The sequence below is a fragment of the Leyella stercorea genome (genome assembly GCF_021531655.1).
On the sequence record NZ_JADYUF010000032.1, the window covers coordinates 1 to 41436 of the forward strand.

Annotated in this window: 43 protein-coding genes and 1 pseudogene; 18 read left to right on the forward strand and 26 right to left on the reverse strand. The window is 44.2% G+C overall.

Annotation, left to right across the window (positions count from 1 at the left end; genetic code table 11):
• The first annotated feature begins 20 nt into the window (after positions 1-20).
• The 8 genes from ilvB (at position 21) to I6E49_RS09875 (ending at position 11388) form a co-directional block, all read left to right on the forward strand.
• Positions 21-1736 carry a biosynthetic-type acetolactate synthase large subunit gene (gene ilvB / locus I6E49_RS09840; protein ID WP_235402093.1) on the forward strand — a complete coding sequence of 572 codons (1716 nt, stop codon included), beginning with the start codon at positions 21-23 and terminating at the stop codon, positions 1734-1736.
• An 85-nt stretch (positions 1737-1821) separates the two neighbouring features.
• Positions 1822-2349 (forward strand): acetolactate synthase small subunit, encoded by a 528-nt coding sequence (ilvN, locus tag I6E49_RS09845; protein WP_235402047.1) that lies wholly within the window; start codon positions 1822-1824, stop codon positions 2347-2349.
• A gap of 43 nt (positions 2350-2392) precedes the next feature.
• On the forward strand, positions 2393-3163 hold the full coding sequence (locus I6E49_RS09850) for an acyl-[acyl-carrier-protein] thioesterase (protein ID WP_235402048.1): 771 nt from the start codon (positions 2393-2395) through the stop codon (positions 3161-3163).
• A 226-nt stretch (positions 3164-3389) separates the two neighbouring features.
• Positions 3390-4022 (forward strand): hypothetical protein, encoded by a 633-nt coding sequence (locus tag I6E49_RS09855; RefSeq protein ID WP_235402050.1) that lies wholly within the window; start codon positions 3390-3392, stop codon positions 4020-4022.
• Positions 4023-4396: 374 nt separating this feature from the next.
• On the forward strand, positions 4397-7258 hold the full coding sequence (locus tag I6E49_RS09860; protein WP_235402052.1) for a type I restriction endonuclease subunit R: 2862 nt from the start codon (positions 4397-4399) through the stop codon (positions 7256-7258).
• A gap of 16 nt (positions 7259-7274) precedes the next feature.
• Entirely contained in the window at positions 7275-8831 is a 1557-nt protein-coding gene (locus tag I6E49_RS09865) for a type I restriction-modification system subunit M (protein WP_235402054.1), read from the forward strand.
• 43 nt (positions 8832-8874) lie between these two features.
• Complete coding sequence (gene rhuM, locus I6E49_RS09870) at positions 8875-10290, forward strand: RhuM family protein (protein WP_235402055.1); 1416 nt, start codon at positions 8875-8877, stop codon at positions 10288-10290.
• A gap of 60 nt (positions 10291-10350) precedes the next feature.
• Positions 10351-11388 (forward strand): restriction endonuclease subunit S, encoded by a 1038-nt coding sequence (locus I6E49_RS09875; protein ID WP_235402056.1) that lies wholly within the window; start codon positions 10351-10353, stop codon positions 11386-11388.
• A 12-nt stretch (positions 11389-11400) separates the two neighbouring features.
• Here the strand turns inward: I6E49_RS09875 and I6E49_RS09880 are convergent, their stop codons facing one another.
• The 15 genes from I6E49_RS09880 to I6E49_RS09950 all read right to left on the reverse strand — a co-directional run bounded on the left by I6E49_RS09880 (position 11401) and on the right by I6E49_RS09950 (position 21976).
• Positions 11401-12291 carry a transposase gene (locus I6E49_RS09880; protein WP_262911542.1) on the reverse strand — a complete coding sequence of 297 codons (891 nt, stop codon included), beginning with the start codon at positions 12289-12291 and terminating at the stop codon, positions 11401-11403.
• Positions 12292-12297: 6 nt separating this feature from the next.
• The gene (locus I6E49_RS09885; RefSeq protein WP_235402057.1) at positions 12298-12489 is read right to left on the reverse strand and encodes a hypothetical protein; all 192 of its coding nucleotides are present in this window, start codon (positions 12487-12489) and stop codon (positions 12298-12300) included.
• A complete protein-coding gene (locus I6E49_RS09890; RefSeq protein WP_235402058.1) occupies positions 12479-12880 on the reverse strand; it encodes an ISAon1 family transposase N-terminal region protein in 402 nt (133 codons plus the stop codon). Before I6E49_RS09890 ends, I6E49_RS09885 begins: the two co-directional genes overlap by 11 nt.
• A 290-nt stretch (positions 12881-13170) precedes the next feature.
• On the reverse strand, positions 13171-13590 hold the full coding sequence (locus I6E49_RS09895) for a hypothetical protein (protein ID WP_044073754.1): 420 nt from the start codon (positions 13588-13590) through the stop codon (positions 13171-13173).
• A complete protein-coding gene (locus I6E49_RS09900) occupies positions 13587-14249 on the reverse strand; it encodes a hypothetical protein (protein WP_235402059.1) in 663 nt (220 codons plus the stop codon). Before I6E49_RS09900 ends, I6E49_RS09895 begins: the two co-directional genes overlap by 4 nt.
• A 1-nt stretch (position 14250) precedes the next feature.
• A complete protein-coding gene (locus I6E49_RS09905) occupies positions 14251-14634 on the reverse strand; it encodes a hypothetical protein (protein ID WP_235402060.1) in 384 nt (127 codons plus the stop codon).
• 418 nt (positions 14635-15052) lie between these two features.
• Positions 15053-15310, reverse strand: coding sequence for a hypothetical protein (locus tag I6E49_RS09910; RefSeq protein ID WP_235402061.1), 258 nt, complete (start codon positions 15308-15310; stop codon positions 15053-15055).
• Positions 15294-16292, reverse strand: a complete 999-nt coding sequence (locus tag I6E49_RS09915; protein ID WP_235402063.1) for a hypothetical protein — start codon at positions 16290-16292, stop codon at positions 15294-15296. Before I6E49_RS09915 ends, I6E49_RS09910 begins: the two co-directional genes overlap by 17 nt.
• Positions 16293-16304: 12 nt before the next feature.
• Entirely contained in the window at positions 16305-17060 is a 756-nt protein-coding gene (locus I6E49_RS09920; protein WP_235402065.1) for a hypothetical protein, read from the reverse strand.
• Between the two features lie 89 nt (positions 17061-17149).
• Entirely contained in the window at positions 17150-17572 is a 423-nt protein-coding gene (locus I6E49_RS09925; protein ID WP_235402067.1) for a nucleoside 2-deoxyribosyltransferase, read from the reverse strand.
• A 91-nt stretch (positions 17573-17663) separates the two neighbouring features.
• Positions 17664-18278 (reverse strand): hypothetical protein, encoded by a 615-nt coding sequence (locus tag I6E49_RS09930; RefSeq protein WP_074614485.1) that lies wholly within the window; start codon positions 18276-18278, stop codon positions 17664-17666.
• Between the two features lie 50 nt (positions 18279-18328).
• Positions 18329-19489, reverse strand: coding sequence for a hypothetical protein (locus I6E49_RS09935; RefSeq protein ID WP_235402068.1), 1161 nt, complete (start codon positions 19487-19489; stop codon positions 18329-18331).
• 19 nt (positions 19490-19508) lie between these two features.
• A complete protein-coding gene (locus I6E49_RS09940) occupies positions 19509-20786 on the reverse strand; it encodes a PD-(D/E)XK nuclease family protein (protein ID WP_235402069.1) in 1278 nt (425 codons plus the stop codon).
• A gap of 26 nt (positions 20787-20812) precedes the next feature.
• The gene (locus I6E49_RS09945) at positions 20813-21040 is read right to left on the reverse strand and encodes a hypothetical protein (protein WP_044073747.1); all 228 of its coding nucleotides are present in this window, start codon (positions 21038-21040) and stop codon (positions 20813-20815) included.
• Positions 21041-21064: 24 nt separating this feature from the next.
• A complete protein-coding gene (locus tag I6E49_RS09950; RefSeq protein WP_235402070.1) occupies positions 21065-21976 on the reverse strand; it encodes a helix-turn-helix transcriptional regulator in 912 nt (303 codons plus the stop codon).
• Between the two features lie 250 nt (positions 21977-22226).
• On the opposite strand from I6E49_RS09950, the gene I6E49_RS09955 reads away from it, so the two are divergent.
• The 3 genes from I6E49_RS09955 (at position 22227) to I6E49_RS09970 (ending at position 25072) form a co-directional block, all read left to right on the forward strand.
• A complete protein-coding gene (locus tag I6E49_RS09955) occupies positions 22227-22466 on the forward strand; it encodes a hypothetical protein (RefSeq protein WP_235402071.1) in 240 nt (79 codons plus the stop codon).
• Between the two features lie 105 nt (positions 22467-22571).
• Positions 22572-23750: an IS4 family transposase gene (locus tag I6E49_RS09960; protein ID WP_235402072.1), complete on the forward strand. Its 1179-nt coding sequence runs from the start codon at positions 22572-22574 to the stop codon at positions 23748-23750.
• Positions 23751-24145: 395 nt separating this feature from the next.
• Positions 24146-25072, forward strand: a complete 927-nt coding sequence (locus tag I6E49_RS09970) for a tyrosine-type recombinase/integrase (protein ID WP_235402073.1) — start codon at positions 24146-24148, stop codon at positions 25070-25072.
• Positions 25073-25234: 162 nt separating this feature from the next.
• On the opposite strand, the gene I6E49_RS09975 is transcribed toward I6E49_RS09970, so the two are convergent.
• Positions 25235-27427 carry a beta-N-acetylglucosaminidase gene (locus tag I6E49_RS09975; protein WP_235402074.1) on the reverse strand — a complete coding sequence of 731 codons (2193 nt, stop codon included), beginning with the start codon at positions 27425-27427 and terminating at the stop codon, positions 25235-25237.
• Between the two features lie 398 nt (positions 27428-27825).
• On the opposite strand from I6E49_RS09975, the gene ilvC reads away from it, so the two are divergent.
• The 3 genes from ilvC (at position 27826) to I6E49_RS09990 (ending at position 30308) form a co-directional block, all read left to right on the forward strand.
• On the forward strand, positions 27826-28875 hold the full coding sequence (ilvC, locus tag I6E49_RS09980) for a ketol-acid reductoisomerase (RefSeq protein ID WP_235402075.1): 1050 nt from the start codon (positions 27826-27828) through the stop codon (positions 28873-28875).
• A gap of 200 nt (positions 28876-29075) precedes the next feature.
• Positions 29076-29735 (forward strand): MgtC/SapB family protein, encoded by a 660-nt coding sequence (locus I6E49_RS09985; RefSeq protein ID WP_235402076.1) that lies wholly within the window; start codon positions 29076-29078, stop codon positions 29733-29735.
• Positions 29736-29813: 78 nt separating this feature from the next.
• Positions 29814-30308, forward strand: a complete 495-nt coding sequence (locus I6E49_RS09990) for a low molecular weight protein-tyrosine-phosphatase (RefSeq protein WP_235402077.1) — start codon at positions 29814-29816, stop codon at positions 30306-30308.
• 44 nt (positions 30309-30352) lie between these two features.
• On the opposite strand, the gene I6E49_RS09995 is transcribed toward I6E49_RS09990, so the two are convergent.
• The 6 genes from I6E49_RS09995 to rsmG form a co-directional block, all read right to left on the reverse strand.
• On the reverse strand, positions 30353-30790 hold the full coding sequence (locus I6E49_RS09995) for a Fur family transcriptional regulator (protein ID WP_235402078.1): 438 nt from the start codon (positions 30788-30790) through the stop codon (positions 30353-30355).
• Positions 30791-30792: 2 nt separating this feature from the next.
• Positions 30793-31263: a hypothetical protein gene (locus tag I6E49_RS10000; RefSeq protein WP_235402080.1), complete on the reverse strand. Its 471-nt coding sequence runs from the start codon at positions 31261-31263 to the stop codon at positions 30793-30795.
• Between the two features lie 16 nt (positions 31264-31279).
• A complete protein-coding gene (locus I6E49_RS10005) occupies positions 31280-32767 on the reverse strand; it encodes an ATP-binding cassette domain-containing protein (protein WP_235402082.1) in 1488 nt (495 codons plus the stop codon).
• Entirely contained in the window at positions 32755-33318 is a 564-nt protein-coding gene (gene ruvC, locus I6E49_RS10010) for a crossover junction endodeoxyribonuclease RuvC (RefSeq protein ID WP_262911540.1), read from the reverse strand. Before ruvC ends, I6E49_RS10005 begins: the two co-directional genes overlap by 13 nt.
• A gap of 15 nt (positions 33319-33333) precedes the next feature.
• Positions 33334-33975, reverse strand: coding sequence for an MBL fold metallo-hydrolase (locus I6E49_RS10015; protein WP_235402084.1), 642 nt, complete (start codon positions 33973-33975; stop codon positions 33334-33336).
• Positions 33976-34090: 115 nt separating this feature from the next.
• Complete coding sequence (gene rsmG / locus I6E49_RS10020; protein ID WP_235402086.1) at positions 34091-34714, reverse strand: 16S rRNA (guanine(527)-N(7))-methyltransferase RsmG; 624 nt, start codon at positions 34712-34714, stop codon at positions 34091-34093.
• Between the two features lie 318 nt (positions 34715-35032).
• On the opposite strand from rsmG, the gene I6E49_RS10025 reads away from it, so the two are divergent.
• Positions 35033-35671, forward strand: coding sequence for a hypothetical protein (locus I6E49_RS10025; RefSeq protein ID WP_235402087.1), 639 nt, complete (start codon positions 35033-35035; stop codon positions 35669-35671).
• A gap of 103 nt (positions 35672-35774) precedes the next feature.
• On the opposite strand, the gene I6E49_RS10030 is transcribed toward I6E49_RS10025, so the two are convergent.
• The 4 genes from I6E49_RS10030 to I6E49_RS10045 all read right to left on the reverse strand — a co-directional run bounded on the left by I6E49_RS10030 (position 35775) and on the right by I6E49_RS10045 (position 37911).
• Positions 35775-36083, reverse strand: coding sequence for a starch-binding protein (locus I6E49_RS10030; RefSeq protein ID WP_366558418.1), 309 nt, complete (start codon positions 36081-36083; stop codon positions 35775-35777).
• Positions 36040-36519: a hypothetical protein gene (locus I6E49_RS10035; RefSeq protein WP_235402089.1), complete on the reverse strand. Its 480-nt coding sequence runs from the start codon at positions 36517-36519 to the stop codon at positions 36040-36042. Before I6E49_RS10035 ends, I6E49_RS10030 begins: the two co-directional genes overlap by 44 nt.
• A 10-nt stretch (positions 36520-36529) precedes the next feature.
• Positions 36530-36733 (reverse strand): hypothetical protein, encoded by a 204-nt coding sequence (locus I6E49_RS10040; protein WP_235393968.1) that lies wholly within the window; start codon positions 36731-36733, stop codon positions 36530-36532.
• Between the two features lie 167 nt (positions 36734-36900).
• A complete protein-coding gene (locus tag I6E49_RS10045) occupies positions 36901-37911 on the reverse strand; it encodes a LacI family DNA-binding transcriptional regulator (RefSeq protein WP_235402090.1) in 1011 nt (336 codons plus the stop codon).
• A gap of 257 nt (positions 37912-38168) precedes the next feature.
• Here I6E49_RS10045 and I6E49_RS10050 point away from each other — a divergent pair, with 257 nt between their 5' ends.
• The 3 genes and pseudogenes from I6E49_RS10050 to I6E49_RS10060 form a co-directional block, all read left to right on the forward strand.
• On the forward strand, positions 38169-39536 hold the full coding sequence (locus tag I6E49_RS10050; protein WP_235402091.1) for an MFS transporter: 1368 nt from the start codon (positions 38169-38171) through the stop codon (positions 39534-39536).
• Between the two features lie 56 nt (positions 39537-39592).
• Positions 39593-40642, forward strand: coding sequence for a zinc-dependent alcohol dehydrogenase (locus I6E49_RS10055; protein WP_235402092.1), 1050 nt, complete (start codon positions 39593-39595; stop codon positions 40640-40642).
• 188 nt (positions 40643-40830) lie between these two features.
• Positions 40831-41361: pseudogene (locus I6E49_RS10060) on the forward strand (MFS transporter); the annotation flags it as partial.
• Positions 41362-41436: the final 75 nt, after the last annotated feature.

Sequence of the window (41436 nt, forward strand, 5' to 3'; positions counted from 1 at the left end):
GGGTAAGGGGGTGGGGCTTTATATATATGGAACAGATAACAGGAGCAGAAGCCTTGATGCGCTCTCTCAAGAACGAGGGCGTTAAAACCATCTTCGGCTATCCCGGCGGAGCGATAATGCCGGTGTTTGATGCTCTCTACGACTATACAAGAGGTGAGAAGAAAGCTTTCGACCATATACTCGTGCGTCATGAACAGGCGGCTGCGCATGCTGCTGAGGGCTTCTCGCGCGTTAGTGGTGAGGTAGGTGTGTGCTTGGTGACAAGCGGTCCTGGCGTTACCAACACTTTGACAGGTGTTGCCGATGCCATGATTGACTCTACGCCTATTGTCGTCATTGCCGGACAGGTGGGCGTGAGCGCACTTGGCACTGACGCTTTTCAGGAAGTCGACCTCGTAGGTCTGGCTCAGCCTATCAGCAAGTGGAGCTATCAGATACGTCGTCCCGAGGACATAGCATGGGCAATAAGCCGTGCTTTCTACATTGCACGCACCGGTCGTCCCGGTCCGGTCGTCATCGACTTCCCCAAGAGTGCGCAGGTGAGCACATGCGAATGGCAGCCGGCTAAGGTTACGTCGGTACGCAGCTACGACCCTTATCCAAAGATTCAGGACGACCATGTGGCAGCAGCAGCCCAGCTTATCAACAATGCCAAGCGTCCGTTGGCTCTCGTAGGTCATGGAGTGGAATTAGGTGGAGCGCAGAACGAACTCGTAGAGTTTCTTGAGAAAGCCGACATCCCTGCTGCACGCACCTTGTTAGGCTTGTCGGCTCTGCCGTCCGACCATCCGCTCAACGTCGGAATGCTTGGCATGCACGGCAGCTATGCTCCTAACGTAATGACCCAGCAGGCTGATGTTATTATAGCCATAGGTATGCGTTTCAGCGACCGTGTGACTGGTCGTCTCGACACATACGCCAAGCAAGCCAAGATAATACATCTCGACATTGACAATGTAGAGATTGACAAGAACGTGAAGACCGACGTGTCGGTGGTAGGCGACTGCAAGATGTCGTTGCCAGCCATAACCCGACTGCTCAACAAGAACGAGCACACCGAGTGGATAGCAGGCTTCAAGCCTTATCTCCAGCAGGAGACCGAAAAGGTCATCGAGCCAGCCATTCATCCCAAGGAAGGACCGCTGCTCATGGGCGAGGTAGTGAATGCCGTGGCTGAGGCTACCGATGGCGAGGCTGTTCTGGTTAATGATGTCGGTCAGAATCAGATGTTCTCGTGCCGTTATTTCAAGTACAAGCGCAAATTGAGTGTTGTCACAAGTGGCGGACTCGGCACAATGGGATTCGGACTTCCGGCTGCTGTAGGTGCTACATTCGGTGCTCCCGACCGCACTGTCTGCCTCTTCACAGGCGACGGCGGTTTCCAGATGAGCATTCAGGAGCTTGGCACCATCATGGAGCAGCAGGCACCGGTAAAGGTGATACTGATGAACAACAACTACCTGGGCAACGTGCGCCAGTGGCAGGACATGTTCTTCAATCATCGCCAGTCGTTCACCAAGATGCTCAATCCCGACTATCGTCAGATATGCAGCGGCTATCATCTCAACTACGATGTGGTGATTGACCGCAGCGACCTTCATGCTGCCATCGACAAGATGCTCGCCACTCCCGGTCCGTACATTCTCGAATGTGCCATTAAGGAGGAGGACAACGTGCTGCCGATGACACCTCCCGGAAAGAGCGTTGACGAAATGCTGCTTGAGATAAATATTTAGTGTTTAATGTTTAGTGTTTAGTGTTTAATGTATAGTGTTTAGCGCCTAATTTAACATTAATCATTAATAATTAATAATTAAGGAAATGGAACTATATACATTGCTGGTTTACTCGGAAAACATAGCTGGTATACTGAATCAGATTACCGCTGTGTTCACCCGTCAGCAGGTCAACATAGAGAGTCTGAACGTTTCGGCTTCGAGCATAGAGGGAATACATAAGTATACCATCACGGCATGGAGCGACGAGGAACAGATAATCAAGATAACCAAGCAGATAGAGCGCAAGATTGACGTTATCAAGGCCGACTACTATCTCGACAACGAGCTTTTCATCCATGAGATTGCCATCTACAAGATTTCAACACCGGTGATGATGGAGAACCCGGAAGTGTCGCGCGTGATACGTCGAAGCGGAGCGCGCATGATGGAGGTGAATCCCACATACGCCACAGTACAGATAGCAGGCCTGACCGAGGAAGTGCAGAATCTCTTCAATGCCCTCAACTCCTTCGGATGTCTGCTGCAATACTCACGCTCGGGCCGTATTGCCGTGACACGTAGCATGGACGAGCCTGTGTCGGATTATCTGCATAAGAATAAGAATATGTAATAAAAAGCCCCTCCCCAGTAAGGAGGGGCTTAAAATTAAAACTATGAATCTACTAAGCAAAATCGGAAGCTACGACTTCCTCGTGGAACCATTCCACTGTGATTTCTCCAACCACATCTTTATCGGACACTTGGGCAACCATCTGCTCAATGCCGCCGACTTCCACTCCAACGAGCGAGGCTACGGCATGGACTATCTCAACACCGTACACAAGACATGGGTGCTGTCGCGCTTCGTAATGGAAATGAACGAGATGCCCGAAGCCTACGACCGCATCACCATCGACACATGGGTGGAGAATGTCATGAAGTTCTTCACAAGTCGCAATTACGCCATCCGCAACAAGGAGGGCAAGGTGTATGGCTACGGACGCAGTATCTGGGCAATGATTGATACCGACTCGCGTCAGCCCGTAGACATTCTGCAGGAGCGCGACGGACTCATCACGAAGTATATCGAAACCGCGAAGGAGTGCCCCATCGAGCCGTTCAAGCGTGTCAAGGTGGCTAAGACTGCCGACTGCACACACCACGTGGAGACTCACTACAGCGACGTAGACGTGAACGGCCACATCAACTCCGTGAAGTATATAGAGCACATACTCGACATGTGGCCCGTCGAATGGTATAAGACCCATCGTCTGAAGCGTCTCGACATAGCCTATGTAGCTGAATCGTACTTCGGCGACACGCTCCACTTCTTAGTAGAGCGACGCTCCGACGAAGAGTGCGACATATTGGTGCAGAAAACTTCCGACGACAGCCCCGAAATGAAGGAAGTGTGCCGATGCAAACTTACATTTGCTAAGAAATAATAGGAATATCCTCAAATCGAGTAGCAGGAAAAGCAAAAATGTGCTTACCTACTACTCGATTTTTTTGTAGCTATAGTCATAATTGAAAAATAGTTTAACCTCCAATCGGTCATTAGAAAAAACTTTAACTAAAACTCCCAACGTCTATAATTATCTAAAAATTTTGCTTTTTGGATTTATTGTTGTAGATTTGCGGTGAGATATGTTTTAACTAATATATGTGATTATGTCAAAGATTAAGGAAAACGGCATACTCTCCGGTCACACTGGGAGGTTTGTATATAGAGAATTGAATGGTAAGCAGGTGGTGCAGTCAATGCCATCACATTATCGTGATGCAAATACTGATGCGCAAAAGAAGCAGAGAAGCGGCATGAGAAACATACTTGCTTACTACCGTTTGTTGAAGGATGTGATAGTGGAACAGTTTGAAGATTCTTCAAGTGTAAGGAAGTCCCCCTATCATAGTTTCGTTCATCACAACATATTGTTGTCTCCAGTTGAGTTGCCTCAGTCCGACTACAACAAAGGTCTTAGTGTTCTTGCTCCATATATAATTTCATTCGGTTCATTGCCACCACTTGAAGTGGTTGTCGAAGATAATAGTCTACGGTTCTGTATGAAGAGTGAAGAATGGGTGAAAGGGGACATCCTCCGACTTATCAAGGTAGAATGTCCCGTTTCAGGCCACAATACTCCATCGTCATTGGATGCAACCTATGTTGATGAAGTGATAAATGAGCCAGAGAACAAGCTGATAATGACCTCTCGACTATCTCATGGAGCCTATGCCTATGTTCATATTCGCAACGCCGTTAGTCGTAGCCTTGTGTCGTCACAGCGTTTGTTGTTGATATAGCATTCCCTTCTTCGTTGTTCCTTCGTTCGTTCTTCGTTCATCCTCCGTAGTGAACTCGATCTACCTCCGTAGTGAACTCGATCTACCTTCGTTAACGAAGCGAAGGCATAACGAAGGCATAACGAAGGCATAACGAAACCATAACGGAGATGTATTGAAGAGCGGACGAAGAAGGAACAAAGATGTTTATGTCTTGCTATTCATTAGTTAAATGGTATTCATTTTTGTTTTTAACCCAATAGGTTTATAATTCGGGATTTTTAATTATATTTGCAACTTAAATAGCCATAGTAGTTATATAAAACTAAATACGCCTAAAGAAATAAGTATATAGTAATGTTTTCTATAGTGTAAATAACAAAAAGTAATAAGATATGCCAGTACAAAGTGAAGCTGCCCTCGAAAACGGACTTATAGATACTCTTCAAAAGATGAACTACGAGTATGTTCATATTGAAGAGGATAAGAACCTGTCTGCCAATTTCAAAAGGCAGTTGGAGAAACACAACAAGAAGAAGTTGGAAGAATTGGGTCGTATCGAATTTACAGAGTCTGAGTTTGAAAAGATACTTATCTATCTTGAAGGTGGCACCCGCTTTGAAAAGGCAAAGAAACTGCGTGACCTCTTTCCGCTTGAACTGGAAAGCGGTGAACGCCTATGGGTGGAGTTCTTGAACCGCACTCACTGGTGTCAGAACGAGTTCCAAGTTTCCAATCAGATTACGGTTGAGGGTAGAAAGAAATGCCGTTACGATGTGACTATAATTATCAATGGTCTGCCTTTGGTTCAAATAGAACTAAAGCGCAGAGGTGTGGAATTGAAACAGGCATACAACCAGATACAGCGTTATCACAAGACTTCTTTCCATGGACTGTTTGATTACATCCAGTTGTTTGTCATATCTAATGGCGTGAACACTCGTTATTTTGCCAACAACCCGAATAGCGGATATAAGTTTACGTTCAACTGGACCGACGCAGCCAATGTGCCGTTCAACGACTTGGAGAAGTTTGCCACAGTGTTTTTTGACAAATGTACATTGGGTAAGATTATTGGCAAATACATCGTTCTGCATGAGGGTGACAAATGTCTGATGGTACTTCGCCCTTATCAGTTCTATGCGGTGGAGAAGATACTCGACCGTGTGGAAAACTCCAACGATAACGGTTATATTTGGTATACAACTGGTGCGGGAAAGACCTTGACATCATTCAAGGCAGCCCAACTCGTATCAGAGTTGGACGATGTTGACAAGGTGATGTTTGTGGTTGACCGCCACGACCTTGACACGCAGACCCAAGCCGAATACGAGGCTTTTGAGCCTGGTGCCGTTGACAGTACCGACAACACAGACGAGTTGGTGAAGCGTCTGCACAGCAATTCAAAGATTATCATAACAACCATACAGAAACTTAATGCCGCTGTCAGTAAGCAGTGGTATAGCAGTCGTATTGAGGAAATACGTCATTCTCGCATCGTGATGATATTCGATGAGTGTCATCGAAGCCATTTCGGAGATTGCCACAAGAACATTGTAAAGTTCTTTGACAACACGCAGATATTCGGTTTTACTGGTACTCCTATATTTGTAGAGAATGCTATAGACGGACATACTACAAAGGAGATTTTCGGCAACTGTCTTCATAAATACTTGATAAAGGATGCCATTGCCGATGAAAACGTGCTTGGTTTCCTTGTGGAGTATTACCACGGCAATGAGGATGTGGATAATGCCGACCAAGACCGCATGACGGAGATAGCCAAATTCATCCTTAATAATTTCAACAAGTCAACATTCGACGGTGAGTTTGACGCATTGTTTGCCGTGCAGTCAGTGCCGATGCTAATCCGTTACTACAAGATATTCAAGAGCCTCAATCCGAAGATTAGGATTGGAGCTGTCTTCACATACGCTGCCAATAATAGTCAGGATGATGACTTGACAGGTATGAATACAGGCAACTTTGTGAGTGACAGTATTGGCGAGGCAGACGAATTGCAATCCATCATGGATGACTATAACAATATGTATGGAACAAGTTTCACTACAGAAAATTTCCGTGCATATTACGATGACATCAACCTCCGCATGAAGAAAAAGAAGGCTGACATGAAGCCTCTTGACCTCTGCTTGGTTGTCGGTATGTTCCTTACTGGCTTTGACAGCAAGAAACTCAACACCCTCTATGTTGACAAAAATATGGAGTATCATGGATTATTGCAAGCGTTCAGCCGTACCAACCGTGTGTTGAACGAGAAGAAGCGTTTCGGTAAGGTGGTTTGCTTCCGTGACTTGAAAAGCAAGGTGGATGAGTCTATCAAACTTTTCAGCAATGGAAATCCTATAGAAGATATTGTCCGTCCGCCTTTTCATGATGTAAAGAATAAATATCAAGAACTGACAAAGAGCTTCTTGGAGCATTATCCCGAACCGCACTATGTGGACTATTTGCAAAGTGAGAACGACAAGATGCAGTTTATCCTCGCTTTCCGTGACATTATCAAGAAACACGCAGAGATACAAGTGTATGACGAGTATGAGGAGGATGCTCCCGACCTCGGAATGACCGAACAGCAGTTTATGGACTTCCGCAGCAAGTATCTTGACATATACGACACCTTTGCAGCGAAACCGACAGAACAGCCAAGCGGTTATAAAGTTCAAGATGACGAATCTGGTATGGTTGCCGAGCCTGACCCGAGTGAGAATGACACTACAGGGCTGGGAGACATCGATTTTTGCTTGGAACTCCTGCATAGCGACATCATCAATGTGGCTTACATTCTGGAGTTGATTGCAGACCTCAACCCTTATAGCGAGGACTACGAAGAGAGGCGTAAGCACATCATCGACACAATGATTAAGGATGTTGAACTTCGCAGTAAGGCAAAACTCATTGACGGATTTATCCAGAAGAATGTGGATGATGACCGTGATAACTTCATGGCTCGCAAACAAAAGGCTGATGGTACAAGCGACCTTGAAGAACGGTTGAACAACTACATCGTCACCGAACGCAACAATGCTGTCAATACGCTTGCCAAGGAAGAGGATTTGGATGCTTCCGTTCTCAATCATTACCTCTCGGAGTATGACTACTTGCAAAAGGAACAGCCGGAAATCATACAAGAGGCATTGAAGGAGAAACACTTGGGACTGATAAAGAAGCGCAAGGCGTTCACCCGCATCATGGACAAACTAAGAACAATAATAAAAGTATTTAATTGGGAATAAGAAAAAAACAAAAGATATGTCAGAAGAGCTTCAGCAAAATTTAAGAAACCAACTTTGGGAAGTCGCTAACAAACTGCGTGGCAATATGTCTGCCAGTGACTTCATGTATTTCACCCTTGGCTTTATCTTCTACAAGTATTTGTCGGAGAAGATAGAGAAACACGCCAATGACGCATTGGTGGATGATGAAGTCACATTTAAAGAACTGTGGGCAATGGAGAAAGACGAAGTTGTGGAAGAACTTCAGGAGGTTGTCAAGACCGAATGTCTGGAGAATATCGGCTACTTCATTGAACCAAACTTCCTGTTCTCGTCTGTTGTTGAGAGTATCAAGAAGAAGGAGAACATTCTGCCTATGCTCGAACGCTCATTGAAGCGTATTGAGGACAGCACTCTCGGACAGGATAGCGAGGAAGACTTTGGCGGTCTGTTCTCTGACATTGACCTTGCTTCACCCAAGTTGGGCAAGACTGCCGATGACAAGAATACTTTGGTCAGCAATGTTCTTCTTGCCCTTGATGATATTGACTTTGGTGTGGAAGCATCGCAAGAGATTGACATTCTTGGTGATGCCTACGAGTATATGATTAGCCAGTTTGCCGCTGGTGCTGGCAAGAAGGCCGGTGAATTCTACACTCCTCAGGAAGTGAGCCGTATCTTGGCAGAGATTGTGACCATTGGTCACGCTCGTCTGCGCAATGTCTATGACCCTACTTGCGGTAGTGGTTCGCTGTTGCTCCGTGCAGCAAGCATCGGTCATGCAAACGAGATTTTCGGACAGGAGAAGAACCCTACGACCTACAACTTGGCTCGTATGAATATGCTTCTTCATGGCATAAAGTTCAGCAACTTCCGCATAGAGAATGGCGATACCTTGGAGGCTGATGCTTTTGGCGATACTCAGTTTGACGCTGTGGTAGCAAATCCTCCCTTCTCTGCTGAATGGAGTGCTGCCGATAAGTTCAACAACGATGACCGTTTCAGCAAGGCTGGACGTTTGGCACCACGCAAGACAGCCGACTATGCCTTTATTCTCCACATGATTTACCACCTCAATGAGGGTGGCACAATGGCTTGTGTCGCTCCTCATGGAGTGTTGTTCCGTGGCAATGCCGAGGGCGTAATCCGCCGCTTCCTCATCGAGAAAAAGAACTATGTGGATGCCATCATCGGACTTCCTGCCAATATTTTCTATGGTACAAGTATCCCGACATGTATCTTGGTGTTCAAGAAATGCCGTAAGGAGGATGACAACATACTCTTCATTGATGCCAGCAAAGAGTTTGAAAAGGTCAAGACCCAGAACAAGCTCCGTCCGCAGCATATCCAGAAGATTGTAGACACCTACCGTGAGCGCAAGGAGATAGAAAAGTACAGCCATCTCGCCACATTGCAGGAGGTAGCCGAGAACGACTACAATCTCAACATTCCTCGTTATGTAGATACTTTCGAGGAAGAAGAACCTATCGACATTCATGCTGTCATGAAAGAAATCAAGGAACTGGAAGCCAAGCGCGCCGACCTCGACAAGGAGATTGAAGGTTATCTGAAGGAATTGGGATTGGTTGAATAATCTTTTTGTACCAAGTAGGGACAATTTTAGCAGATTTTAGAATATGGCTGAGAAAGATAATATACCAGAAATGCGTCCTACGTTTGATGCTATCCGCAGGACTGACGAAAACAACAAGGAATATTGGAGTTCGCGCGACCTTTGTAATGCTATGGGATATTCTACTAACTGGAAATTCCAAAATGTCATAAATAAGGCAATTGCCGTAGCCAATCAAAAAGGCATGAAGATTGATGACCATTTCAACCAAACGGTTGATATGGTCAAGCTCGGTAGTGGTGCATATAGAAAGGTGAACATATTCCGTTTGTCTCGTATAGCGTGCATGATTATAGCTGAAAATGCAGACGGAAAGAAACCTCTGGTGCAACAAGCAAGAGAATATTTTTCGCAATCCGTTTCTACCACAGAACTTATCCAAAACTCACTGGAATCCAACATATTGCTGTATAAAACAGCACAAGGTGAAACCCGCATTGAAGTGATATTCAACAACGAGACATTTTGGATGTCGCAAAAACGCATGGCAGGTTTGTTTGGCGTAGACCGAGCAACGATTGCTTATCACCTTTCTCAAATTTATGAAAGTGGAGAACTTACAAAAGAGGCAACTTGTAGAAAAATTCAACAAGTTCAACTTGAGGGTGAGCGTGATGTTGAACGTACTCCTTTGTTCTACAACCTTGATGCCATTATTGCCGTTGGCTATCGTGTGAACAGTTATCAAGCCACACAATTCCGTATATGGGCTACATCTGTATTGAAGGAGTTTATCATTAAGGGGTATGTACTTGATGACGAACGCCTGAAACAAGGCAAGCATTTCGGCAAGGACTACTTTGACGACTTGTTGGAACGCATCCGTGAGATACGCACGTCAGAACGCCGCTATTACCAAAAGATAACTGACATCTATGCAGAGTGTAGTGCTGACTATGACGCAAAATCAGAAAGTACCAAATTGTTCTTCAAGATGGTGCAGAATATGATGCACTTGGCTGTCACACATCATACCGCAGCAGAGATTGTCTATAACAGAGCTGATGCCGAACAACCACACATGGGACTCACTACATGGAAGAAAGCACCAGATGGACGAGTGCAAAAGTCGGACACAATTGTAGCCAAGAACTATTTGTCGGATACCGAACTTAATCAACTCAATGGCATAACTACTTCATTCCTTGACCTCGCAGAGACTCGTGCCCAACGCCATATCATTACAACAATGGAAGATTGGCGAAAGCGACTTGCCCAGTTCCTTGCGGCAATGGACTATGAGGAAAACCCTTCGGCAGGAACTGTTTCGCAAGATGAAGCAAGAGCAAAGGCTTATGGAGAATATGAGAAATATAAGCTCATCCAAGACCGTTCATATATATCTGATTTTGACAGATTTAATAATGGTGATGACGATATGCCTCTGCTTCCTTTCGACCTCAATCCAAAGGGAATTTAAAATAAAAATTTGTCTACCAAGCTGGTAGACTATTTCAGAACCATCAATTAAGGATTTAAAATGACAACAAAAATAAATAACGAACATAAAAAACTTAATGTCCCAAATCTCAGATTTCCTGAGTTTCAGGGGGAGTGGGAAGAACTTGGGCTTTCAGAACTTCTTGATTTCAAGAATGGATTAAACCCCAAACCAGACAAATTTGGCAAGGGTATAAAGTTCATCTCTGTTATGGACATTCTTAATAATGCAGTCATTACATATGATTGCATTAAGGCTTCTGTTGATGTAACGGAGAAAGAATTATCTGACTTTTCTGTTGAAAAAGGAGATATATTATTCCAACGCAGTTCAGAAACTTTGGAGGATGTTGGTAGAGCGAATGTTTATATGGATGATAAAACTGCTGTATTTGGAGGTTTTGTTATTCGTGGAAAGAAGAAAGGAGAATATGACCCACAATACTTCAATTATTTGTTACGCAGTCCGTTTGCTCGCAAAAGAATAATTCCAATGGGTGCAGGTGCGCAACATTTTAATATTGGGCAAGAAGGATTGAGCAAAGTAAAACTGCACTTTGCAAATATAGAAGAGCAAAAGAAAATTGGCAAAATGCTCTCTTTGCTTGACGAGCGCATAGCAACCCAAAACAAAATCATTGACAAGTTGCAGTCCTTAATCAAGGGAATAAGTAACAAACTACTCAATTCAAAAGAGGGAATGCTTGTCCGTCTTGGAGCAATTCTTAAAGAACGTTCTGAAAAAACGAAAAAGAATAACCAATATGCAATTTTAAGCTCTACAGTAAATGGTTTATTTTCACAACGAGATTATTTCTCAAAAGATATTGCAAGCGAAAACAACGTAGGCTACAAGATTATTCGGCTTCATGACGTGGTACTTAGTCCTCAAAATCTATGGATGGGCAATATCAATTACAACGATAAATTTGATATAGGAATAGTATCTCCATCATACAAGGTTTTCTTAATTTCAGATAATTACGATAAAAGATATGTTGCTGCAATGTTAAAGACACACCGTGCTTTATACGATTATCAACTAATATCGGCGCACCCGACAAACCCTGTGGAGTAGGCCGTGCAGATGCTAACCCAAAACTGTTGCTAAACGATACATGAAGAATGGTATGTCTATGACTCCTTTTACCTGTGCACGAAAGCATTTGATCTTTGAGTTCAACGCTTCAGCTGAAGCGTTTGTCTTACGTCCGTCAAAGTAGTTCAGGATTTCATCCTCATAGAATCTGATGGTATCGCGTACGGACTTGATTTCACGCAGAGTGCATGAAGCCACTTTCTCATACCACCCCTTGAATTTCTGTTTGGCAGTCTCCTTTGTGAGTTTCTTGTTTCTGAATATGGCTCTAAGGGAGTTGATCAGATTGTATGCTTCTTCAAGTTTTGGGTAGAGTGCGAAAAGTATCTTCGCACGCTTTTTCTGCGTTGCGCTCCACTTCTCTCGGCTCATGGACAATTGCTTGCGACATCGTGTCTGTGCCTCTACAAGAGTCTCGCCATTTTCAAGCCTTTTGGGTTCAAAGCGAGTGTTCAGCCTCATAGGCTTTCTTCCGCGCTTGCTCTTCTTCCAGTTCTTCCCATGCCTTTTCCTCATTCGCTCGCGGTAAGCCTTTCTCTGCGCTGCCAGATTTTCGAGGTGTTTGCGAAACTCTGCCTTCTGTCTGTTCACCTCCTTTATGGCTTTTCGTTTCAGGCGCAGGCGTATCTCTTCGCAGCCCTCTCCACCGCGTTTTACGACATGGAAGCAGTCACGTATGACTGTGGCTTTAGGGAATGCCTCTCGGGCTATGACACGCATGCAATCTGAGAGATCCATCGTGATATTCTCAACCATTTCACGCTTATCTGCAGGTAGTTGCATGAGAACCTTCAGTACGTCAGCAGGATTCGTTCCCTTGACTACTGCTATGATTGCACCCTTGCGACCATGGGCATCCTTGTTGTGAACGATAGTGTACAGTTCGCCCTAGAGGGAGGTCTCGTCTATGCCTTGTTCCTTACCTACGTTTTGCGGAATAAGAATCCACTTGGATGCGTGATCCTTCTGCTCCCACGTCTCGAAGTTACTCAGGGCGTCCTTGTATCTTTTGGCAAACGTGGAGCTGTTAATCATGTACGTATAACCAATCTGACGAGCGGTTATCGTTTCAGAGTCCATTCGCCCTCTTTAAAAAAAGCGCGAAGTCCTTCGCGTATCGAGTGCCCTTATGCTTCAGTTCAAACTCCTTGTCAAGGTCAACACTTCTTGTTGTGCCATCCGGCATTGTCCAACGCCTTCTTCGTATGTGAAGTACCGCCTTCTTGTCGCGGGCTGGATAGTCAAGTAAACATGATTCTGCCCCAAAACCATTGCTCACGGAATCCTTCATGTCTGGTGTGCGATTGTCGCGCTCATCCAGATAGATGTGAAGCTCTGTTGTGTAAAGAACATCCTTGTCCAAAGTACGCTGTGTTGCAAAGTCTGTCACCTCAAAATACTTAAGAACTCCTTCGGGGAGGAAATATGAGGCGAGGCCTTCATACATGTTTATATTGTCATTCTGATTCATAGTGCAAAGGTACTACTTTTGGACAATCATGTATCGTTTGGCAACATAGTTTTTGGGTTAGCATCTGCACAGCACTCCACAGGGTTTGTCGGGTGCGCCAGTTTGGGGGATTTTTTATTATTTTATGCAAAGATACAAAATTCTTATAACACTGACAATTAGATCGTTAGGTTGTTTTTGACTGATTTACGAGCATCCCTAATTAGTCATACTATCAAAGAACTCTTTGGCTGGCAGCGTAAAACTGCTTAGCCTTTATCTCAAATTTTAACGAACTATTGATTATATTACTAGTTACTACATACAATGATAACCAACAATTTATCTTCAAGTTTTTCATCTGTCGCCATACCCCAGATGCATTCTGTATCGCTTGTGAAATAACCACTAATTAGTGATACTATCTGGTTCATCTCATCCATTTGCAAAGGATTCTTGGAGGATGTAGCTATATACAGTATTACTTTATTGTAATCTTTATGGCAGATATTGCTGTAGCTGTTCATTTCACGAATGATACTATCAATCCTCGTTTCACTAAAATGTGGAAATGAAATGATTCTTCTTTTAAGTATTGCATTAGCATGATAGAGATAGTCAAGATCATTTTTGTCTATCTTAATTTGCATGCCATTCTGTGTGAGTTGGGCAATAAGCTCTTCTAATTCTTCACCTTGACTAATATTCGATTTAATGTTGTTATCTATCATGATAATATTTGTTTTGAGATAAACAATACAACTTCTTTTGTCGATGATTCTCTGAAATTCCAAAAGACATTACCCTCGTCTGGTAACTCGTCAATATATGTCTTGATAGGATATAATTCTTCCCCAAACGTATCTGGATTATAATGCTCAACAGTAAATGTCAGCAGATAGTTAGCATGATTTGGATTAATATTCTTTCTCAATTCTGAAGTTGCTTCACTAATTTTCTCGTTATAAGCGCAAGAATGAACAGAAAGTTCATTTCTGCCTTTAATCATCGTAAAAAAGTCATTAAAATCAAAACAGACTAACCCATGAATTTCTACATTGTGACGAATCAAAGACAAAAAGCTTTTGAATTCATTGTAAAATTCATCCTTGTTAGTGAATGACAGAACAGAATCAATGTCTGCCATTTCTGGAACTTGCAGCTCTGAGTCTATCAGAACTGCAATAGCCCGCTTAGCTTTCTTATGATTGGCAAGTACATTCTTAATATTCTGAATACCATTTTTTGATGATACCAGTACCATATTCATCAATACATAAGAACTATTCTCTAAAGAATAGATGTGTTCTGAACGTAGTTGGCTAATAACCAATTCACTGACTTGATCAGCCGCAATCAACCTTACAGATTCTAATACTATTTCTTCCATATCATTTAACCTTCACAAACATTGTTCTAATCGCAAGAAGTACCATTATTCCAGAAATTAGTAAACTAATTGTCTCTCCAGGAATCCATCTATTTCTTGGATCATCATTGAATATACCATAAAAATTAATGCTATCGCAATACCCAATTACATTCGTAGATAAGTGTATATTGACATATCTTTCAACCAAAGTAGGAATTCCCTCATAGTTGATATGCCAGCAACCCAAGTGAAATATTCCGCAAGCAATCAGGATTAGAGAGAAGGGGGCGGATCCGTTTCTGAAAAATCTATGATGCCAAAGTTTTGAAGAGTAAAACCACGAGTAACCAAGTAAATGGATCAGATTTTCGTATTTTTTTGTTATGTTGTATTTGTTCTCCATAATTATATAATTAGGATAAAGGGAGATACATAATCTCCATTGTAGAAAATAACAATTTAACCAATTCTTTCACAAATGAAATATGATCCATTAATCTTGTGAGGATCAATATTAATCCCATATTTGCTCGTGAATAAACTTGCAAGCAATGGCTGCTCGCGAGTTAATCCAAGGGGTGGAGTAGTAGAAGTTGTACTTGTTTCTACAAACATTCCTTTTTCAAGTCGCTGACGTTTGTCTGTACATGGGGCATTACCGTTGTTCTTGACTAAAATTTTCCAATGTGCCATAATTGAATATCTAATAAATTAAAATAATATTGCAAAGGTAATGTTCAAAAGTGCCGGTTGTGGGCATACCTTTGGAAAATTTAATACCACAGATATAAAAAATTATCGTGGAATAGATCTAAACCTTCCTAAAATGCCTCTTGTTCTTCGGGTGCTATTGTCCCATGAGCATACAGTTCAAAAGCATATATCATTTTGTCAAGGGCTTTATTCCATTTCTCCATAGAAGAGAAATTTCCGGAATATCCATGTTTGTCATATGACCTGAAGGCACGAAGTCTTGTAGCGATTAACTGCGCTATCAAATGACCAGTTTGCCATATTTCTTCTTCAGGATAGTCATGCTTATGACTCCAATTCTTATTTGATTTATTTTGTCGTTTCATCCTTGTTTAAATTATTTGTCATATTATAAGCTGCATATGATATTATGGCCTGGTTACCTAAAGAAGGATCTATAGCAAAAAAAACATGATATTGTTTGCAGCCACACACTGTTGAAACTAAATAATGCAACATCGATTTCTCCTTTGGAGTTAATACTTTTTGACCTGTTGTCACAAGCAGTATCAAGCGCTCCATATTTGGAATCATCTTGTAGTCTTTGATTAGTCTACATAGATATTCCACACCTGATTCTTTCATAGCAAATGACTGAATTACTTCTGTGCAGAACTTCTCAGAGTAAAATAATTGGTATAGATGGTCGATACTGAGATCTTCTAGCCATGGAATTATCTTTGCAATGTATTCAGCGATAACAGATAACCTTCTGTAATATAAATCCATGAATTCTTCCCTGAATCTTTTCTTTCTCTTCGACCTGTTGGCCTTGGCTTTAGATAGATATTCTTTAGCTTCTTTGGACAGTTCTTGATGCTTACATATCAACAACTCTTTCAGTGTGGGGACTTTACCACCATGCTTGGCAATGATATCAGCATAGAAGTCGAATTTATCTTTGTAATTCTTAAAGTCAGATGGCTTGCAAAACATATCATCGAAACACCGTTCGTGAGTCTGTGGTGTGAATCCGTAAAAAGATGTATGCCACAGGCAGCAAGCCGCAAGCTCTGGAAGAGGTTCCGTAACGCAATCGTCCACAACAATCTCTTTGGTCAGACAATGTTCCCAAAGGTCACCTTCCATTGGCCATGCTTCTATGTGCTTATCGCCTTCATAATCTGAGTAATATCCAATCTTACAGACATTCCCATTAGCATCCTTAGATACTTTGGGTTCCAACAAGATTAGCATGTCGTAATGCAATTTATACCATCCCAATGCATTATTAACCTTATAATGCTCTACGAGATATGGCTCCATTTCCTTGAATGTTACTTTTTGGAGTAGTTCTTTGTATGTCATAATGTTTAATTTTTAATCTGTAAAATCATATTTATCCCAATCAAGAAAGTCTCCATCATCAGAATCTGTTTCGTAATCTATTTCAGAACTAATTTCGATGTTGAAGTCACGCACCCATAGAAGGTCATAGACCGAGAACTCCATATGGCTCCAAAGGTTATGAAATGCATAGATGAGATGCATGTCATTCGTCAATTTTTCATCCAAACCTTCGTTCCAGTTGCCTTCTTTGTCATCGAGAAACAATAACTGATTCTCAGAGTTGGGATACGAATCTATACCATTATTACAAATAGTAAAGCAATGTGTAACCCCATCATTATAAAGAGATATAAAGTCATCTAGTGTACCATTAAGTATCGCCCACATTTTCTTTGCCCTTGTCGTTTGGATGGGGTGAAGTGTGGAATAGGTATATCCCAGGAAGCATTTTCCCGTGACTCCCATATATGATGGATATTCCAAATCTTCCATTCTATGATACAATTCTTCGGTTCTTGACCGCATGATTATCAGTTGTTGCTTCATTGCTTCGTTGAATTCACTCAATAGCTGTTTACTGTAGTCATCCATAACGAATTTACTATCAAGAAGTTTTTTCCTGATCATCAGAAGCCTCGTGATCGCGAATTTATTCCTCTCGTTTGCTTCCCATCGTCTATTGATTTCGTAATAGAGATTAAGGATCTCTATCTCTATAGCTTTTATCTCAGGAGATTCAAAGATCTCGCTGACTTTAGATTCAAACACCACTTTATTATGTTCCATACCTCATTCGTATTATTCTGCTGCAAAAATAAAAAGGAGCTATGCCTTGGTGGGCACAGCTCCCAATTATCTTCTATAAATATAGAAATCTACAGGTTTCTCTTCAATATCTTATCAAGTTCTGGGTAAATTTCCTCTTCCGCTTCATACGGGATGATCGTAAAATATCTATTCCCATTTATCATTGCTGATAAGGAAGATGAATGCTTGTTATAAAAAACAAACACAGGAATATTATGAGCTTCTGCATATGCCAATTCGTAACCAACACCAAGAGAAGCATTAGAGCATTCTGCTATGACCATATCACATGACTGTAGCCAGTTAACATCACGTTCATAGATATGTGAGTCGATTATCCGAGTCTGCTGCTTCATGCTAATTGCAGTTTTGCCGATATGTTCGGTCAGCACTTTATCTTTCCGGCTGATATAATCAATCATCCTTTGATACAGTTCTGCATCAGCTCTGCCACCACGAATGGAGCCTGCGAAATAAACTTTGTTGTTCATACTGCTTTACTTTTGTAATTTGGTGCAAAAGTAAAATGGAGCTATGCCAACTGTGGGCATAACTCCATAAAAGTTTTATTTCTCCATCAATTTACCATGACCTAAGCCAGAATTCATTAAAAATATCGCTCTCTGTGTCTTCTGTTGCTTCAGGTAGCAAATCATAGAATGAAAAGATATTGAAGCCAAACGATTCCGCAATTTTGTATGATTCGAATTTGGGATCATCGCGATCAATACATGTGATTAATGCATAATGTTTCTGCCAGATATCATTATCATGTTCTTGATCTGCATAATGGCGATCAAATTTCTTTTTATATACTTCTAATTGGTTACGTGGTACTCCGTCATCATCATAGGAATTATGAAGCATCGTATAATATTTGTTTTCTATCAAAATAGCATGATGCTCTGTTTCTCCATTGCGCTGAAGAGCTACTTCTACCCAAAGATCAATATTCCAGTATTCTTTCCATACCTTTACTTCTGATACTATTACGTCATCTGACATTGGTATTTCTAAAAGCAAGCCTAACATATACCTACAATAATGTCTCAGCAGAGGTTTGTTGTCGATATCACATTCCTTGGCAGCTCTTCTCAGCGTCCATGATAATACATAATCCATAACTATCTCAGCTTTGCCGTCTGTTTCGCTTGAATCACGCATCAATCTTGGTAGCGATTTATCTTTAGTGTCCATATTTCAACTTTATTTATTATACAACCAATATTCAAATTCAAGTATTACTATTACATTGAGGAAAGATGTGAGACTATATCACTTAGAAGTGACTTTGTCTCTCTAATAAATAAATCTGTATCTTTAAGTCTATTTGTCATTTTCAAATATCCAATCCAACCTACCTTATCTTTACTCGTAATATAAGGACTGAATTTATCTATGGATTGTAGTGATGCCACCAATGAATCAAAATTATCACCTTTACACTGGTTTTTCTCCAAATAAGTAATTCCTATACTTTTTTCGTCTGCTTGGTTTATCAACGCAAGTTTTAAGATGTTTCTTCCTTCAGAATCCTTAATAAAGAATCTCACCCAGTCATTTTGGTATTCAGCTTTCTCAAGATGTAATTGATACTCGCAGAAATTATTTAGGCAAGCGTAAATATACTGCCATCTTAATAGACTTTCGAGTTTGATATTGTCACGATCATATCTTTTCTTTTTAAAATCATTGACCGCAGTTTTCATTTTCTTTTCAAAATTGCTTATATCGATGTTTTCTCGATCAATAGAGAATGCTAACCCTAGAGCTTTTCCTACTAATTCCATCTCCTCTGAAGACCAGAAACTGCTAGTGTGATTGATACCATAAACAGGGATATCTCCGATAACTCCATAATCTAACTTTACCAAATCTGATAATAGTGGCTTCGTATTTTCGACAATGAGATCAGTACAGTTCTTACCCCCTAAACAGATGATGTGCTTTGGATGAATTTTTTCAATCAGTTTCTTAGTATATTGGACAGATTCCAACTGTGCTGATTTGATTTCTTTTCCGACTAAGTCATTCTCATCATGGGTTGAGAAAAATGTAGCGTTGGTAAAAACAAATTGGCTCTCATTATCCAGCATAGAGCCTAGACCCGCAAAATCAAGAATAGAGCGTAAATTCGTTAGAATACGCCATTTCTGGATTGTTTCATGCTTACCTTTATAAGTATTGCCTAAAAGTAAATCTTCACTTTTCTCGAATCTATCTTTAAGAAACGTACCACCATGACCAGGATTAATACCTATTACCATCAATTCTACAGGCTTGTCATCTGTGATGTCGGTCAATTTAGACTGAGTGTAAAAATCCATATTCAGCTTAGAAGCAAGTGGCAAGTAGAAATTATAGGTTTCCTCTGCCCATTCTTTCAATTCTTCTTGAATCTTGTACATAATAATCGTTTTTTTTATATTATTTTTCTAATAATTTTAAATCCTGTGCTGCCTGAATGAATGAGAGGAAACGTTCGTCGCCATGGAGGGTGTGGCCTGTTGTCCACTCAATTATATCAGCATGTGGAACACCTGCTTTATCAAGGATTTTAGCTACGATTTTTCGCTGCTCTTCTGTCTTGGCTGAACATCCCCAATAAGGTTTTATTTCGCTATCGTCATGGATATCATACCAACAGCCCAATTCTACTCCTTGAATGAATAATCTAAAGCCGATATTGCTTACTTCAATATTATAAGACTTATGAAGATCAGCATATTCTAGAATGCGATGTCTCCAATCCTGCATCAACTCAAAGGAAAGCTGCTTCTGTAATTCGCGCATCCCAGACTTCAATTCATCCAATTCGTTTATTTTTGCTAAAATTGTTTTCCACTGCTCGCTTTTATTCTGAATTTCAATGTCCTGCTCATTCTTTAGCAGTTTATCGCGCAAAAAATCTACTATTTCCATTGCTAGTTTTTGATTAAATCTATTATCAAATATACCATTCAAGAAGTCATAAAATTGCATGATTGCAGATTTCAAAGGCAATTCCTTTTTTGGAATAAGCGATAGACAATCTTGCTTCAACCATTCCAACAATTCCTTATCTACTACAGTAGTACGTGAAGAGAACTTCTGCATTAAATCTTTCTCACAAGTTGTACACTGAGGACACGATTGCCCGCAATCACATAAACATCTACAAGCGTCATTGGTTTTGCAAGCCCGATCCTGATTGTTGCTATTCCAATCTTCTGGCAAGCGGAAAACCGACATTGGTAGATGCTGAAAAAATTTGTTATCGTGGTATTTAGGCAAAATGACTATGAAAATCTGGTTGTCACGAAAACGATTATTCTTGCGAAGCGTTGCAATATAGCGTGCCAATTGATTGCGCTGGAACACAGCACCCTTTAATTTATTTTCAATAACAATCGCATATTTACCTGGTTCATGAATGCAAACATCAATATGTTCCTTTTCAGTTGTAACGACCGGAGCTTTTACCCAGTTCATGTCGAAACCACAGGGCTGTAGAAATCTACGAATAAATGATGTGCACAACGGGTTTCTCTGTTCTGGAGCATATTTAAATATGTGAGCTAAAATTAAGCTTGTGAAAGGTTCATTCACCCCTGCTAAGTCCAAAAGGTTAAATGCATAAGGTGTTTTATTTTCTGACTCTGAAATACGCTTATACAACTGTTCCGAGAGAACAAGTAGATGATTCATTTTTACAGTCTGTTCCATAAGTCTTTAGATATGTAAAGCCATCATTATGCCGAATAGATTGTTTCATCCTTGAAAATATATCTTCCAGGAAGTAGATCTTCAAAAGCCATGTTGTCAGATGTTGTATAGACATCATCCAAGTGGCCAATATAGCCTTCGGGAACTTCGAATACAACCCCGTTATCCTCAAAGGAATGAAGTTGAAGCACGGAATTCTTTGTCTTTACATCAGAAGGTAAATTCTGATACTCAAATTGAACTTCAATAATCACAATGCTGTATCTTTAATTATTTTTTCATTTATTCTTCTCCCAGATACCTTTGCCAATACGAGCTATTTCATCGCGGAGCCACTGGGGATCGAGCACTTCAAGGGAATCGCCTTGACATAGAAGCTCTTGTTGGAAATCGATAGAAGGTCGTACTTGGAGTTCAAAAATGCTGTAGGAATTGGTATGTTCCAACTCTTTTTGAGCACCTGATGGAAGTAAAGGAAGATCGCGAAGATAATGTGCCTGACGTGCATCCACTTTCAATAGTACACGCTGAACGGGGTAGTTTTCATCTGTGATAATACCAAAACATCCGTTAAAATATTCTTCTGGTGAAAAATCGACAGGATATTCAAAGGTGTGAGAGGATAAACGGAAATTCTTGATGCGATCAAGGCAGAATATGGTAATGAAGCCTGTTGACCATGCCTTACCAACCATATACCAACGTTGTCTGAACAACTTTACACAGAGTGGCATTACATAGTGCTGACGTGAATCTCCTCGCCAATAGTTATAATAGGTTATATGAATCAAACAATCTTTCTTCATGGCATCTATTATCGAATCCAAGTACTTCATACCAGAAGGAATATCCTCGAGAATAATCCTATTCTTGATGGACTTACTTCCAATAAGAGAATTGGTCACAGAGTAGGTGCTAAGTAGCCAGTTCTCAATACTGTCGTTATGTAAATCACTGGTATTGCTGATATAATATCTATATAGCCCACCTTTTTCACACTCAATCAATAGACCGAATGTATCGAAAATGTTGTCGCGCCATTTATGAAATGTGCGTTTAAGCATTTCCTCACCACCACTTAGATCTACGTTGTCCATCCATTTGCGGTTAAGATCCTCAAAAGTAATCTTACCTGCTCTGTTGATGGTCTCAACGATCCAAACAAGTTTGTTTGTCTGATTCAATGCCATATTCGTAAGTTTTAAACTTTATTTGTGGCAAAGTTATACAAAAGGTATGTCATTCACGGGCATAACCTTGATTTTTTTTTTGTTTTCTAGTGGATATCATTATAAAACTAGTTTTTTGTGGCAATTTTATAGAAATAATTAGTGTTTACTGAATAATTTATAACTCTCTGATATTTAAGTTTATATAACTTTATTTCTTCGTTTGTTTAACTAGAAAATCGTATCTTTATATCGTTAATTCCATAGCAAGATGAAGTTTTACGCTCCAAAATACAAGCAACTTGACCTCGGTTTGCTCCGCTCATCCCTTGATGAGCTGGACAAGAAAAACCGATGGGTGGCTCTCGGTGACCTTCTTCCATGGACGGAACTTGAGAGGGAATACAACTCAAGGTTGGACAATCAGAAGCAAGGTGCTGGTAACAAGCCGGCACGCATGATTCTCGGCGCAATGATTATCAAGCACAAGCTACTAGTGATGCGATATTAATCGCTTAACTATAGTTATATATTTGATATTTAATCATTTACAAGCGTTCTTTGTTTTTTTGATTTGAAATTGATTGAGTAATTTTGCATCCAAAACTGCAAGATTATGAACATCGGCAAGTATATCTTTGCTCAAGTCATCGACTTCATACCTCGCTACCAATTTGACAAGTTGGTGAAGAAGTATAAAGGTGACTGGCATGCAAAAGATTTATCCTGCTATAACCAGTTGCTCCATCTGCTATTTGGTCAGATTACTGGTTGTGTATCCATCCGTGATATTTGTCTGTGCCTAGAGGCTCATGGAAGTAGCATATACCACTTGGGAATTCGCAAGTCCGTTAATCAATCCAATTTATGTCGTGCTAATGAGAAAAGAGACTATCGCATCTACGAAGGACTTGGCATGTATCTAATCGGTATCGTCCGACCAATGTATTCAAACACAAAGGTTGCTGAGATAACGATAGACAATGTCCTCTATGCGCTTGACTCCACAACTATCTCAACAAGCATTGTCCTGGCTGCATGGGCATTGGGCAAGTATAGCAAAGGCGCAGTCAAAATGCACACACTGCTGGATCTTCGTGGAAGCATTCCGGCAAATATCCATATTACAGATGGAAAATGGCATGACAGCAATGAACTGGATGATATTGTGCCTGAGCCATTTGCGTTCTATATGATGGACAAAGCATACGTTGATTTCCTCGCTTTGTTTCGCTTTCACAAAGCCGGTGCATATTGGATAAGTCGTCCCAAAGACAATATGAGATACGAGGTCGTTAACCATAGTCTAGACTTTGATCCAAGTACAGGAATCTGTGGCGATTTTATCATAAAACTGACTACCCATAAGTCGAAGAAACTCTATCCAGAACCTATCAGGATGGTTACTTATCATGACTCGGTAACAGGTAATGATGTGGAATTTATTACCAACAACTTTGAGATCAGTGCCCTTGAGGTCGCCAATCTATACCGTCATAGATGGGATGTTGAGGTTTTCTTCAAGTGGATAAAGCAGAATATCGTAGTGAAGAACTTGTGGGGATATTCAGAGAATGCAGTACGTACTCATTTATGGGTTGCTATAATTGCATATCTGATAATCGCCAAAATCAAGGCTGACTACAAAAGTCCGTATTCAATCACCGAGGTGGCTACGTTAATAAGAATCTCCGCACTCGAAAGGGTGGATTTGAGAGACCTCATAACTAAGCCAAAGAACTCAATCATTCAAAAACAAGATGTCAAAGAACTCACTTTATTTGATGAATTTTAATAACCATGCGATTTTATCGCATCAGTACTAGTTTGGCAACATAGTTTTTGGGTTAGCATCTGCACAGCACTCCACAGGGTTTGTCGGGTGCGCCCTCTTTGCACAACTCATAATTCTTAGGAACATTACCATCAATAATGTTGGGAAGATTATCTTTGTCTATATCTACCATTGTTGGTAACCCAACATGAATTAGTCCATAATGAAGGTTTTGGATATTTGTAGTACCATATTCCAACTTATCCCAACTAAGTGAGTTTGTTGAATAGAAATCCAGTAAGTCAGAAACCTTGCACATCTCCCACTCCCCCTGAAACTCCTTAAATCTGAGATTTGGGACTAAAATTATTGATTTTCTCTAATTATTATATACACCTTCAAAATTAAGGATTACAATGGCAACAAAAACAATTAGAGAAATTGCGTTGGCTTGGAAAAGTGACAAGCAACGCTACGTAAAGCAGTCTACATACGCTGCTTATGTGTTAGTTTTAGAGAACCATATTCTGCCATCGTTTGGCGATTGTGAGGCTCTGAGTGAGAAACTTGTTCAGGAGTTCGTTTTGCAGAAACTAAATGACGGACTCAGTATTAAAACGGTAAAGGACATTCTGATAGTCTTGAAAATGGTGATGAAGTTCGGAGTAAAGAACGAATGGATGAGCTATTGCGAGTGGGACATCAAGTACCCTACAACAGAGACCAACAAGGAAATTGAGGTGCTGACGGTGGCACACCATAAAAAGATCCTCGATTTCATCAAGCAGAACTTCACGTTTCGCAACCTCGGCATCTACATCAGTCTGACTACAGGCTTGCGTATCGGAGAGATTTGTGGTTTGAAATGGTCGGACATCAACACCGACAACGGCACAATAACCGTGAACCGTACCATTGAGCGCATCTACATTGTGGAGGATGAACGCAAGCACACAGAGTTGGTCATCAACACACCAAAGACCAAGAACTCATGCCGTGAGATACCGATGAACAAAGAACTTCTAACTATGGTGAAACCTCTGAAAAAGGTGGTAAACACAGACTTCTATGTACTGACCAACGAGGAGAAACCGACAGAGCCACGCACCTACCGCAACTACTATCATCGGCTGATGAAACGCCTTGACATTCCTCGGCTGAAATACCACGGACTACGCCACAGCTTTGCCACACGCTGCATAGAAAGCAACTGCGACTACAAGACCGTAAGCGTACTGCTCGGTCATGCCAACATCACAACAACCCTTAACCTCTATGTTCACCCGAACATGGAACAAAAGAAAAAGTGTATCACCAAGATGTTCAAGTCTCTTGGAAAATAAGGCATGAACGATAAATACCAAAAGGAAGTGAATTATCTAATAAGAGACAACTGTGACAAGTAGTCAATATAAACCACATACGGCCTGAACAAGACAAATAGCTCATGTAGCTATCAGCCGTTCAGACCGTCTGTTTTTTTTTAATGCTATTCTATATCCTCTTTACTTCGTAGCAAACTTGAAGCTGCGGAAGTATACTTTCAGGTCTTCGCCCGAGATGTTGGTGAGGCGAATCTTTTTGGCCTTCAGTCCGTCAATCTCTGAGCCGGTGTTCACTACAGTCTTTCGGCGCTGGTTCATGCTGAGGCTGATAGGCTGCCATGCGCCACCTGTGAAGACTTCGAGCTTGAACTTACGGGCAATGTTCTCCACGTCGAAGTTGAAGTCCATACCGTTGAGCGTTACCTCATGGTCGGTCTCTATCTCGATGAATCCGTCCTTCTGCCAGTTGATTACCTCGTTGGAAGGGGCAACCATGACGTTGGTGTTCTTGATGCTGACAGGCAGCAGGCGCAGCTGGTCGATATTGCTCGTCAGCTTGTATGGCATGTATTCAGCCACATTTGAGAGGCTGGTGCCGTTCTGCTTGTTGTAGTTGTCGACAGCCAGGGTGAAGAGCTTGTGAAGTGTGGGCAGCATAACCTTTGTGCCAACCTTGATGCCGGGCTGAAGAGCGTGGCGCACGTCGGAGTTCTCAAGTTCGAACATCTGCTCCTGTATAGATGTTGCCTGGCGGTAGAGATTGTCGAAGCTGACGGCAGGGTTGCCTTGGAGCATCATTACGACCGTAGTGCCGTAGTCGGCAAGGTTCTTGGCTTGCAGCAGCCATGGACGCAGTTCGCGTATAAGTTCCTTGTTGGTCTTGTCGGAAAGCAGGAGGTCGCAGGCGTTCTTGAGCAGCAGACACTTGGCGTTGATTTCCTCAATAGCCTTGCGGTCGCCCTTGACGGCTGCAGCAGCTATGTCCTTCAGTTCCTCACCCTCTTCGCGGCGGAATCCGTGCCCGTTCTGTCCAAGGTCCTTATTGTACAGAGCGAATGTGCGCAGAGCCTCGGTGTTGGCAGGCAGCAAGTCGTTGATGCCTTTGAGCCAGTCGGTCTCGGCATCGTAAGCCTTCATGTTCCAAGTGTAGTCGGCAATGCCATAGAGCGAGATTTTGGAAGCCTCGGCATGTTCCATTGGGTTAGACACAAATCCCGACACGTCGTCGGCAATGTCCTTGCCGTTGCCGTAGGCAGGACCGAGCAGGATGTGGTCTCTGACGAAGTCGCTTACGGGGAAGTTCCACCAGATGTAAGCCTTGCGGTCGATACGGCTGTTGATCCACTGCATCGACTCCTTGTCAATGCAATGCACCACGGAGTTGCCCGTCCACATAATGCGTATGTCCTTGTTCATCTTGGTGCCGAGTGTGCGCAGATAGCCCTTCTCGTCGTTAGCCCAAGCACGGTTGTATTCGGTTGGGCACATAATAAGAGGTGAGATGTCCTTATGGCGGTTGATGAAGTTGTCGTCAACATAGTTAAGCAGTTCGGCTTGCTTGTCGGCCTTGGCACCCTCGCCCCAGATGTCGTCGAAGAATACGGCGAATGAGCGTATGCCGAGAGCGTACATCATTTCGAGTTTGTTGATGAGGTTGTCGCGGTCTTCGTTGTTCCATTTGATGTCAACGCCCGGATGGATGGCCCAGTAGAAGTTGACACCATTCAGCCTTGCCACCTCGTTGAGTTGCTTAATGCGGTTGGCCTCGTCGGTAGGGTAGGGCTTGCGCCACTGGTCGCGGTGGTAGGGGTCGTCCTTCGGTCCGTAGATGTATGTGTTCATCTTGTTGCGACCATAGAAGGCAATCTGGCTGAGGCGGGCCTCGTGGCTCCACGGTGTGCCGTAGAAACCCTCTACAGTTCCGCGGAAGTCAACATCTGGCCAGTCGGTAACGGTGCCCGTCTCAAGCTTGCCCTTGGCTATTGAGCCGAGTAATGTCTGTACGCCGTAGAAGAGTCCTTCCTCGTCGTTGCCAATGATTACGGCTCCCTTGTCGCTGATGTTGAGCCAGTAGCCCTCAGCCTTTTGGGGAAGATGCTTGGCATAAGCCTTGACACACTTGTCGCCCTTGATGCCGAGTGTTATGGTGTACTTGGCGTTGGGTTGAACCTTCACGCCATTCTTTAAAGTGGCAACGGCAAACGAGTTGTCTCGGTTGTTGCTGGTCTTGATATTAACGCTTTGTGGCAACTGTGCAAATCCGGTGCTTTGAATTTTTTGTGGCACAGGATTTACAAGTTTGAACTGGGCTTTGGCGGGCATTGTGCCAGCCAAGGCAAGTGCGGAGATGATTCCGATGGTCAGTTTGTTCATTTTTATTTGTATGTATTTTGATTGTCTATAATAGATATGGTTTATTTTGATCTGCAAACTTACATAAAAAAGTAAAGAAGTAAAAAGGTAAAAAGGTAAAAAAAGTAAAAAGGCAAAAGGGTAAAAGAGTAAAAAGGTAGAAAGTAAAAAGGTGGAAAGTGTTGTCGGAATGGCACATAAAAGAACGTTTTGTGCAGAAGTGAAATTAATTTGTAAAAAACTGATAGAAAAATTTGTTGGTTACTTATAATTTATTATCTTTGCAATCGTAAAAGAAACAATATAACACCTCAAACAAAGTAAAAAAACACTCCAACAGATAGTTTGCAAGACAACTAATATAAAGGAAATATATAAACCCGCGGTCGTTAAGTTTGACCGCACAAAACAATTGTAGTATGGCACAAATGAATTTCGGTGGCGTTGTAGAGACTGTAGTCACCAGCAAAGAGTTTTCATTGGAAAAAGCACGTGAAGTTCTTAAAAACGAAACAATTGCCATTTTGGGATACGGTATTCAGGGACCTGGTCAGGCAGGTAACTTACGCGACAACGGTTTTAATGTAATCGTTGGCCAGCGTCCAGGCAAGACTTATGACAAGGCTGTGGCCGATGGTTGGGTGCCTGGTAAGACTCTGTTCTCTGTAGAAGAGGCAGCCGAGAAGGGTACAATCATCTGCATGCTTCTTTCTGACGCTGGTCAGATTGCAGTATGGCCGAAAATCAAACAATATCTCACACCGGGCAAGACCCTCTACTATTCACACGGCTTCGCTATCAACTGGAACGACCGCACTGGCGTAGTTCCTCCTGCTGATGTCGACGTAATCATGGTGGCTCCTAAGGGCTCGGGTACTTCGCTCCGTACAATGTTCCTCGAAGGCCGTGGATTGAACTGCTCTTACGCAGTATATCAGGACCACTCAGGCAAGGCTGAGGAGAAGACAATCGCCTTCGGTATCGGTATCGGTGCAGGCTATCTGTTCAAGACAACATTCCAGCGTGAGGCTACTTCCGACCTTACAGGTGAGCGTGGCTCGCTGATGGGTGCTATCGAGGGACTGCTCGAAGCTCAGTATGAGGTTCTGCGCGAGCACGGACACTCTCCTTCTGAGGCTTTCAACGAGACTGTTGAGGAGCTGACACAGAGCCTTATGCCTCTCTTCGCCGAGAAGGGTATGGACTGGATGTACGCCAACTGCTCTACAACAGCACAGCGCGGTGCCTTGGATTGGGCTCCTCGTTTCCGCGAGGCTATCAAGCCGGTTATGGAGTGGCTCTACCTCTCAGTCAAGACTGGTAACGAAGCTCAGATTTCAATCGATTCTAACTCTAAGCCCGACTACCGTGAGAAACTCAATGCCGAACTTAAGGCTATGCACGACATGGAGATGTGGCGCGCTGCCGAGACCGTTCGCGAGCTTCGCCCAGAGAATGAGGTTAAGTAAAGGATGACTTAAGGCATAAACATAAGGATTTATTAGATCATATTTGATAGATTTGTAGAGGTCGGCTGGGAGCGCCCAGTTTCGGCCTCTACTTTTTTTGTATTTACACTTTTATTTTGTAGTCAGAATTATATTTTGTAACTTTACATCCGCCAATAGGCAAAACGGCTTTTCGTATTACCCTTAAAACAATAATCACTATGGATGCAACCTATATCGAAATAACAATACGCCTTTCGCTGGCTCTTCTGCTGGGAGGAGCAATAGGCATTGAGCGTGAATACAGAGCCAAGGAGGCTGGTTTTCGCACCCATTTTCTTGTAGCCTTGGGCAGCGCGCTCTTCTGCCTTGTGTCGCAGTTCGGGTTTGGCATCGACCTGAAAGACTCGTCGCGTGTGGCGGCACAGGTGGTTTCGGGCATCGGCTTTCTTGGTGCCGGCACTATCATTTTCCAGAAGAATGTGGTGCGCGGACTGACGACGGCTGCCGGACTATGGGTGACGGCTGCTATCGGATTGGCTTGCGGTACGGGTATGTATGCTGCAGCATTGATAGCCACGTTTATGGTTCTGCTCGGCCTTGAGGTGCTCAATGCCTTGATTCCGCAGTTGGGCACGTCGACAGTAGAGCTGTCGTTCAAGGCTCCGTCGAAGGAGAGCGTGCGCCAGCTTATAGAGGAGTTGAAGCATGATGGCATGGAGATTCAACTGTATGAATTGAAGGACAGCTTCACCTCGCAAGGCGAAGTGTTTGAGGTTGACATACAGTTTAAGGTGAAGCGTGGCGAGAGCGACTGTCTGCGGATAATCGACTATATGGAGGATTTCTCTGATGTCACGATTGTTACTACAGAAGGGTAGGGGGAGTGTTGAATGTTGAGTGTTGAATGTTGAGGAACTCTTGATTGATAGATAATAATATAAACTTTATTTTGAACAATGAAAACAAGTGATAAAACCTTGCACCGTCTTCTGTTTATATGTCTTGGAAATATATGCCGTTCGCCGGCTGCTGAGGGCGTGATGCGTGCCAAGGTGCATGCTGCCCATAAGGATGACGAATTCGTGATAGACTCGGCTGGCATTGGCGACTGGCATGTCGGACAATTGCCCGACCGCCGTATGCGCGAACGTGGAGCATTGAGAGGTTACCGCTTCGATAGTCATGCCCGTCAGATACGCCAGTCGGACTTTGACGATTTCGACCTGCTGCTTGTCATGGACAGCGACAACTATCGCATTGTTACTGCTAAGGCTCCTACGGAAGAGGCACGCCAAAAGGTGCGCATGCTTACTGATTATCTGCCTGAGGGAAGCAAGGCAACTGTTGTGCCCGACCCTTACTACGGCGACCTTTCGGACTTTGACTATGCCCTCGACCTTATAGAGAAGGCTTGCGACGGACTGCTGTATTCGTTTATCGAAGACAAATAGAACAATAAAACAAAAAAACAACATTTTTTCACTTCGTTATAGTGTTACAATGTTGTTTTTGTTTTTTTAGCTTTACAATTAGGACATTCGCCCTTGATGACGAACGAGGCTGAATGCTGGCAGAAGCCGGGTGGCAGAGCGAACACAGGAACCGGTACATTCTCCATACAGAACGACCGTCCGCACACTTCGCAGTAGAAATGTACGTGGTTGTCGTGATGATGGCATTCGCCATGTTCGTTGCACAATTCGTAGTTCATCACTCCGCGTCCGTCCTCAAAGGCATGGACAACGTCGTGCTTGAGGAATAATGTAAGCACGCGGAAGATGCTCGACTTGTCCATCGACAGCAGGAGATTCTCCATGTTCTTAAGACTTTGTGGAGACTCTTGGCGGGCAAGGGCATCGTACACCAGAATGCGGTTGGCTGTAGGTCGTATGCCCTTGCTTGCAAGTCGTTCGGTAATTTGCTGGCCGTTCATTTTTACTTTGTTACAGCCTCAAGAGCCTTCACCCAATCGGTGTCGAGCGAGAACTGTGTGATGAACTTCTCGTTGTCGACATAGCTGTAGATGACTTCCTTGTCGACATCGTTGAACAATGAGTTGTTGATAGTGGCCGTGCGGAACTTAGCCTTCAGCAGCTCCTTGTCTTTCGCTTTGGGAGTCTGGCTGAGGCGCTTCACAAACAGGTTGACAAACTCAATCATGGCGTTAGTCTGTTCGCCGAGGTCATATTCGGTGAAAGTGCCCTCCTGGCTTCCCTTGTCTATGAGATAGTAGATGGCGTCGTACTTGAAGCAGGCAATCTTGCGCTCGTTGAGATTCTTGGTCGTGTCGTTGGCGAATGTCTCAGCCTGTTTCTCAAGACGCTTTACCTCCTTCAGTATTTCCTGTGCCGAAGCGTCTGCTATGGTGGCACATATCATAGCGAGTATCAATACAAATCTTTTCATACGTAATATTCGTTTTTTATTTGTTTTTATAAAGTATCTTCTTGTGGTTTATGCACGCAGGCAGTTCGTCCTCGTAGTGGGTCACCATGATAAGAGTCTTGCCCTTGCGCTGGCAGAAAGCCTCAATCACCTGCTTCACGTGTCGGCGGTTGGGCTCGTCAAGACCGTGCAATGGTTCGTCGAGAATCAGCAGTTCGGGATCCTTCACCATGGCTCTTGCCAGCAGTACCAGTCGCTGTTCGCCACTCGACAGCTTCAGAAAACTCTTGTCGGCAAGCTGCTCTATTCCGAAAATGCTCATCCATTTGAGGCATGTTTCGTGGTTTTGCGGGTCGGGCTTTACGTACAGGCTCACGGCGTTGCTGAATCCGCTTGCCACGATGCGTTCTACCGTCACATTGCTGCGGAAGGCACGGTGCATTTCGGGCGAAACGTAGCCTATGTGTTTCTTGATGTCCCAGATGCTTTCGCCGCTTCCTCGTGTCTTGTCGAAGAGGGTGATGTCGCAAGCGTAGCTCTGTGGGTTGTCGGCACATACAAGGCTCAGCAGCGTAGACTTTCCGCTGCCGTTGCGTCCGGTCAGCGCCCAATATTCGCCGTTCATCACCTGCCAGTCGAGGTCTTTCAGAATGGTTCGCTCGCCGTAGCGTATGCTCACCTTGTGCATGTCTACTACGCGCTGTGCATTGTATTCCTCCTCCTTGTATGCCATCTGTTCAATCATCTGGCGCCAGTTGTCGGGTATGTTGGCAGGAGCATCAGCCGACTGCGACTGTGCCATATACTCGCTGCGCGTCATCTTGCTGCCTACAGTCATATTGCTCACCTCAACTACGTGCGACACAAACTCCGGGATGTCCTTGGTGCGGTTCACCACAAGCATTATCTGAATGCCGTGCTCGGTCGACAGAATCTGCAGCAGATTGGTGAGCTGCTCGCGTGCCTCCTTGTCGAGACCGATGTAAGGATTGTCGATGATGAGCAGTCGTGGCTGCGAGAATATAGACGATGCGATGACCAGCTTGCGCAGTTCGCCGCTCGACAGCAGTATGACGTACTTGTCGAGCATAGTCTGAAGTCCGAACAGCTCGTATATGTGCTGCTGCAAGCGGCGGCGCTCTTCGGTGTCGTCGCCGGCTGCCTGGTATGCAGCTTCGAGACGTGAGCCTACGGTAGCCGTTTCGGGATCAATCTCGGTCTGATTCCAACGCTGCTGCAGATAATACGTAGAGTCGTTGTCGCCTCCGTAAGTATCCTTGAAGCAGACATATTTGATGTTGTCTGAAATGTACTCCTTGGTCGACGGCGCGAAGTCGTACTTGATACTGTCGCCCAAAAGCGGATGTTTGCCCGTGATGATGTCGACGAACATTGACTTGCCGCCTCCGTTGGGGCCCGTTATTGCTATGTTCTCACCGTCGAGAAGTTCGAAGTTTACGGGTTGAGCCATGCGCCATTCGGGCATGCGTGTCACTCCATTCTTAATGTCAATTATCCTTTGCATAGTCTATCCTGATTCTTGTTGATGAAATCTTTCCACCCGTTGTAGTGTGTGTCGGTCACGGGGCGTCCCTGCTGCATGAAGTGGCAGTAGGCCACGCCCAGAGCATCGGTGGCATCCATAAGTTTTGGCATCTGGTCGGCGTTGAGCCGTAGCAGACGTTTGAGCATATCGGCCACCTGTTCTTTCGACGCCTGTCCCTGTCCGGTTATCGCCATCTTTATCTTCATTGGAGCATATTCGTGAACAGGTACGCTGTGGCCTACGGCAGCTGCTATAGCCACGCCTTGTGAACGTCCGAGCTTGAGCATCGACTGTACGTTCTTGCCGAAGAAGGGGGCTTCGATAGCCATTTCGTCGGGCAGGAATTGGTCGATTATATCCGTCACTCGGCTGTGTATCTTGCCCAGTCGCAGATAGGGGTCGGAGTCACGGCGCATGTCGATGACACCCATAGCCACCATCTCTGCCTTGTTGCCCGTAGCCCTCAGCACTCCATAACCCATGACGTTGGTGCCGGGGTCGATGCCGAGTATTATCTTTTCTGTTTTCAAGTCTTTCTTTTTTTCTTATCTGTCCAGATACGGGTTGTGTGCCAACTCATATCCCATAGTAGTCTGCTGTCCGTGTCCTGGCAGCAGAGTGATGTCGTCGGGGAACTGTACGAACATGCGCAGGCTCTGAATGATCATGAGCATGCTTCCGCCGTCGAAGTCGGTACGGCCTATAGAGCCGCGGAACAGGGTGTCGCCGGTGAATGCCACCTTCTCGTCCTTGATGTAGAGCACCACGCTACCCATAGAGTGTCCTGGAGTCTCGATGACCTCTATCTCGTGAGTGCCGAACTTGATGATGTCGCCAGCCTTGAATGTCTTGATCTCAGTCACGATAGGCTCGTCGAGAGTCATTCCGAAGTAGGCAGCCTGCTTGTCGGCAGCCAGCACATAGCTCTCGTCCGAACTGTCAATCTCGAGCGGCAGTCCGTAAGTCTTTGTGATGAAAGCGTCGCCGAAGTTGTGGTCGAGATGTCCGTGAGTGGCAATGAGGTGAACGGGCTTCAGCTCGTTAGTCTTGATGTATTTCTCGATAGCCAGTTTCTCAGCCTCGTAGTAGGCACCGCAGTCGATGATGACACATTCCTTGGTGTCGTCGCTCACAACATAGCAGTTCTCCTGCAGCATGTTGCATGTGAAAGTTTCTATCTTAAGCATATTTTGTTTCTTTTTTGCTTAGCTGGGCCTTACTAAGCCTATCTAAGCCTTACTAAGCCTATCTAAGCCTTTTTAACTTTTTACTTTTTTACCGTTTACTTTTTACTTTTCCCTTTTACAGAGGCAGGTAAATCAGATATTTCTCCTTAAACCATTCCTCTTCGAACATGTCGTGTATCTCGGTGAGGCTCACAATCTTCTTGAACGGCTGAGTCTCGGCCTGCAGATTGCCGCCCTTCAGACAGATGAGTCCGTTTGGCAGGGAGTTGTGCTGGTTCTTATGCGAGATGTTCTTCTTAATAATCTTCACGAGGTCGGGCAGGGGCATCACGGCACGGCTCACCACGAAGTCGTACTGTGCCTTCTCCTCCTCGCCCGACAGCTGCTCAGCCACAACGTTCTTCAGAGCGATGGCCTGTGCCACCTCGTTCACCACGCGGATCTTCTTGCCCGTGCGGTCGATCATCTTAAACTGGCACTCCGGAAACATTATTGCCAAGGGAATGCCGGGGAAGCCTCCGCCCGTGCCAAGGTCGAGAATGCGCGAGCCGTCGCGGAACTTAATCTCGTGGGCTATGGCAAGCGAGTGCAGCACATGGTGCTCATAGAAGTTGTCCATGTCCTTACGCGAGATCACGTTAATCTTGCCGTTCCAGTCCTCGTACAGCTCCTTGAGCTTGGCAAATTGCGTGCGCTGCGCGTCGGTCAGATTGGGGAAATATTTCAGTATCAATTCCATATCTTTATATATAATATTGTGTATAATAAAGTGCAAAGTTAGTGCAAATCGGAGACATATACAAAAAGAAATCAGCCATTTATAATATATTAAAACTTGGAAATGCCAATCTTTTCAAATTCGAATACTACTTGAAAATTTGGAATATACACAATAAATTGTATATCTTTGCCTATGAAATCTCCGTTCCGTGTCACTGAACGTACGTTCCGTGTCGTTGAACGGCCATTCCGTGACACTGAATGTACATTCCGTGACACGGAACGGAAACTTAATACGTATTAAAGAAACAATTAACTTAATAAAAAAAACAAACAAATGGCAAAATACAAACTACAAGAAATGTCGAACCTCAATGGGGTAGGCGAGAAGCGAGTGTTCCCGAAGTTGGTGGCCAACCGCCAGTTGGACACAAAGGAGTTTGTGGAGAAACTGCATTCCTACAACCGTGCTGTTCCTGAAAGCATTGTGTCAGCCGTGATAGCCGACTTAGGAACCTGTCTTGGAGAGATGCTTGCTATGGGCTACACCGTAAAACTTGACGACATAGGCACCTTCTCGCTTTCGCTCGACTTCGACGACAACAAGCCTGTGGAGATGACCGGCGACGACGACAAAATGCTTTATCGCAAAGTTACGGTGAAGGATGTCAACTACAAGTCGTCGCCCGAACTTATAAAGCTTCTGAAACGCAAAACGGTTCTGGAGCGCGACATGGGTGGAGTGAGCCGTTTGCGTAAGAACAAATACACGCTTGAAGAGCGTATTGGGCGAACAGTGGAATGGATGGACAGGCACGGATTCATCACCCTGCAAGAGTATGCCAATCTGAACAATATGAGCCGTACCTCAGCCTCGGTGGAACTGAAGAGGCTGACGCAAGGCGAAGAAGCTCCATTCGATTACAAGGGAAGCGGAAGCCATAAGGTTTGGGTGAAAGCAGGCAGCAATTCGTGAATAATTCATGATAATCCGTGACTTAAAAAGACAGGAGGCTATGGCGTTCTCGCCGTATCCTCCTGCTGTTAGTACTTATAATGCTAAGCTATAGTATCACTCCTTACTTACCCTTGTTCACCACCTTTGTGGTAGAAGCGTTGGTTGCGTCTATAGCTGTGCCTGGTATTCCGTCGTTGATGAAGAACTTGGCGTTGGTGTAGCCAGCCGGAATCTCTACCTTATACCATCCTGTCTTGCCATTGTGCGAAGCGCTTGCGTCGTAAGTCATCTTGATGCCCGGCCATGTAGTCGACGATGTCTTGCCGTTGTAGAAGTAGCAATAAACATTCTCCCAGTTGCTGGCGTTGTCGAAATATACGTACTTGTCAGTACCGGGCAGTATGATGTCGCCGTGGTTTCCCTTTGTAATTTTGGTCTACATATTTGCTCCAGCCATCACCCGGGTCATTTGCGTAGGTGTCATGGCTCTCGCCCCAGTATACCAGTTTGTTGGCAGATATTCCTCTGTATGTAAGGTTACCGGTAGATGTGCTTACATTACCATTAGAGAACGACTGTGTAACGCTGTTGCCTATGATATAGTCGTAAGGCTGGTAAGTCATGTACCATGCAGAGTTAAGAGGTTCTTTCTGATGCAAGGGCGAAGTCTGCACAGCTGTAAAACCAGCTTTTGCTATGTTGGGTATTTCAGCCTGTATGTCACTCAGTTTCCAGTCGAAGCAATGCAGTATCACGCCCTCCTGAATATTGTCTTTAAGTCCGTATTTGTTGTCGGCGAAGATGTTGGATGCAAAGGCAAAGAGCACCAGCAACATCTGTATACCTCGGTTCGTTATCTTTTTCATAAATTGATTCTTATTTTCTGATTATTACTTTCTTGCCGTTATGGATGTTGAGACCAGTCTGTGTAGGCTTGTTTATGCGTATGCCAGTTATGGTGTACCAAGCATCGTCGGTGGTGCTTAGGGCCTCTTCCATTGTGATGTTCTCGATGGCAGTAGCCGTTCCGCTCACATAAACGGTCTGTCCCTTAAGTGTAATTTTTTTGCATAGTCGCAATCGGTAATTTTTTAGTTTATAAGTTTAGGTGATATTATTTCTTGCTCCAAAATTAATACGTTTTTCTGTGTCGGCGTGTATGGACTATGCAAAAAAGGAATACGCTATGCAAACGATTGCGTATTCATCTGGTTCAGAGTCAGCCCCTTTCAGGGGTGTGCTCCTGTTTATTCGGTCGACTCCCTTTCTACTGTTTTGCCCCTCAGCACTACGTCCTCCACGTGCTTTTCGCTGTTGCCCATATTAAGCATAAGCAGCCGGCAAGCTTCCGCAGCCATTTGCTCTACGGGCTGTTCAACAGCGGTAATGGTGGGGTGTACAAGAGTGCAGAGCGTGGTGCCCGCCATACAGCACACACGCACATCGTCGGGTATGCGCAGCCCACGTTTCTGTATCAGGTTCTTGGCACCTATGAGAGCGGTCTCCGTAAATCCGAACACGGCGTCGAACGGGATGTTGCGGTCGAGAAAGTTGTCCATCACCAGGCTACCCTCCTCGGCGCTCAATGCTGGTGGCAGCACAAGGTCGGGATTGAAGTCGACGTGAAACTTCTCCAGAGCATCACGATAGCCGCGCTGGCGCTCATAGGCATTGCGTATGCGTGACGGTCCGGGAATATGCACAATCCTCTTGTTGCCGCTGCGTATGAGTTGCTCCACCATGAAGAACGCCATAATATAATCGTCTGATCGTACTTGCGAAGCTTCCACATTGTCTATGGTACGGTCGAAGAACACGACGGGAGTGCCACGCGATACGATACGTCGGTAGACATCCGTGTTGCGTTCCTTGTCGCATACGCTGATAAGAAGCCCGTCAACCATGCAGTGTTCCATCATTTCTATATTCCTGCACTCCTGTATGTAGCTTTCGTTGGATGAGGCGATGAGCACATTGTAGCCGTGTTGGCGCAATATGGCCTGCACATGACTGATGAATGTCATATAGAACGACGTGACTATCTCGGGAATGATGATGCCTACGCTGTGCGAGCTTTGCTTGCGTAGGCTCACAGCCATCTCATTGCGGTGGTAGCCCATGCGGCGTGCCGTCTCGATGATGAGTTGCATTGTTTCTGCCTTCACATTCGACGAGTCGCCCGACAGGGCGCGCGATACTGTCGACTTTGAGATGCCGAGTTCGTTGGCAATATCCTTTATGGTGATGTATTTTGACATTGTGTGGTTGGTTTTAGCTATTTGTTGCAATTATGGTGCAAATTTAGCAAAAGTTTTCTATCTATAGAACTATTGCGACTCTAAAACTTTCAATCGTCGTCTGCACTTGTTGATTGGCGTATTTTCTTTGGGAACGGTTGCACAAATCGGGAACGGTTGCGGGAACGGTTGCGCAAAAAGTAGCATATTTTCTTGTTTTGTATCTTGCGGGAAAGCATTAATTTTGCGTCAGAAAATAACAAAAACCTAAAAGAAACATGAATACAACTTCAAACAAAGGCCGTGTGCCGTTCATCAGCAAGATTGCCTATGGAATGGGCGATGTAGGCTGCAACTTCAGTTGGATGTTCGTAAGCAACTTCCTCATGATTTTCTACACCGACGTGTTTGGCATCGGAATGAGCGCAGTAGCAACACTTATGCTCATATCGAGAATATGGGATGCCGTAAACGACCCTATCATCGGAACCCTTACCGACAAGACCCACACACGCTGGGGACGCTTCCGCCCTTGGCTTCTGTTCGGAGCACCCGTAACAGCCATCATACTCATGCTCACTTTCTGGGCACACCCCGACTGGAGCCAGACTGCAAAGATTGTGTATATGGCTGTGACCTACTGCATATTGGTGCTTGGCTACACTTGCGTCAACCTGCCTTACGGCACACTGTGCGGAGCTATGACACAGGACATAGACGAGAGAGCCAAACTGAACACAAGCCGCTCGGTGAGCGCAATGATTGCCATCGGTGTGCTGAATATCATAACCGTGCCACTCGTTACATTCTTGGGCAAGGGCAACGCACAGTTCGGTTATCTGGCAGTAGCTATAATATATGGCATTATCTTCGCTGCCTGCCATCTGTTCTGCTTCAGCAAGACAAAAGAGGTGGTTGAGGTGCCTGTGGGACAGAAAATTCCTCTTTCTGTACAGCTGAAGTCGGTACTTGCAAACCGCCCCTATCAGCTTGCCATCCTCGGACAATTTCTCTTTGGATTCATTCTCTACGGCCGCAATGCCGACATCCTCTACTACTTCACCTATGTTGAAGGTTCGGCAACGCTCTTCAGCTACTATTCCATGGCTATCATATTGCCGTCAATAGCAGGAGCCGCATGTTTCCCGTGGATGTTCCGCAAGACTGGCAACAAGGGATATGCTGCAGCCGTTTTCGCTCTACTCTGCGGAATATTCATGGCATTGCTCTATTTCTTCAGTCCTAACACCACCCCTATCCAGTTCTATATATGCTCGGCTATAGCATGGTTCTTCTTCTCTGGTTTCAACACAGCCATCTATGCCGTAATACCCGACTGTGTGGAATACGGCGAATGGAAGACGGGCATACGCAACGATGGTTTCCAATATGCCTTCGTGTCGCTTGCCAACAAGATGGGCATGGCTCTCGGTACAGCAATGTTTGCCTTGGCTCTCGACTCGGCAGGATATGTGGCAGGAGCAGAGCAGAATGCTGACGTAATAAATATCATGCGCCACACGTTCTCCACTATTCCTGGTATGCTTTGGATGGTAACAGCTGTGTGTCTGTGCTTCTACAAGCTCCACCGCCATGTGTACAACAAGATTGTGGAGGAATTGAAGGTCATCAAGAACAAATTATAAAAACCGCAATAAAACATAATAACATTACAATAACATCCTTTAAAAACATTACAACTATGAGACAAGCAATATTAGTAGCCCCTAAGCACATTGAGTTCAAAGAAGTGGCAGCACCTAAGGCCGCAGACCTTAAGGAACACCAGATACTCGCCAACATCAAGCGCATTGGCATCTGCGGCAGCGAGATCCACTCTTACCACGGACTCCATCCTGCCACATTCTATCCCGTTGTTCAGGGACATGAATATTCGGCTGTGGTTGTGGCATGTGGCAGCAAAGTGACGGTTTGCAAGCCTGGCGACAACATCACAGCACGCCCACAACTGGTTTGCGGAGAATGCAATCCTTGTAAGCGTGGACAATATAATGTATGCGAGCATCTGCGTGTGCAGGCTTTCCAGGCAGACGGTTGCGCACAAGACTACTTCATTATCGACGACGACCGTGTGGTTAAATTGCCAGAGGGAATGAGTCTCGACTATGGAGCTATGGTTGAGCCTGCGGCAGTAGGCGCACATGCAAGCAACCGCACCGACGTGAAAGGCAAGAACGTTGTGGTAAGCGGAGCGGGAACTATCGGCAATCTTGTGGCTCAGTTCTGCAAGGCTCGCGGAGCAAAGCGAGTGCTCATAACAGATGTGAGCGACCTTCGACTTGCCAAGGCTCGCGAGTGTGGCATCGCCGACACTCTCAATATCACAAAGCGACCATTGAAGGAAGCTGCCAAAGAACTTTTCGGCGACGAAGGCTATCAGGTAGGCTTCGAGGTAGCTGGTGTTGAGTCTTCAATACGCTCGCTTATGGAGACTATCGAAAAGGGCAGCGACATCGTTGTTGTGGCTGTCTTTGCCAAGGACCCTGCTCTTAGCATGTTCCACCTTGGCGAGCACGAGCTGCGACTCATAGGCTCGATGATGTATCGCCACGAGGACTATCAGACAGCTATCGACTATGTATCGCGCGGCATTGTAAACCTCAAGCCTCTCGTTAGCAACCGCTTCGCTTTCGAGGAGTATGACGATGCCTACAAGTATATCGACACTCACCGCGAGACTTCAATGAAGGTGATCGTCGATCTTGAGCAGAAACCGAAGAACAATAGATAAGACGAAAGGAAAAGTTGGATACATAAAAGTTAATTAAGTTTGAGTTTGTTGCCCGACAAGGAAGTGATCACGTATTGCCTCTCCTTGTCGGGCTTTTTGCTTGATAAATCATCACCAATTAAAGAAAAAAGTGTAACTTTGCATCATTATTTTAATAATCCAACAATCAACTAATTTTAACAAAATCTATGTCACATCAATCAAGCAAGAATTTCGCCATTCCCTTGGCGTTTGTCGGCTTAATGTTCTTCACGTTAGGATTTGCGTTAGGCATCAACTCTTTCCTAATCCCCGTATTGAAGGGGTCGCTCAATCTGTCTTCGGGAGTGGCCTACCTGCTGTTGGCAGCCACATTCATTCCGTTCATTCTATTTGGCTATCCAGCCTCGCGCACCATTGCAGCAATAGGCTACAAGCGTACAATGGCTGTTTCGTTTGTTATCTTTGCCTTGGCATTCGTGGTGTTCGTGTTGTCGGCTAAGAACGAGAGTTTCATACTGTTTCTTGCTGCCTCATTTGTAAGTGGCACAGCCAATGCTTATTTGCAGGCTTCGGTAAATCCCTATATCACAATTCTCGGCCCTATCGACAGTGCAGCACGACGTATCAGTATGATGGGAATATGCAACAAACTGGCGTGGCCTGTAGCTCCGTTGTTCTTTGCAGCCGTAGTGCCCGACAGTACCAACGTGCAGATAGCCGACCTCTACTTGCCGTTCTATACTCAAGTTTCGGATTTAGAATTCAAGCCGTTTGAGCATACTCTCTAAGTGCAGCCAATCTCTTGTCATTCT

Coding starts and splice junctions, on each gene's coding strand:
- I6E49_RS09970 (WP_235402073.1), top strand. CDS start 24,146: ATGGCAACAAAAACAATTAGAGAAATTGCGTTGGCTTGGAAAAGTGAC.
- rhuM (WP_235402055.1), top strand. CDS start 8,875: ATGGCTGAGAAAGATAATATACCAGAAATGCGTCCTACGTTTGATGCT.
- I6E49_RS10050 (WP_235402091.1), top strand. CDS start 38,169: ATGAATACAACTTCAAACAAAGGCCGTGTGCCGTTCATCAGCAAGATT.
- I6E49_RS09995 (WP_235402078.1), bottom strand. CDS start 30,790: ATGAACGGCCAGCAAATTACCGAACGACTTGCAAGCAAGGGCATACGA.
- I6E49_RS09910 (WP_235402061.1), bottom strand. CDS start 15,310: ATGAAACGACAAAATAAATCAAATAAGAATTGGAGTCATAAGCATGAC.
- I6E49_RS10055 (WP_235402092.1), top strand. CDS start 39,593: ATGAGACAAGCAATATTAGTAGCCCCTAAGCACATTGAGTTCAAAGAA.
- I6E49_RS09925 (WP_235402067.1), bottom strand. CDS start 17,572: ATGAACAACAAAGTTTATTTCGCAGGCTCCATTCGTGGTGGCAGAGCT.
- I6E49_RS09855 (WP_235402050.1), top strand. CDS start 3,390: ATGTCAAAGATTAAGGAAAACGGCATACTCTCCGGTCACACTGGGAGG.
- I6E49_RS09990 (WP_235402077.1), top strand. CDS start 29,814: ATGAAAACAAGTGATAAAACCTTGCACCGTCTTCTGTTTATATGTCTT.
- I6E49_RS09875 (WP_235402056.1), top strand. CDS start 10,351: ATGACAACAAAAATAAATAACGAACATAAAAAACTTAATGTCCCAAAT.
- I6E49_RS09900 (WP_235402059.1), bottom strand. CDS start 14,249: ATGGAAGAAATAGTATTAGAATCTGTAAGGTTGATTGCGGCTGATCAA.
- I6E49_RS10045 (WP_235402090.1), bottom strand. CDS start 37,911: ATGTCAAAATACATCACCATAAAGGATATTGCCAACGAACTCGGCATC.
- I6E49_RS09935 (WP_235402068.1), bottom strand. CDS start 19,489: ATGTACAAGATTCAAGAAGAATTGAAAGAATGGGCAGAGGAAACCTAT.
- I6E49_RS09865 (WP_235402054.1), top strand. CDS start 7,275: ATGTCAGAAGAGCTTCAGCAAAATTTAAGAAACCAACTTTGGGAAGTC.
- I6E49_RS09940 (WP_235402069.1), bottom strand. CDS start 20,786: ATGGAACAGACTGTAAAAATGAATCATCTACTTGTTCTCTCGGAACAG.
- I6E49_RS09960 (WP_235402072.1), top strand. CDS start 22,572: ATGAACATCGGCAAGTATATCTTTGCTCAAGTCATCGACTTCATACCT.
- I6E49_RS10015 (WP_235402084.1), bottom strand. CDS start 33,975: ATGCTTAAGATAGAAACTTTCACATGCAACATGCTGCAGGAGAACTGC.
- I6E49_RS09885 (WP_235402057.1), bottom strand. CDS start 12,489: ATGGACTCTGAAACGATAACCGCTCGTCAGATTGGTTATACGTACATG.
- I6E49_RS09895 (WP_044073754.1), bottom strand. CDS start 13,590: ATGATAGATAACAACATTAAATCGAATATTAGTCAAGGTGAAGAATTA.
- I6E49_RS09915 (WP_235402063.1), bottom strand. CDS start 16,292: ATGACATACAAAGAACTACTCCAAAAAGTAACATTCAAGGAAATGGAG.
- I6E49_RS10000 (WP_235402080.1), bottom strand. CDS start 31,263: ATGAAAAGATTTGTATTGATACTCGCTATGATATGTGCCACCATAGCA.
- I6E49_RS09860 (WP_235402052.1), top strand. CDS start 4,397: ATGCCAGTACAAAGTGAAGCTGCCCTCGAAAACGGACTTATAGATACT.
- ilvN (WP_235402047.1), top strand. CDS start 1,822: ATGGAACTATATACATTGCTGGTTTACTCGGAAAACATAGCTGGTATA.
- I6E49_RS09920 (WP_235402065.1), bottom strand. CDS start 17,060: ATGGAACATAATAAAGTGGTGTTTGAATCTAAAGTCAGCGAGATCTTT.
- rsmG (WP_235402086.1), bottom strand. CDS start 34,714: ATGGAATTGATACTGAAATATTTCCCCAATCTGACCGACGCGCAGCGC.
- I6E49_RS09950 (WP_235402070.1), bottom strand. CDS start 21,976: ATGGCATTGAATCAGACAAACAAACTTGTTTGGATCGTTGAGACCATC.
- I6E49_RS09890 (WP_235402058.1), bottom strand. CDS start 12,880: ATGAATCAGAATGACAATATAAACATGTATGAAGGCCTCGCCTCATAT.
- I6E49_RS10025 (WP_235402087.1), top strand. CDS start 35,033: ATGGCAAAATACAAACTACAAGAAATGTCGAACCTCAATGGGGTAGGC.
- I6E49_RS09985 (WP_235402076.1), top strand. CDS start 29,076: ATGGATGCAACCTATATCGAAATAACAATACGCCTTTCGCTGGCTCTT.
- I6E49_RS09850 (WP_235402048.1), top strand. CDS start 2,393: ATGAATCTACTAAGCAAAATCGGAAGCTACGACTTCCTCGTGGAACCA.
- I6E49_RS10035 (WP_235402089.1), bottom strand. CDS start 36,519: ATGAAAAAGATAACGAACCGAGGTATACAGATGTTGCTGGTGCTCTTT.
- I6E49_RS09905 (WP_235402060.1), bottom strand. CDS start 14,634: ATGGAGAACAAATACAACATAACAAAAAAATACGAAAATCTGATCCAT.
- ilvC (WP_235402075.1), top strand. CDS start 27,826: ATGGCACAAATGAATTTCGGTGGCGTTGTAGAGACTGTAGTCACCAGC.
- I6E49_RS10005 (WP_235402082.1), bottom strand. CDS start 32,767: ATGCAAAGGATAATTGACATTAAGAATGGAGTGACACGCATGCCCGAA.
- I6E49_RS09930 (WP_074614485.1), bottom strand. CDS start 18,278: ATGGACACTAAAGATAAATCGCTACCAAGATTGATGCGTGATTCAAGC.
- I6E49_RS09975 (WP_235402074.1), bottom strand. CDS start 27,427: ATGAACAAACTGACCATCGGAATCATCTCCGCACTTGCCTTGGCTGGC.
- I6E49_RS09955 (WP_235402071.1), top strand. CDS start 22,227: ATGAAGTTTTACGCTCCAAAATACAAGCAACTTGACCTCGGTTTGCTC.